A 43,563-nucleotide genomic window follows, 5' to 3' on the forward strand; every position below is an offset into this window, starting at 1 on the left:
ACCCCCAGCCCCTCCCTTGTCAGGGAGGGGAGCCGCCAAGCGCCATCGTCTGGCTGAATGTCGATCGGCCCCAGGGCGGATCGACATTCGGTCGATGCCACCCCTTTTCGTCGTTCCCGCGCAGGCGGGAGTCCATGGACGCAGCGGATTTGGTTCGATCACCGGCGTCAGCGTGTATGAATCCCCGCCTGCGCTGGGATGACGCTTGTATCAAGGCGGCGGGATCATGCGCCAGACCGGTTCCCCCCGGCGGCCTTATCGGGTAACGGCTGTCCGATCATGGGCAATTTATTTTTCGTCATGGCCGGCGGTGCTGTCGGCTCGGGGCTGCGTTACCTGTTCGGTCGCGTCATGCTGTCGCTGTCGGGGCCGGGCTATCCGTGGGGGACGCTGGGGGTGAACCTGATCGGCGGCCTCGCCATGGGGCTGTTGATGGGCACGCTCGCGCGGACCGGCGGGAGCGAGCCGGTGCGGCTGCTGCTCGGCGTCGGCGTGCTGGGCGGGTTCACGACCTTTTCGGCGTTCTCGCTCGACATGGTGACGATGATCGAGCGGGGGCAGCCGGCGCTGGCGCTGGGCTATGTATTGCTATCGGTCGTGGGTGCGGCGGTGGCGCTGTTCGCGGGCCTTACGATCACGCGGGGAGTGGCGGCATGAGCGGCAACGATGTGCGCCAGTTCACCGTCGGGGCGGACGACGACGGCATCCGGCTCGACCGCTGGTTCAAGCGGCATCTGCCCGACACGACCTTCAACGTCGTGTCGCGCTGGGCGCGCACCGGGCAGTTGCGCGTCGATGGCGCACGGGTGCAGCCGGGCGGCCGGCTGAGCGCCGGGCAGGTGCTGCGCGTGCCGCCGCCTGAGTCGGCGGTGGTGGCGCAACCGCGTGCCAAGGCCGAACGCCCGCCGCTGACCGCCGAGCAGACCGAGTTGGCGCAGTCGATGGTGATCCACCGCGATGCGCAGGCGATCGTGCTGAACAAGCCGCCGGGTCTGGCGACGCAGGGCGGGACCAAGACCCACGACCATGTCGACGGGCTGCTCGACGCGCTGCAATTCGATGGCGAGGGGCGGCCCAAGCTGGTCCACCGGCTCGACAAGGATACGTCGGGCGCGCTGCTGATCGCGCGGACGTCGCGCGCCGCCGCGTTCTTCGCCAAGTCGTTTTCGGGGCGGACCGCCAAGAAGGTCTATTGGGCGCTGGTGGTCGGCGTGCCCGACATCGCCGACGGGATCGTCGACCTGCCGATCGCCAAGCAGCCGGGCACCGGCGGCGAGAAGATGCACGTCGACGAGGACGAGGGCCAGCCAGCCCGGTCGCGCTACCGCGTGATCGAACGGGTCGGCAACCGCGCCGCATGGGTCGAGTTGCAGCCGTTCACCGGGCGGACGCATCAATTGCGCGTCCATATGGCGGCGATCGGCCATCCGATCGTCGGCGACGGCAAATACGGCGGCCAGGCCGCGTTCCTGACCGGCGGGGTCAGCCGCAAGATGCACCTGCACGCACGGCGTATCCGCATCGACCATCCCGATGGCGGGCAGTTGGACATCACCGCCGAGCTGCCGCCGCATATCGCCGAGAGTATCGACCTGCTGGGCTTCGACCTGTCGCTGGGGCAGGCGATGATCGACGACGGTCCGCCGCCCGTCACCCGCGCCGACCTGAAGGCCAAGGCCAAGGCGCATGCCAAAACGTATCGCAAGGAACGGCGCGGCGAGCGGCGGTCGCGGGGCAGCCGCGACTGATGCACCCCAATGCCGCGTTCCACATGGACGAGGCCGCCGCGCGGGACTTCGTCGCCGGGGAAGGCTTCGGGGCGTTGTTCGCGGTAACGCCCGACGGGCCGCGCGTGGCGCAGGTGCCGGTGGTGCTGGGCGACGACGGGACGCTGCGCTTTCATCTGGCGCGCACCAATGCGCTGACGCCGCATCTGGCCGGCACCCGCGCGCTGTTCGTGGCGGGCGGGCCGCATGCCTATGTCTCGCCGACATGGTATGCCGCCGGGCCGGACGAGGTGCCGACGTGGAATTACTTGTCGGTCGAGGTTCAGGGGACGATAGCGCCGATCGACCGTGCCGCGCTGATCGGACAGATCGGGGCGATGGCCGCGACCTATGAGGCCGAGCCGCGCTGGCGGCTCGACCAGATGGCGACGCACAAGGCCGAGGCGATGCTGGGCGCGATCGCCGGGTTCGCGCTGGTGCCCGACGCATGGCGCGGCACCGCCAAACTCAGCCAGAACAAGCCGCCGGCGGTGCGCGCGCGGGTGATCGCGGCACTGGGCGATCATCCCCTGGCAAGCCGGATGCGCGCGGCATGACGAAGCTGGCGGTGTTCGATTGTGACGGGACGCTGGCCGACGGGCAGGCGAACATCTGTCAGGCGATGGCGCTGGCGTTCGCCGATGCGGCGCTGCCCGCGCCCGATCCGCGCGCGGTGCGGCGGATCGTGGGGTTGAGCTTGCCGCAGGCGGTGGCGCTGCTGGCCCCGGCGATCGGCGAGGCGGGACATCAAGCGGTGGCCGAGGGGTACAAGCGCCATTTCCGGGCGATGCGGATCGACGGGCGGCTGCTGGAGGAACCGTTGTTTCCGGGGATCGCCGAATTGCTCGACCGGTTGATCGATGCGGGCTGGCGGCTGGGGGTGGCGACGGGCAAGTCCGATCGCGGCCTCGCGCTGCTGCTGGCGCATCATGGCATCGCGCGGCATTTCGTCACGCTCCAGACCGCCGACCGGCATCCATCGAAGCCCGATCCGGCGATGCTGCTGGCGGCGATCGCCGAAGCGCGCGCGACGCGCGAGACGACGGTGATGATCGGCGATACCGGGTTCGACATGGCGATGGCGCGCGCGGGCGGCACCCGCGCGATCGGGGTGGAATGGGGCTATCATCCCCCGGCCGAACTGATCGCGGCGGGAGCAGATGCGCTCGCGCACGATGCGGTGGCGCTTGGACGGTTGCTGGAGGTGGCATGAGTGCGAACGATCCCGCGCGGAACCGCTGGCTGGTGCTGGTCGGTGTCCGCATCGCGACCGCGATCGGCGCGGTGTTCGGCGTGGTGCTGATCGCGCGGGCGGGCGATACGCCGGGCAAGGTGCTGGGCACCGCGATCGTGCTGTCGGCGCTGTACGCGATGGCGGTGGTGCCGCGCGGGCTGGCCGCGAAGTGGCGCAGCAAGTGAGGCGGTTCTGGAAGGACGTGACGGTCACGCCGGAGGGCGGGATCGCGCTCGACGGGAAGCCGGTGCGCACGCCGGGGCGGCTGCCGCTGGTCGTGCCCTTCCCCGCGCTGGCCGAGGCGATCGCGGCGGAATGGCGCGCGGTCGGCGAGACGATCGATCCGCGGGCGATGCCGCTCACCGGCCTCGCCAATGCCGCGATCGAGCGGGTCGCGCCCGATCCGGTCGCGTTCGGTTCGGGCATCGCCGTCTATGGCGCGAGCGACCTCACCTGCTACCGCGCCGGGGACGAGCCGCTCGCCGGACGGCAGGCGGCGGCGTGGGACCCGGTGCTGGATTGGGCAGCGAAGCGGTACGACGTCGCGTTCGTCGTGACCGACGGGGTGATGCCGGTCGAGCAGCCGCCGCGCACGCTTGCCCGGTTGCGCGAGGCGGTGGTCGGACTGTCGCCATGGGTGCTGGCACCGCTGTCGCCGATCGTGAGCCTGACCGGATCGTTGCTGCTCGGGCTGATGCTGGTCGAGCGGGCGATTTCGCCGGAGGCGGCGTGGGATGCGGCGCATGTCGACGAGGACTGGCAGGCCGAGCAATGGGGCGAGGATGAACTGGCGGCCGAGGCTCGGGCGGTGCGGTTGCGGGAGTATGGGGCGGCTGTGGGAGCGCTTGGCGCGCCGGGCGAGGCGTAGCGAAGCTACGTCGAGCCGCACGAGGCGCGCCCGGCCGGCGGCGCGGAAAGCGCCGTCCGACGGCATGGGCTTTGCCCGTGGCGGGTGTCGGGGGCACCCGGAACGGCTTCCGGTCAGGAACCGCATCGTCGGCGTGTATGGATTCCGGCCTTCGCCGGAATGACGAAGGGGGGCGTGGTCGGGCGCGTTGCGGCGGCGGTAATTCCCCCCAAAGTTTACAAAGTTTACACTTGCGGCGCGTTTTGGGGGGCGTGTTGGTGTCTCGATCCGTCACCCCTAACCGTCGCCCCAGCGAAGGCAGGGGCCTCATGCGGCTCCTGCTGCGCGCTATCAACGGGAGATCCCAGCCTGCGCTGGGATGGCGTTGATGGGGTGGGCCAGAGAAGAAGTTTTGGTTCGCGCGGAGGCGCGGAGGGGTTGCGCATGGGGGCACGCCGCGTGTTGCAACATGGTGGAGGGGCTGCTTGCGCAGCCGGGGGCGGGACGGTCCATGCTGTCCACGCTGCATCAACGACCACCCTGTAGGACAGCGCCTATCGCGGCGGCGCGGTCGAGCCGTGGAGGTCGAGGTCGAGCGTGACGCCCGGTTCGGCGTCGGCGGGGCGGCCCTCGATGCGGTCGATCAGGCGGCGGGTGATGGTGGCGGCCATGTCGGCGATCGGGCGGCGGACGGTGGTGAGCGCGGGCGTCAGCATCATTGCCAGGATGCTGCCGTCGAAGCCGACCACCGACAGGTCGCCCGGCACCGACAGGCCGTGGCCGGCGGCGACCTTCAGCACGGCGGCGGCCATCACGTCGTTGCCGGCGAAGATCGCGGTCGGGCGCGGATCGTGGCGCAGCACCGCCTGCGCGCCGGCCACGCCCGAATCGAAGCCGTAATCGCCGATCGCCTCGGTCAGCAGCGCGATGCCCCGCTGCGCCAGCGCGGCGACGAAGCCGGCGCGGCGTTCGAGCGCGCTGTGCGCGTCGGCGGGACCCGAGATCAGCGCGACGCGGGTATGGCCGAGGTCGAGCAGATGCGCGGCGACGGCGGCGGCGGCACCACGCTCGTCAGCCACCAGCATCGCGTCATAGCCCTCCAGCCGGACCGAGGAGAGTGCTACCGCCGGCACGCCGACCTGCGCCAGCCGGTAGGGCAGCGCGGCGATGCCCGACACCGGCGGCACGACGACGACCCCGTCGACGCGCGAGCGCTGGACGAATTCGATCACGTCCTCGGCCGGATCGCCGCCATCGGCGCGGACCGGGTGGACGACCAGTTCATAGCCGCGCACCGACGCTTCGCGCACCATGCCGCGTTGCAGGGGATCGAGCACCAGCGCGTTGCGATCGTTGTGGACGAGGCCCAGCAGGAACGAGCGCCCGGTGGCGAGGCCGCGCGCGCGGGCGCTGGGGCGGAACTGGAGCGCGGCGATGACCGCCTCGACCTTTTCGCGCGTCTCGGCATTCACCAGCGGCGAGCGGTTGAGCACGCGCGAGACGGTGCGGATCGACACCTGCGCGCGCGCCGCGACGTCGGCGATGGTGGTTCCGCTCTGGGGGGTGTCGTGCATCAGACGATGGGTATCGCCCGACGGGGCGGTCGGGCGCAAGGGGCGGCACGCGGACACCCACTTCGTCACCCCCGCGCAGGCGGGGGTCCATAGACGCAACGGCAACGCTTCTATCAGAAGCGTCAGCGTTTATGGATTCCCGCCTGCGCGGGAATGACGGGTTTAGTCGAACACCCCGCCCTTCGCGCGCAGCGCGCGGCTCGCGCGGCTCGCGCGGCTCGCGCGGCGGCCGTAGGCGAGGTAGATCGCGAGGCCGATCGCGTTCCAGATCAGGAAGCGGACCAGCGTCGCGCCGGGCAGGCTGTGGAGCAGATAGAGACAGCCGAGGATCGCCCCCGTCCCCACCACCATCGGCGCGGGGCAGCGGAACAGGCGTTTGGCGGTCGGCGCGGTGCGACGCAGCACCATCAGGCAGGCACCGACCGCGACGAAGGCGACGAGCGTGCCGGCATTGGCCAGCTCGGCGATCTCGTCGAGGCGGAACAGCCCGGCGACGACCGCGATCGACAGGCCGGTCAGCACGGTGATCCGCGTCGGCGCGCCGCTGCGCTTGCTGACCGTCGCCAGCGATGCCGGGAGCAGCCCGTCACGCGCCATGACGAAGAAGATGCGGCTCTGCCCGTACATCATCACGAGGATCACCGAGGGGAGCGCGATGACGGCGGCGAGCGCGATCAGATAGGCGGCGGTCGGTTGATTGAGGGTGCGCAGCACCAGCGCGAGCGGCTCGGACGAATTGGCCAGCGTCTGGAACGGCACCGCGCCGATCGCCGCCACCGCGACGCCCATGTAGATCGCGGTACACAGCAGCATCGACCCGACGATGCCGATCGTCAGGTCGCGCCCCGGATTCTTCGCTTCCTCGGCCGAGGTCGCGACCGCGTCGAAGCCGTAGAATGCGAAGAACACGATCGCCGCCGCTGCCATCACTCCGCGCTTGGTCCCCTCCACCTCGGTACTGCCAAAGCCATAGGGCATGAACGGGTGGAGGTTGTTGGCGTCGAACGCGGGCATGGCGAAGGCGATGAACACGCCCAATGCCACCAGCTTGATGACGACCAGCACGATGTTGAGCGTCGCGCTCTCGCGCGTGCCCGCCACCAGCATCCCCATCACCGCCAGTGCGACCAGCACGGCGGGCAGGTTGACGATGCCGCCGCCATGCGGCCCGGCGAGCAGTTCGGGCGGGAGCGTGACGCCGATCGCCTGAATCCACCCGACCAGATAGCCCGACCAGCCGACCGCGACCGTCGAGCAGGCCAGCGAATATTCGAGGATCAGCGACCAGCCGACGACCCATGCCGCCGTTTCGCCCAGCGCCACATAGCTGAAGGTATAGGCGCTGCCCGCCGCCGGGATCATCGTCGCCAGTTCGGCATAGGCAAGCGCGGCGCAGGCGCACACTGCGCCGGCAATGGCGAAGGCGAGGATGACGGCGGGGCCGGCGCGCTCCGCCCCCACCCCGGTCAGGGTATAGATGCCGGTGCCGACGATCGCGCCGACCCCCAGCGCGATCAGATGCGGCCAACTGAGCGTCTTGGCGAGCGCCTGTCCCGCCGGGGCGTGCTGCCCCAATGGTTTGCGCGGTCCGATGATCGACATGGCCTGTTTCCCCCCTGTGCCGTCGTCCGTCCGCTCAGGTCAGGCGGCGGTGAATTGTCCGTGCAGATCGTGCAGCGTCGCCTCGATATGGCGATGCAGCAAGGCCTCGAGCGCCACCGCGTCGCGCGCCAGCCACGCATCGATCAGGTGGCGATGTTCGAGATGCGCGCGGGCGTCGCGCCCGGCGGGTTCGAGATGGCGGATGACGTAGCGTTCGGCGAGGAACGCCAGCCGTTCGATCAACTGCGTCGTCAGCAGCCCGCCGCCCGGCCGCACCAGCGCGACGTGGAACGCGCGGTTGCACACCGCAACCTCGGCGAGATTGGTGTGCGCCGCCTTGTCGAGCGCATGGAACGCGGCCAGCGCCTCGGCCCGTTCGGCATCGTCGGCGAGCGCGGCGGCGCGCGCGGCGGCGGCGGGTTCGATCGCGAGGCGCAGCGCATAGATCTCGTCGGCCTGATCGGCCGACATCGGGCGGACCGAATAGCCGCGATTGGCCTGGCTGACGAGCAGCCCTTCCTGTTCCAGCCGGCCGAGCGCCTCGCGCAGCGGAATCTTGCTCACCCCCAGTTCGGCGGCCAGCGCGTCCTGCCGGATCGGGGCATCCTCACCCAGACTGCCGGTGACGATGCGGTCGCGGACGATGGTGAACACCTGATCGGACAGGGTGCGGACGACGATTGCGGAACTGTTCACCGGACGACGAACCCCTGCCAGAACGGATCGGCGCGATCGATCCAGATGGTGTTGAAGCCGGTGGCGATCGCCGACCCCTCGATCGAGGGGATGATGGCGGGCACGTCGCCGAGGCTCGTCGCTGCCTCGACCCGGCCGGTGAATCGGCTGCCGATATAGCTTTCGTGGACGAAGCTGTCACCGATCGCCAGCCGCCCGGTGGCGGCGAGGTGCGCGAGCCGCGCCGAGGTGCCGGTACCGCACGGGCTCCGGTCGATCGCGCCGTCGCCGTAGAAGACCGCGTTGCGGCCGTCAGCGCCCGCGCCCTTCGGCACGTCGGCCCATAGCACGTGGCTGACGCCGCGAATCGTCGGGTCGAGCGGATGGACCGGCTCGAACACCGCGCGCACCGCGTCGCGCAACGCCCGGCTGTGGGCGATGATCGCCTCGGCCCCCAGGGCGTCGAGGCCGGTGTAGCCGCCCTGCGGCTCGACGATCGCGTAATAGTTGCCGCCATAGGCGACGTCGACCTTGAGCGGCCCGAGGCCGGGCAGGTCGATGGCGATGCCGGTCGCGGCGAGATAGGCGGGGACGTTGGTGATCTTCACCGACGTCACCCTGTCACCCTCGCTCCGGTAGGCGATGTCGATGATCCCGGCGGGCACCTCGACGCGCAGGCGGCCCGGCGTGGTCGGCTGGATCAGGCCGTGTTCGAGGCCGAAGGTGATGATGCCGATCGTGCCGTGCCCGCACATCGGCAGGCAGCCCGAGGTTTCGATGAACAGGATGCCGATGTCGCAATCGTCGCGCGTCGGCGGATAGAGGAACCCGCCCGACATCATCGCATGGCCGCGCGGCTCGAAGCACAGCCCAGTCCTGATCCAGTCGAAGCGGGACAGGAAATCCTGTCGCCGCTCCGACATGGAGGCCCCTTTCAACAAGGGTGCGCCACCCGCGACCAGCCGCACCGGATTGCCGGCGGTATGTCCGTCGATGCAGAAGAAGCTGTGGCGCATATTGGTCCCGATCAGGCGGCGACGGCGGCAGGCTGGAACGAGGGCAGTTCGGGGCGAGTCGCCGCCGCCTGTTCGACCATCGCGATCACCTGCGCGCGGCGCTCGCCGATCAGCGGCAGGCGCGGCGGGAGCACGCGCTCCGACCCGCGACCCATGACCTGTTCGGCCAGCTTGATCGACTGCACCAGATCGTGATCGGCATCGAGGTGGAGCAGCGGCATGAACCAGCGATAGATTTCCATCGCCTTGGCATGATCGCCACGCTGGAACGCGCGCACCAGCTCGACCGATTCGCGCGGGAAGGCGTTGGTAAGGCCCGACACCCAGCCCTGCGCGCCGAGGTACAGCCCTTCCAAGGCGACGTCGTCGAGGCCGGCGAACAGCACGTAGCGGTCGCCGAACGCGGTCTTCACATCGGTGAAGCGGCGCGTGTCGGGGGCCGATTCCTTGATCGCGACGATGGTCGGCGCATCGGCCACCATCTCCAGCACCGTGTTGTCGATCTGGGTGCGATAGGCCGGGGGGTTGTTGTAGAGCATGATCGGCAGCGCGGTCGCCGCCGCCACGCCCTTGAAATGCGCGGCCAGTTCATGCGCCTTGGGCACATAGACCATCGGCGGGAGCAGCATGAGGCCGTCGGCCCCGGCCTTTTCCGCCGCGATCGCATAGGCGACCGCGCGGCGGGTGTCATATTCCGACACGCCGGTGACGACGGGGACGCGGCCGTCGACCACCTCGACGATCGCCGAGAGGACCGTGATCTTCTCGTCATGGGTCAGCGAGTTGTTCTCGCCCACCGTACCCAGCGCGATGACGCCGGTCACGCCGTCGCGGATCAGATCGTCCACCACGCGCTGGGTATCGGCGAGATCGATCGAGAGATCCTCGCGAAGCTGCGTCGTCACCGCCGGAAACACACCTTGCCAATCAATCGTCATGCTCTGGTCCTGAAGTCTTGTCTGTGAATACCGTATACGATAATAGCGGGTGATGAACAAGGGGGCAAAGCGGACCATGCCGGACGATCGTATCGCCGTGGTCGGGGCCGGGATCGTCGGCCGGTCGATCGCGCTGGCGCTGGCGGCCCGCGGGCAGCGGGTCGTGCTGATCGATGCGGCCGACGACCGCGCCGCACCATCATGGGGGAATGCCGGACATATTGCCACCGAACAAGTCGCGCCGATCGCGTCGTGGGCGACGATCCGGTCGATGCCGAAGCGGCTGTTCTGGCGCGGCGGGCCGGTGGGGCTGCCGATCGCGCAGATCGCGACGTGGCTGCCGTTCGCCGCGCGGCTGGTCGCGGCGTCCGGCCCGAAGCGATTCGCCGCCGGACAGGCCGCGCTGGCGGCGATGCTGGCGCAGGCGATGCCGGCGTGGGAGCGGCTGGCCCATGCGATCGGACGGCGCGACCTGCTGCGCGAGGACGGGCATCTGATCGCATGGGAAAGTGCCGCCAGCGTGGCGGCGGGCCGGGCGCACTGGGGCAAGGCCGATACCGGCACCGCGCGGCTGGGCGAGGCGAGCGCCGACGATCTCGCCCGGCTGCGCGCGCTGTCGCCGGGCGTGGTCGATGCGGTGCGCTTCACCGGCACCGGGCAGATCGCCGACCTGACCGCGCTGGCCGACGCGCTCGACGCCGCGCTGGCGGCGGCCGGGGTCGAGCGGTTGCACCGGCACGCCACGCTCGAACGCCATGGCCGGCGGATCTCGGTGGAGGGAGTCCCCGCGACCCGGGTGGTGATCGCCGCCGGGGTCGGCTCGGCCGCGCTGATGGCGGCGGCGGGGCATGCCGCCGTGCCGCTGATCGCCGAGCGCGGCTATCATCTGCGCGGCGATGCCACCGGCTGGCCCGCCGACCTGCCCCCGGTGGTGTTCGAGGACCGCTCGATCATCGTCACCCGCTATGCCGACCAGGTGCAGGTGGCAGGCTTCGTCGAGTTCGGCCGCGCCGACGCCCCGCCCGACCCGCGCAAGAGCGACCGATTGTGCGCGCATGTCGCCGCCCTGCGCCTGCCGATCGCCGGGCCGTTCCGCCGGTGGATGGGGGCACGGCCGACGCTGCCCGATTATCTGCCGGCGATCGGCCGGTCGACTCGTGCCGACAATCTCTATTATGCCTTCGGGCATCAGCATCTGGGGCTGACGCTGGGGCCGATCACCGGGGAATGGGTCGCGGCGCTGATGCTCGGCGAAGCACCGGTGCCTGCGGCGTTCGACGTCGAGCGGTTTTGATTCGGGTCGACCTTTGGTCGGCACGTGAGCAGAATTGCTCCCCTCCCTGACAAGGGAGGGGAGACGTGGAGCACTTGGTTGAATGTCGATCCACCATGATACGGGACTTTGTAGCATGACCATCGGAACCTCCGACGCCGCGACCGAACTGGCGGCGATCCGCCCGCCCGCGACGCGGGTGCCACCGATCGATGCAGGGGAATATGCTGCCCGCGCCGCGAAGGCGCGCGCGCTGTGCGCGGCGGTGGGGGCAGGCGCGCTGCTGGTTCATGCCGGGGCGTCGCTGCGCTATTTCACCGGCGTGCCTTGGGGTGCGACCGAGCGGATGGTCGCGCTGCTGCTGCCGGTGGCGGGCGAGCCGGTGATGATCTGCCCCCGGTTCGAGCAGGGATCGCTCGAGGCCGACCTTCAAATCTCCGCCGATCTCGCGCTGTGGGACGAGGATGAGGACCCGGTCGCGCTGCTGGCGAAGGCCGCGCAAGGCATGGGCGCAATCGCAGTCGATCCGCAGCTTCCCTACGCATGGGGGGCCAAGCTGGCGCGCAGCGGCGCGACGCTGGTCGACGGATCGGGGGTGATCGATGGGTGCCGGATGGTGAAGTCGGCGGCCGAGCTGGCGTGTCTGGCGCAGGCCAAGGCGATGACGCTGGAGGTACAGGCGCGCGCCGCGCGTATCCTGCGCCCCGGCATCGCCGCGAGCGAGGTGATCGCCTTCATCGACGCCGCGCATCGCGCGATCGGTGGCGGGGGATCGTTCTTCTGCGCGGTGCAGTTCGGCCATGCCACCGCCTTTCCCCACGGCCTGCCCGGCGACCAGCGGCTGGCCGAGAACGAGCTGGTGCTGATCGACACCGGCTGCCGGGTGCAGGGCTATCATTCGGACATCACCCGCAGCTATGCCTTCGGGCAGGTGGCGCAGGACATCCGCGACATCTGGGACATCGAGCATGCGGCGCAGGCAGCGGCGTTCGCGGTCGCCGGACCCGGCGTGCCGTGCGAGGCGGCCGATGCGGCGGCGCGCGCGGTGCTGTCCGCCCATGGGCTGGGGCCGGACTATGCGTTGCCGGGGCTGCCGCATCGCACCGGCCACGGCATCGGCCTGTCGATCCACGAGCCGGCCAACCTGGTGCGCGGCGACGTGACGCCGATGGCGGTGGGCATGTGTTTCTCGAACGAGCCGATGATCGTGGTGCCGGGGCGTTTCGGCGTGCGGCTGGAGGATCATTTCCATGTGACCGATGCCGGCGCGGCATGGTTCACCCAGCCGCAGCCGTCGATCGACCGGCCGTTCGGGTAGGGGGGAACGGATAGGGGTGCTTGGCTGCCGTGGCCCTGCCCCTTTTCAGACGGGCGGGCGTTTACCGCGACGCCACGCCGATGCCCGCCTCAAACAATAATAACATACCACCAGAGGCGACAGTGCAAGCGAGCAGAAGATCGCAAGACTGCCTGGATTTTTGCCGATGCCTCCAGCGCCGAAGAACCCGATCGTAAACACGACGAGGAATACAATCATCAGCGTGTAGACAGACGCGGCGGCTATCAGAATCGCGGAAACAAACTTGTTCACCACATCCTCCACGTAAGCCTTACACGCTGGTCTAGGGCCATGGCCGGTGTTCGCAATCATGCGAATCCGCCAGCGGCAGGGATCGAACCCGCACCCGGTTCCGGGATCGCTGTAGCGATACGTCTACCAATTCCGTCACGCTGACATGGCGGGTGTAGCGTCCGATCGGGTTACCACACAATGTCCGGTTCCGGGCAACGTGTACCGAAGAACCGGCGATTGCCCCCTACCCCAGCGGATACGGCCCCTTGCCGCCCTCGGCGATGAAGCGGTCGACGCGGGCGTCGATCATCGGCAGCGGGACCGATCCCAGCGCCAGCATCGCGTCGTGGAAGGCGCGGATATCGAATTTGGGACCGAGCGCCTTTTCCGCCTTCGCGCGGCCCTGCACGAACGCCATCTCGCCCATGTAATAGCTCAGCGCCTGTCCGGGCCATGCGATGTAGCGGTCGACCTCGGTCGTGATCTCGTGGGTCGACAGCGCGGTATTGTCCTTGAGGAAATTCTGCGCGCGCTCGCGGGTCCAGCCTTGCGAGTGGAGGCCGGTGTCGACCACCAGCCGGGCGGCGCGCCACATCTGGTAGCTGAGCATGCCGAAGATTTCATACGGGGTGGTGTACATCCCCATTTCTTCGCCCAGCGCCTCCGAATAGAGCGCCCAGCCCTCGCCATAGGCCGAGAGATAGGCGTCGCGGCGATAGGCGGGGAGGTCGTCCAGCTCGGCGGCGAACGGCATCTGCCACGCATGGCCCGGCGCGCTTTCGTGGAGCGTCAGCGCGGGCAATGAATAGAGCGGGCGCGCGGGCAAATTGTACGTGTTGACGAGGTAGATGCCCGGCCCGCCGCGCCCGCCGGTGTAGAAGGGGGCGAGGTCGGCCGGCACCGGTTTGATCGCGAAACGCGCGCGCGGCATGCGGTTGAAATATTGCGCCGCCTTGCCGTCGAACGTCTTGGCGATCCATGCCGCGCGGTCGAGCAGCGCCTGCGGCGTGGTGACGTAGAATTGCGGATCGGTGCGCAGGAAGTGCAGGAAACCGGGGAAATCGCCCTGCCATTTCGCGTCGCGCATCACGGTCTGCATCCGTGCTCGGATACGGGCGACTTCGGCGAGGCCGATGGCATGGACCTGATCGGCGGTCAGGTCGCGCGTGACATATTCGCGGACCTTGGAGGCGTAGTAGGCGCGGCCATCGGGCAGGTCGTAAGCGGCGAGGCTGGTGCGCGCGCCCGGGATATAGTCCTGTTGCAGAAACGCGAGGAGCCGCTGGTGCGCGGGGATCACCGCGCTGCCGATCAGGCGCAGCGCTTCGGCGCGTAGGCTTGCCTGGGTTGCGGGTGGGATCGTCGCCGGCATGGCCTTGAACGGGGCGTAGAAGGGCGATGCCTCGCCGGGCGCGGCGACCACCGCCGCCACGCCGGCGTCGCGCCCTTGCAGCGTGATCGCCGGGGGCGTGAAGCCGCGCGCGAGGCCGGCGCGCATGTTGGCGATGTTCTGGTCGAAATAGCGCGGGATTTGCGCCAGCCGGGCGAGATAGCCGCGATAGCCGGCCGCGTCGCGCAGCGGTTCGCCCGCCATGCCGGCGATGTCGATCCAGAAGCTGCTGTCGGCGTTGAGCGGCTTTTCCCAGTCGCGGAAGCGCTGCGCGGCGAGCAGCGCGGCGACCTGCGCACGGTAGACGGTGTAGTCGTCGCGCACCCCGGGCGAGAGTTTGGCCGGGTCGATCGCGTCCAGTGCGCGGGCGGTCGTTTCCCACCGGGCGAGGCGGGCGGCCTGTGCGGCGGGGCCGACGTCGGGCAGGCCAGCATCGGGCGCAACCGACGAATCCTCGCCGGGGCCAGCCTGCGCCTTGCGCCAGTCGTACTCGGACGTGGCGAGCGTGGCGAAGGCGGTGTCGGCGGGGGTCCCCTGCGGTTGCTGCGCCATGACGGGGGTGGCGAGGAGGAGGGCGAAGGCCGACACCAGCATCGTCACCCCGGACTGGTTCCGGGGTCCACTTGTCGGCGAGCGATGCGTGTCGTGGATCGGGCGACGACGTTCGTGGCGAGGTGGACCCCAGAACCAGTCCGGGGTGGGGATAGGGGTGTCGTTCCGCATCACTTCGCCTTTCCTGCCACTGCGTCGATGTCCGTGAGCAGCGCCCGCGACACCCGCACCCCTTCGCGTTCACTGACCGCGCGGGCGGCGTGGCGGCGGCTGCCGGGCAGGCGCGCGCCCTGCCCCTCGATCGCCTCGAACATCGCCTCGGCACGCGCGAGATGGTCGGCCGCCGCGTCGCCGAGGAAGCCGGCGGGATCGATCGCGAGGATCAGTTCGCCGCCGATCGGCGATCCCTTGCGGCCCGCATCGCGCGCGATCGATTCGGCGCTGGTCAGGTCGCCGATCAGCGGCCCGGCGATCAGTTCGACCATCGCCGCCAGCGCCGACCCCTTGTGCCCGCCGAACGTCCGCATCGCGCCGGCCAGTACCGCTTGTGCGTCGGCGCTGGGATTGCCGTCGGCGTCGATGCCCCAGTCGGTCGGGATGGCCTTGCCGGCACGGCGGTGCAGCTCGATCTCGCCGCGTGCGACCATCGAGGTCGCGAAGTCGAACACGAACGGGTTGGGGCCGGGGCGCGGCCAGCCGAACGCGATCGGGTTGGTGCCGAACACCGGCTTCGTGCCGCCCGCCGGCGCGACCCACGCATGGCTGGGGGTGAAGGCGAGTGCGACGAGGCCGTCGGCGACCAGCGCCTCGACCTCGGGCCAGAGTGCGGCGAAATGGACGATGTTGTTGAGCGCCATGGCGGCGATGCCGTTCGCACGGGTCGCCTCGACCAGTGCTTCGCGACCCGTCTCGAACGCCAGTTGCGCAAAGCCGCCCTGCCCGTCGACGCGGACCAGCGCGGGCTTGGGGCGCGACAGCACCGGCACCGCATCAGGCACCACCACCCCGCTGGCGACGCTGTGCGCGGCGACGAGCAGGCGATAGAGGCCGTGGCTCCCGCAACCGTCGCGCTCGCCTGCCACCATCGTCTCGGCAACCGCGACGACGTGCGGTTCGGAGAGACCGACGCGGCGCAGCGTGGCGCGGGCATAGTCGCGGACCTCGTCCAGCGTCATGCGAACGGTATCGCTCATGCGGTCACGCCCGGCCTGGCGGTGAACAGGCGCATGCCGAACACCGGGCCGGCGGTGTTCTTGTCATGCGGCACGACGCGGATGGTGATCTTCGCCTTGCCGCGGGTCAGCGGTTCGGGGACCGGATAGTCGACGTCGAAGAACGTCCCCGGCCGGCTGCGGTCGAGCGACTGGGTGGCGATGCGCTGATTGTCGACGAGGATGTCGAACGATCGTTTGCCCTCGTCGCCCCAATAGGTCGCCTGCAGCACCAATGGGCCGGGCTTTACCGCCATGGTGAACTGGAAGAAGCCGCCGGTGCGGGCATCGCGCCCGGCGCGGCCGCGATAGCTGAGCGGGTAGGAAATGTCCGAGGTGAGATTATGGTCGCGCTCGGGCTGCATTTCGCCCAGATGCATCACGTCGACCGAGCGGGCGGCGAGTTCACGCTCGTCGGCCTGCCGCTTGCGGAAGGCGGCTTCCTCGACTGCCCATTCGCTATCGGTGAAGCGGCGGAAATAGACCGCGCTGCGCCGGTCATATTGGCGATAGAAGGGGACGAAGGTGAGGTCACCGGGGCGGATGAGACTGGCGGTGCGATATTGCGCTTCCTCAAGGGCAACGGGCTGGAACTGGGCGAGCAGGTCGTCGCCGACCATTGCCGGATCGGGCTGGTCCCATGTCCCGTCGGCACGGCCGAGATCGCCGGCCAGCACCAATGGCCCGCGCAACACCGCGACGGTCTGCGCATCGCCGGGCGTCGCCTCCAGCCGCAGGTCGAGCGGCAGGCGGATGGTGACGCGGTCGCCCGCCTTCCAGCGGCGGTCGATCACCGCATAGCCGCTTGCGCGGGCGGCATCGTGCGGGCGGTCGTTGACCAATATCTCGGCCGACTTGGCCCAGCCGGGGATACGCAGCGCGACCGGGAAGCGGCCGGCTTTGCCAAGCGTGGTGAAGGTCAGCGTCGCCTGGCCGTCGAACGGATAGTCGGTGGCGAGACCGACCCGCGCGCCGCGTGCCGCCCACTCGGCGTCGGCGGGGATATAGAGGTTCACGATCAGCGTATCGTCGCCCGACCAGAAGATGCTCTCGCCGTGCTTGGCATGGCTTTCCATGCCGGTGCCGACGCAGCACCAGAATTCCTCGCCATCGGGGGCCGAATATTCGCGCTTCGTACCAGTCATCAGCGGGGTCATGTAGGTGAAGCCGCCGTTCACCGGCTCCTGCTGCGCCATGACGTGGTTCAGGTGGGCGCGTTCGTAATAGTCGAACAGCGCGCCGTCGGGCGCCCAGCCATAGAGGTGGCGGGTGAGTTTGAGCATGTTGTAGGTGTTGCAATGCTCGCACGTCTGTTCGGTGACGTGCTGCGCGATGCTGTCGGGCGTGCTGAAATATTCGCGGTCGGCATTGCCGCCGATGACATAGCTGTGGTGGCGCGTGACGCGCTCCCAGAAGAAGCGCGCGGCGGTGGCGTGGCCCGGATTGCCGGTGATCTCGTACAGCCGGGCGAGGCCGATGAGTTTGGGCACTTGGGTATTGGCGTGGATATTGGCCAGTTCGTCGCGCTTCTCGGTCAGCGGGACCAGCACTTTTTTATGGTAGATGCGCTCGGCGAGTTTGAGCCAGCGCGGGTCGTTGGTGCGCGCATGGAGTTCGGCGAAACTCTCGTTCAGCCCGCCGTGTTCGCAGGCGAGGACCTGCTGCACCTGATCGTCGGTGAGCGCGGCGAATACCCGGTCGATATAGCCGCCCAAGGCCACCATGATCGCCGTTGCCTTGGGCGAAGGGCCGATATGGTCGAGGACGTCGAACAGCCCGGTATAGAGCTTGTGCCAGTTGTAGAACGGCACCCAGCAGCCGTTGAGATCGAACCCGGCCGAGCGGATGTCGCCGCCCATGATCTCGGGGAAGATTTCCTTCCCGTTGACGATCGTGCCGTCGCGGCGCTTGCGGCTGAACCCGGCGACATAGCCGTCGGCGGCCTGACACGCGACCAACTCGTCGATGATGTACGCGGCGCGCGCCGCGCAATCGGGGCAGCCGGTCTGGGCATGGGTCAGCGCGAGGCCGGAGAGATAATGGCCGAGCGTGTGGCCGGCGATGGTGTCGCTTTCCCAGCCGCCATAGACTTTGCCCTTGGGGGCGAGGCCGGCGAAGCTGCGATAATTGTGCAGCAGCCGGTCGGCATCGAGCCGCAGCAGATAGGCACGATTGACCTCGACCGCGCGGGCATAATCCGACGGGCGCAGCCGCACCGCCGACAGGGGCAGCGGTTTGGGATGCGCGGGCAGCGCGGCGGTCATGCTCCGCGCGGCGGCGGGCAGCGTGGCCAGCGGCAGCGCGGCACCGCTGGCGAGGAAGCGGCGGCGGTCGATCGGCATATCCATCCCCTATGAATACCATATACGATAGGGCCGGGGGTGGGTTTGTCAATCTGGGACGGATCGACATTCCGCGAAAGGTTCGGCTTCTCCCCTCCCTGACAAGGGAGGGGGCGGGGGTGGGTTGGTCGATTGTGGAACGCTCGTCTTTCCTCGCAGGCCTACCCACCCCCAGCCCCTCCCTTGTCAGGGAGGGGAGCAATGTTGCGGGACGACGCGGCTGAAGGTCGATCGACCCTATCGCGTGTTCCAGTCGCCCACCCCCTCCCCGCGCAGCGTGCGCAGGAAGAAGTCGTACTGGCGGCGCATCGCATAGGGCACCGGGCCGGTCGAGCGGCCCGCGCCATGTTCGCCGTTGGGCACGACCAGCAGGTCGAAGCGTTTGCCTGCGCGGACCAGCGCGTCGACGACCTGCGTCGTCGAGGCGGGGTCGACGTTCGAATCCTGTTCGCCGACGACCAGCAGCAGATCGCCTTTCAGCCTGGCGGCATGGACCACGCCCGATCCGGCGAGATAGCTGGCATCGACCGGCCAGCCGAGCCATTGTTCGTTCCAGTCGATCTTGTCCATGCGGTTGTCGAAACACCCGGCATAGGCGACCCCGGCCTTGTAGACATCGCCGTGGAACAGCAGCGCGTTCAGCGTGCTCTGCCCGCCCGCCGACCCGCCATAGATGCCGACGCGGGTGAGATCGACGCCTGCATCCTTGGCCGCCAGCGCGCGCAGCCATGCGATGCGATCGGGGAAGCCCGAGTCGGCGAGGTTCTTCCACGCGACGTCGTGAAACGCCTTCGAGCGGTTGGCGGTGCCCATGCCGTCGATCATCACCACGATGAAGCCCAGATCGGCCTGCGCCTGCATGCCGATCACCTTGTCACCGCCCGAATAGGGGCCGAACGGCCAGAAGCCTTTCGGCACGAAGCTGTCGTGCGGGCCGGCGTAGATGTTTTCGATCACCGGATAGCGCCTGGCGGGGTCGTAATCCTGCGGGCGGACGACCAGCCCATGAATATCGGTGACGCCGTCGCGGCCCTTCGCCACGAAGCGTTCGGGCGGACGATAGCCCGCCGCCGTCAGCCGGGCGACGTCGCCACGCTCCAGCACCGCGACCAGCCGCCCGTCGGGGCCGTGCAGCTCGCTCGTCTCGGGCAGGTCGCTGCGCGAATAGGTGTCGACATAGCGGCCCATGTCGGGGGCGAAGCGGACTTCGTGCGTCGCGTCGGCGGTGGTGAGGCGCGTGAGGTTGCGGCCGTCGAAACCGATGCGGAACCAGTGTTTGTAATAGGGGTCCTCGCCCGGCACATAGCCGCTGGCCGAGAACCAGATCTGCCGCTTGCCCTCGTCCACCTTGGCGATGTCGCGCACCAGCCACTTGCCGCGGGTGATCTGACGCTTCACCCGGCCGGTGCGGCCGTCGACCAGATAGAGGTGCCGCCAGCCGTCGCGCTCGGAGGTCTGGATCAGCTCCGCGCCGTCCCTGCCCAGATCATGGGTGAAGATGCGGTCGCGAAACACGAAGGTCGTCGCCTCGTCGCTCGCCGAGACATGCGCCTGACCGCTCGCGGCATCGACCGCGATCCGCTTTGCCGCGCCGAAGCCGCGCCGGATATAGTCGAACGCCAGCGTCCGCCCATCGGGCCGCCAATAGGGGGCGCTCAGCGTATAGGCGTTGGGGAACAGCGTGTCGGCGATGTCGGTGTGCCTGCCCGTAGCGACATCGAACAGCACCGGCTGTTCGCGATCGACGGTGTCGCCGGGCTTGGGATAGAGTTGCTGGACCACCTCGGGCTGGACCCGGCCGGGTGGCGCGGCGACGATGCGCGTCACCATCCGGGAATAGCCGGGGCGGACGCGATAGACCGCGACATGGCGGCTGTCGGGCGACCAGGCGATCGTTTCGGGATCGTGGAAGTCGCCGGGCGATCCGTCCTGCGCGCGCCACTTCTCCGCGCCGCCGCCAGCGGCGCGCACCACCAGATTATTGTCGACCACCAGTGCTTCGAGACTGCCGTCGGGCGAGCGGCGGGGCGTGTTGTCTGCAGGCTGGCGCAGGTCACGCACCACGCCGAAACCGCGGTCGCGCTGCGGCACCGGTTCGGGGAGGCGCGCACAGACCGGCTGGATCAGCGTGCAGCGAATACGGACCTCGCCGACCGGCAGCTCGATCGCCTTGCGCCCGTCGACATAGGCGAAGCGATCGAACGGCAGGCGCAGCGGATCTACGGGCACGCCGCCCGCCTTGGTCAGCGCGGCGGCGATGGCAGCGGCGTCGAACGCGGGCGTTTTGGCGAGGGTGGCCGCATCGACGTCGACGAAGGCGAAGCCGCCCTCGACGGTCTTGCGATAATGGAAATGGCGGCCGTCCGCGTCCCACTGCGCCGGTTCGGCGATGTCGCGGGTCAGCCATTGCCAGCGGTCGCGCAAGGCGATCGAAGCGTCGATCCGCGCCGGCACGTCCTGCGCCGCCACCGGCGCGGCGAGCAGCGCGAGCGCGAGGAGCGCCCTCATTTGGTGGTGCCGATCGTGAAGGCGAAGGTCGTGGGCCTGAGCGCGATGCGATAGGCCATGTGCGGTCGTCCATCGAGGTTCCAGCCGGTATCGCCGCCGACCCCGGCCTGCGCCGCGTCGATCGACAGGCTGGGCAGCCCGTGGGCCGTGATCTCGCTGCTGTGTTTCTTCGTTTCGAGGTCGGCATAGGGAAAGGCGAGCGCGTTGACCGACAGCGGCTGGACCCCGGTGACGCGCAGGCTCGGCAGGCCGGTTCCGCTCAGCGTCACCCGGCGCACGTCCTGTTTCGCGCCGGTTTCCTGCGGGCGGGCATAGCCGTGCGCCTGTTCCGCGAGCGTGCCGTGCCACTCGGCAATCAGCCCCGACACCTTGCGATCGGCATAGGTTTCGTGGGGGCCGCGCCCGTACCAGCCGATCCGGTCGAAACCCTGCGCACCGCTGAACGCGAGGCCCATGCGCAGCGGATCGGGCAGCGTGTCGCGGTGCGGGGTGAAGGTCATCGTCACGCCGACGCTGCCGTCACGGCCCATGGTCCAGCGGGTGACGGTGTCGACCGATCCCACCCCCATGTCGTGGCGCACGACGATCGCGTCGCCCTCCACGCCCACGCCATCGACGCGGCGGTTGTTCGAGAACTGCTTCCACATCGCATGGCTCTTCAGCACGCCGGTGCCGATGTCGTTGTCGGTCGGCGCGCGCCAGAAATTGGGCGCGCCGCCGGTCAGCAGAGTCGTGCCGCCGCGCGCGTAGCGGCGGACGAGGCCGCTCGCCCGCTCGATCTCCAGCACCGCATCACCGCTGGCGAGGCGCAGCACGTCGGCATCGGCGACCGGCGCGACCCCGCCAGGCAGCGGCACCGCGCGTGGTGGCGACAGCGCGAACTGGTCCCAGCCGACGACATGGCCCGCCGGCACCAGCGGGATCGCCCCTGCCTTCGCGCGGGCGCGCAGCACCAGCCGCCGTTCGGTCTGGCGGTCGCGCAAGGCGGGCAGCGTCAGGGCGAGCGGCGCGGTCTGCCCCGGCGCGACGATCGGCGTCGGCACCGCCCCGCTGGCGACCGGGCGGCCGTCCTCCAGCACTTCCCAGTCGAGCGTGAAGCGCGACAGGTTGATATGGTCGTGGCGGTTGACGACGGCGTAGCGTCCGGCGGCCTCGGTAAAGGCGATCGGCGACTGGACCTTGGCCAGTTCGTGATATTCGGGGTCGGGCGTCCGGTCGGAGCGGATCACGCCGTCGCCGACCGGGCTGTCGTCGCCGCCCTTGTTGGCGAAGTCCGGCCCCTGCGCGAAATAGTCGCGGCCCTGCGCATCCTTGGCGATCACCGTCTGGTCGACCCAGTCCCACACGAACCCGCCCTGTAGCTTCGGGTAGGCGCGGATCACGTCCCAATAGTCGGCGAAGTTGCCGAGGCTGTTGCCCATCGCATGGGCATATTCGCACAGGATCAGCGGCTGTTTCAGCTCCCCCTGCCGCGCATAGTCGGCGAGTTTCAGCGTGTCGTCGTACATCGGCGCGAAGATGTCGACATAGCGGTTCACCGGATGGCGCCAGCCGCTCATGCTCCAGCCGAGGAAGCTGATGAGCCGCGTCGGGTCGTTCGCGCGGACCCATGCGGCGGCATCCTCGAAGCTTTGCCCCACGCCGGTTTCGTTGCCGAGCGACCAGAAGAGGATCGAGGGGTGGTTGCGGTCGCGCTCGACCATGCGCTGCACCCGGTCGAGATGCGCCGCGCGCCATTTGGGGTCGTTGCCGAGCAGGACCGAGGGGTCGTTGTCGCGCTCCTGCGAGAGACTGAGATAGCCGTGGCTCTCGATATTGGCCTCGTCCATCACGTACAGGCCGACCTCGTCGGCAAGGTCGTACCAGCGCGGATCATTGGGATAGTGCGAGGTGCGCACCGCGTTGATATTGGCGCGCTTCATCAGTTCGAGGTCGCGGCGCATCGTCGCTTCGGAGACGATACGGAAGGTGTGCGGGTCGTGTTCGTGGCGGTTGACGCCACGGATCATGATGCGGCGGCCGTTCACCCGCACCTCGCCGCCGGCCACCTCGACGGTGCGGAAACCGATGCGGCGGCTGGTCGCCTCGACCACCCGGCCGCGAGCGTCGAGCAGTTCGACCAGCAGCGTGTAGAGGTCGGGCGTCTCCGCGCTCCAGCGGCGCACGGCGGGGATGGTGGCGGTCAGCGTCGCGTGGTCGGCCACGACCGGGGCGGTCTGCGTCCATGCGTCGCGCTTGCCGTCGAGCAGGGTCGCGCGGACCTGCGTTCCCGCCCCTGCCCCGGCCGTATTGATGCCGAGGCTCAGCCGCCCGTCGCGATAGGCGGCGTCGAGCCCCGCCTCGACCGACAGGTCGCGCAACCGCGTCTGTGGCGCGGCGTACAGCGTCACGCCGCGCTCGATGCCGTTGACGCGCCAGAAGTCCTGATCCTCCAGATAGCTGCCATCGGCGTAGCGATAGAGTTCGATCGCGATCGTGTTGCGGCCGGGTCTGGCGGCGGCGGTGATGTCGAACTCGGCGGGAAGCTTGCTGTCCTCGGAATAGCCGATGCGCATGCCGTTGACCCAGAGATAATAGGCCGCGCCCGCAGCACCGATCGTCAGGAACAGGCGGCGGCCGGCGAAGTGCGGCGGCACGGTGACATCGCGGCGATAGGAGGCGACCTCGTTGAGCTTGTGGTCGATGAACGGCTGGTTGCGTGGGAACGGATAGCCGCTGCCGACGAACACCGGCCCGCCATGCCCCGCCGCTTGGAGGATGCCGGGCACCGCCATCTTTCCCCAGCGCGATACGTCGTAGGACGGGGCCTCGAACCCGACCGGACGCGCTTCTGGCGTGGGCGAGAGCTGCATCGCCCAGTCGCCGTTCAGCGACAGATGATAGCGCGAGGCGGCGGGGTCGCCCGCCAGCGCCTTGGCCCGGCTTTCATAGCCATCGAAGGTCGCGTGCATCGGTTCGGCGCCGATGCGGATCACCTCGGGCCGTTCCCATTCGGCAGGTGGCGGGGGCGTGGTCTGGGCGTTGGCCGGGGTGGCGAGCAGCGCCGCCAGCAGCAGCGGAAAACGGCGTCGCGCGCGAAGGGTCATGCGGCCTCGAACAAAAAGGACCGGCGGGATCGCTCCCGCCGGTCGTACCGGTATCAGAGCCTGTCTGGAAATTCGCGGGAAAGCGAATTTCAGGGCGGTGCCGGCCCGCTCCCCCTCCCGACCACCCATCAGGATACTTGCGTGGGTGGACGGGAGGGGGAGCGGGCCGGCACCGCAAAATGCGGGCTCACGCATTTTCAGACATCCGATCAGAACTCGGCGGTCAGACCGACGAAGAACGAGCGGCCGGCGACGTCGTAGAAGCCGGGATAGGTGTTGCCGTTGCCGAAGCTGGCGAGCAGCCCCTGCGCGATCGCCGGCGGGTCCTTGTCGAGCAGGTTGTTCACGCCCATGCGCAGCGAAATATCCTGCTTCACCCGGAACGACGCCGCCAGATCGAAGTAATTATAGGCGGGCAGTTCGGCGTTCAGCTTGTAGGTCGATCCGGTCAGGAACGGGTCCTTGGTGTTGAGCGACAGGCTGGTGCCGCCGATGTAGCGCCAGTTGAACGACAAGGTGGTGATGTCGTCCGGCGTGGTCCAGCTAAAGCGCGCCTGATGCCGCCATTCGGGCGTCGGCTGGCCGCAGGTCGCACCGAACAGCCCGACGCAGTCATATTCGCCCAGACCCGGCAGCGGCTGAGTGATGAGCTGGTCGAGCCAGGTGCCGACCGCCTGCACAGCGAACCGCCCGATGCCGGTGCGCACGCTATAGTCGGCGGTGACGTCGATGCCGGCGGTCTTGAGCGATCCGGTGTTCTGCGACGTCGAGACGATATAGCCGTTGTCGCCGAAGATCACGCCGGTCGCCGGATCGCGGCGGAACAGCCCGCAGAAATACGGATCGCCGCTCGACACGCACTGGCTGATCGCCAGCGTCGCGGGGATGCCAGCGATATAGTCCTTCACCTTGATGTTGAAATAGTCGACCGACAGCGACAGGCCCTTCAGGAAGGTCGGGCTGAACACGAAGCCGGCGGTATAGGTGTCGGCTTCCTCGGGCTTCAGCATCGGATTGCCGCCCTGCTGGATGCCGCACTGTTCGCTGGGGCATTCGCTGATCCGGCCGTATTGCGCCGCCGTCACGCCGGTACGCGCGCACACCGTGGCGCTGGCGGCGGGCGATGCGCCGGCGCACGGGTCCTGCGTCGTCGCGAGGTTCAGGAACTGCGGGCCGAACAGTTCGGAGACGTTGGGCGCGCGGATCGCGCGGTTGTAGCTGCCCCGGAAGCGCAGCGACGCGACCGGCGCCCACGACAGCTCGCCCTTGTAGGTCGAGATGCCCTTGTCCATCGCGCTGTACTTGGAATAGCGATAGCCGCCGGTCAGCAGCAGTTCCTTGAAGAACGGACGATCCTCGATCAGCGGCAGGCCGATTTCGGTGAACGCCTCGGTCACGTCGAACCGGCCCTCGCTCTCGCGCGTGCCCTTTTGCCGTGCGAGCGCGTCGGCGCGGAATTCGAGCGATTCGCGACGATGCTCGACACCGAACACCAGCCCGATTCCCCGCTCGGCGAACGGCGACTTCACGCCGTAGCTGGTCAGGTCGCCGGTCAGCGTGCCGGTCAGCACCGATTCCTTGTCGAGCCCGCGGGTCGAGGTGGGAGCATAGATATAGTTGAAGCCCGCCGCGCTGATCCCCTGATAGCGGAACACGTCGATCGGCACGCAGGCGGGATCGCTGCCGTCGATCACCGATTTGCAGGTCAGCGTGCCGTTGACGTTCACCGCCTGCAACGCGCGGTTGGCGCGGCCGGGATCGATGTCGTTGCTGTAGGTTTCGTTGTAGATGACCGTCGAGAACAGCGCGTTGGCGTCATAGCGGATGCCCTCGGCGATCTCGCCGCGCACCCCGCCGGTGAAGCGATAGTCGGTGTGGCGCAGATCGTCGCGGCGCGGGGCGGCGTTGCCGCCGACCGGACGATAGCCGATGAACGCCTGCGCCGTGGTGTCGGTGCCGTACGCGCCGCCGCACAGCAACTGGGCCTGCTGCGCGCTGAGCAGCGGGTTGTTGCAGTTGACGTTGTAGGTCCGGCCCTGGAACAGCGCCGACGGGGCGATCTGCGAATTGGTGCGATCGTCCATGAACATCGCGCTGCCGTACAGTTCGGCCGCGTCGGTCACTTCGTACCGCGCGAAGGCACCGGCGGTGTAGCGGGTGTCGTTGCGCTGGAAATAGTTGAGCGGCGCGTAATTGTACCGGAAGGTCGAAGTATACGGCACCCACGTCTTGTTGCCGTCGCGGGTGTTGTTGAACCGGGTGCCGGCATTGGGGCCGGTCAGCGGCTGGAACAGGCCATACTGGTTGTTGCTCGATCCGCCGCAGACGAATCCATCGAGCGCGCCGTTGGGATCGAGCGCGCAGGCCGACACGTCGCGGTCGGCCTGAAGGATCGGCCGCACGTCGCGATAGCCGAAATAGGCGGTGACGTTGCCGCGCCCGTCGGCGAGGTTCGCGCCGAACGCGATGTTGGCATCGAACCGCTGCCCGTCGACCGGCGAGCGGGTGGCGCGTTCGTAGCTGTTCGCTGCGACCAGCGCGCGACGATCGGCATTGTCGTTCCGGTGCGCCGAAAAGCCGTATTGCACGTCGGTCTTCACGCCGTTCAGATCGTCGCGCAGGATGAAGTTGATGACGCCCGACACCGCGTCCGACCCATAGACCGCCGAGGCGCCGCCGGTGACGACGTCGATCCGCTTGATCAGCGTCGAGGGCACGAAATTGAGGTCGATCGCCTGCACCGGCAACAGCCGCTGGCCGTTGATGAGGACGAGGTTGCGGTTGCTGCCGAGGTTGCGCAGGTTGACGCGCGCGGTGCCGTCCGCCCCGTTCGAGACGTTCTCGTTCGCATCGGGGGTGATCTGCGGCAGGCGGTTCAGCACGTTTTCGACGTTGATCGCGCCCTGCAACCGGATCTCGGCGGCATCGACCGCGGTCAGCGGGCTGTTGCTGACCAGACCCGGATTGGGCAGCCGCGAACCGGTCACGATGATCGCTTCGTCCTCGGCCGGATCGGCGGATGGCGTCGTCTGGGCAAAGGCCGGCATCGCAAGGCCGATCGCCAGTGTCGCCATGCTGGAACCACGCAACAATCGCATGAAATCGGTCATTTTATTTCCCCCGTTTTCTACTCGGGCAAAGTATATGTCCATAAACTGATATACATCAAATATATTATACGATTGTATCCGAAGGGTTTAGGACGCATAGGCCCTTTCGCCCACCGCCGCTTTGCTGGCATGATCCGCCGCGACCGGCCCGACGGCCATGGCCGGCGTGACAGGGGAAGCGAGCGCGATGGCGGCAGCGGGATTAGCGGACGAGCCGGCACCGATCCTGCCGGCGACGATGGCGGCGCGCGCGGGCTGGGCGGTGCTGGCGCTGGTCGGCGCGGGGGCGCTGGGCGTGGTCGCGCTGACGCGCGGCGAGAGCGTGAACGCGCTGTGGATCGTGGTCGCGGCGCTCAGCGTCTATCTGATCGCCTATCGCTTCTATGGCCTGTTCATCGCGCGGCGCGTGCTGGCGGTCGATCCCGATCGCCCCACCCCGGCGGTGCGCCGCGCCGACGGGCTCGATTTCGTCGCGACCGACCGCCATGTCCTGTTCGGCCATCATTTCGCGGCGATCGCCGGCGCGGGGCCGCTGGTGGGGCCGGTGCTGGCGGCGCAGATGGGCTATCTGCCCGGCACGCTCTGGTTGTTGGTGGGCGTGGTGTTCGCCGGCGCGGTGCAGGATTTCCTGATCCTGTTCTTTTCCACCCGGCGCGACGCGCGGTCGCTCGGCGACATGATCCGCTCGGAAATGGGGGTGGTGCCCGGCACCATCGCGCTGGTCGGCGTGCTGATGATCATGGTCATCCTGCTCGCGGTGCTGGCGCTGGTGGTGGTCAAGGCGCTGACCGGGAGTCCGTGGGGCACCTTCACCGTGTTCGCGACAATCCCGATCGCGCTGCTGATGGGCATCTACGGCCGCTTTATCCGTCCGGGGCGCATCGCCGAGATGTCGGCGATCGGCTTCGTGCTGCTGATGGCGGCGATCGTCGGCGGCGAGCCGGTGGCAAGGTCGACGACGCTGGCGCCGTGGTTCACCTATAGCGGGCCGGCGCTGGCGCTGATCCTGATGGGGTACGGCTTCGTCGCCTCGGTCGTGCCGGTGTGGCTGTTGCTGGCGCCGCGCGATTATCTGTCGACCTTCCTCAAGATCGGGGTGATCGCGGGACTCGCGCTCGGCATCCTGATCGTGCGGCCGCAACTGGCGATGCCGGCCGTCACCAAGTTCATCGACGGGACCGGGCCGGCGTTTTCGGGCACATTGTTCCCGTTCCTGTTCATCACCATCGCGTGCGGCGCGGTGTCGGGGTTCCATGCGCTGATCGCCAGCGGCACCACGCCCAAGATGATCGCGAGCGAGGGGCATTTGCGCTACATCGGCTATGGCGCGATGCTGACCGAAAGCTTCGTCGCGGTGATGGCGCTGATCGCCGCGTGCGTGCTCGACCCCGCCGTCTATTTTGCGATGAACGCGCCGCCCGCGCTCATCGGCACCACGGCGGTCGAGGCGGCGCGGGCGATCGGCGAATGGGGCTTCACCGTCACGCCGCAGATGCTCGACCAACTGGCGCGCGACGTGGGCGAGACGACGATCCTGAGCCGCGCGGGCGGCGCGCCGACGCTGGCGGTGGGCATGGCGCATATCCTCAGCCAGGTGATCGGCGGGCCGGGGATGATGGCGTTCTGGTATCATTTCGCGATCCTGTTCGAAGCGCTGTTCATCCTGACCACGGTCGATGCCGGCACCCGCGTCGCGCGGTTCATGATCCAGGACCTGATCGGCAGCGTGGTGCCGGTGATGAAGGACACCAGCCGCACCGCGCCCAACCTGATCGCGACCGCGCTGGCCGTGGCTGCATGGGGCTATTTCCTCTATAGCGGCGTCACCGATCCGCTGGGCGGGATCAACACGCTGTGGCCGTTGTTCGGCATCTCCAACCAGATGCTGGCGGCGATCGCGCTTACCTTGTCGACCGTGCTGCTCTTCAAGATGAAGCGGCAGCGCTATGCATGGGTGACGATCGTGCCGACCGTGTGGCTGTTGATCTGTACGCTGACCGCCGGGTGGCAGAAGCTGTTCCACCCCAATCCGCGCATCGGCTTTCTGGCGCATGCCGAGCAATTCTCCACCGCGCTCGCCGAAGGGCGGTTGCTGGCCCCGGCCAAAAGCGTCGCCGAGATGCAGCGGATCATCCTCAACGACCGGATCGACGCGATCCTGTGCGCCTTCTTCATCGCGGTGGTGCTGGCGATCGTGTTCTACGGCATCGCCGGGGCGCGCCGCGCGCTGGCAAGCGACACCCCCACCACGCGCGAGGTCGGCGATGCGCTTCCTGCATAGGGCGGCGCAGACTGCGCGGCTGATGGTCGGCGTGCCCGATTACGACGCCTATGTCGCGCATCGGAACGCCGCGCATCCGGGCGAGCCGGTGATGACGCTGGCCGAGTTCCATCGCGACCGGGTGGAACGGCGCTACGGCGGCGGCAAGGACCGGGTGATGCGGTGTTGTTGAGGGGATACCGGCCTGATCGTCATCCCCGCGCAGGCGGGGATCCATAGACGCTGGCGTCGCGGATCGAGCCGAACCGGTTGCGTGTATGGATTCCCGCCTTCGCGGGAATGACGGAGGGAGCCGGGACCTCCCCTACCCCTCGTACTTCGGCAGCTTGTCGAGCTTCTTCAGAAACCCTTTCGCCTGTTGCAGCACGTCGGCGCGCGTGTCCCCAGCCATCTTGTCCCAAGTCCGATACGGCATCCCCATGCGCGGATTGCGGCCGAGCTTCTCGCGATTACGGTCGAGGAAATCCCAGTAGAGCGCGTTGAACGGGCAGGCGTCCTCGCCGGTCCGCTGCTTCACGTCGTAGCGGCACGCCCCGCAATAGTCCGACATCCGGTCGATATACGCCCCCGACGACGCATAGGGTTTCGAGCCGAACAGGCCGCCGTCGCCGAACTGGCTCATGCCCAGCACATTGGGCTGTTCGACCCATTCATAGGCATCGGCATAGACTTCGAGATACCAGCGCTGGACCTGCACCGGATCGGCGCCGATCAGCAGCGCGAAATTGCCCGTCACCATCAACCGCTGGATATGATGGGCATAGGCGTTCCGGAGCGTCTGCCCGATCGCCTGGGCCAGACAGTGCATGTCGGTATCGCCGGTCCAGTAGAAGCCGGGCAGGTCGCGCGTCGCGTTCAGGAAGTTGCGGCTGCCATAGTCCGGCCCCTCGCGCCAATAGACGCCGCGGATGAACTCGCGCCAGCCGATGATCTGGCGGATGAACCCCTCCGCCGCGTTGATCGGCACCTTGCCGTCGTCATACTGTTTGGCAACCGCGCGGCACAGGTCGAGCGGATCGAGCAGCCCGGCGTTGATGTAGGGCGAGAGGACCGCGTGCCACAGATACGGCTCGTCGGTCAGCATCGCGTCCTGATTGTCGCCGAAGCGCGGCAGGGCATGGGTCAGGAACGCGCGTTGTTGGCGCAAGGCATCCTTGCGCGTCACCGCGAAGTCGAACCCGTCGAGCGTTCCCGCATGATCGCCGAAGCGGTCGGCGACCAGCGCCAGCACGTCCTGCGTCACTATATCGGGCGCGAACGACAGCGGGCGCGGCATCATCAGGTCGCGGCTCGGCGGCTTGCGATTGTCCTTGTCGAAATTCCACTTGCCGCCGACCGGCTTGTCGCCGTCCATCAACAGCCCGGTTTCGCGGCGCATCTCGCGATAGAAATATTCCATGCGCAGTTCGCGCCGCCCCTCGGCCCATGTGTTGAACCGGTCGTGGCTGCACAGGAAGCGGGTGTCGGCGCGGATGTCGACGGGGATGCCGAACATCGTCTCCCACGCCTCCAGCATCGCCTGTACGCGCCACTCGCCCGGTTCGGTGACGACGATCCGGGCGGGGTCGTGCCGGCCGATCGCGCGCGCGACCTCACCGGTGAAGCTGCCGGCGTTGTCGGGATCGTCGAGCGTCACATAGTCGACGTCCCAGCCCGCGTCGCGCAGCGCGGCGGCGTGATGCCGCATCGCGGCGAACAGGAACGCGATCTTTTTGGGGTGATGGCGGACATAGGTCGCTTCCTCGACCACCTCCATCATCAGAATCGTCGTGACTGTCGGATCGGCGCGGTGCAGCGACGACAGCGTGGCCGTGAGCTGGTCGCCCAGCACCGGGATCAACACCCGTTCCATTCGTGCCCCGCCTTTCCTATGTGGGCGGGCATGGACCCGAAATTCCTTGGCCAGACCAGCCCGCTTCCCGCCACACCGGAAGCCGCCGAGCTCGATTATGTTCCCAACCCGCGGGCGACGCCGTATCTGGTGCGCTTCACCGCGCCCGAATTCACGTCGCTGTGCCCGGTGACGGGACAGCCCGATTTCGCGCATCTGGTGATCGATTACGTACCCGGCGACACGATCGTCGAATCCAAGTCGCTCAAACTGTTCCTCGGCGCCTTCCGTAACCATGCCGCGTTCCACGAGGATTGCACCGTCGGCATCGCGCAGCGGCTGGTCGCGGAGATGCAGCCGGTCTGGCTGCGCATCGGCGGCTATTGGTATCCGCGCGGCGGCATCCCGATCGACGTGTTCTGGCAGTCGGGCGAGCCGCCCAAAGGGGTGTGGGTGCCCGATCAGGACGTGCCGGGGTATCGCGGGCGGGGATAAGCGTCCGTTTTCGTGGTGCGGAACCGCTCGCCGGGCAGATCCCCTCCCTGACAAGGGAGGGGCTAGGGGTGGGTCGGCCCGCGAGGGAGGACAGGCGTTCCATAACCGGCCGACCCACCCCCGCCCTTGTCAGGGAAGGGAGAAGTCGAGCGCCGTATTGAATTGCAATCCGTCCCAACGCCCTGTCGAACAAATGTGACGGTCTGACGAAAATGCTGCGTCGCAATACGCGCCGCATGCAACTATCTGCGTATCAAAATGTTTCCTCGATGCATACCGCCGCAATGCCGCGGATTCTGCAGCATCAAAAGGAAGCCGGATGGACCGCACCGTCGCCCCCGAATCGCTCGACCGTATCGCGCTGATCGGAAATTTCCTGCCGCGCAAATGCGGCCTGGCGACGTTCACCACCGACACCTACAACGCGCTGCGCGATCGCTATCCCGACCTTCAGGTCGACGTCTATGCGATGGACGACCGGCCGGGTGCCTATGCCTATCCGCCCGCCGTCACCCATGCGATCCCGCAGGACGACCGCATCGCCTATCTCGACGCCGCGCGCCGGATCGAGGCGAGCGGTGCGCAGGCGGTCTGGGTCCAGCATGAATATGGCATCTATGGCGGGTCGGCGGGCGAGCATCTGCTGGCGCTGCTCGACCGGGTCAACGTGCCGGTGCTGGTCACGCTGCACACCATCCTCGAACATCCCAATGCCGAGGAGCGCCGCGTCCTCGAGGCGCTGCTGCGCCGCGCCGCCAAGGTGATCGTGATGGCCGAGAAGGGCCGCGAGATTCTGATGCGCGTCCATGGCACCAACAGCCGCCAGATCGCGATGATTCCGCATGGCGTACCCGATCGCCCGTTCGCCGCCCCCGCAGCGATGAAGCCGGCGTTCGGCTGGGCCGAGCGCGACGTGATCCTGACCTTCGGCCTGCTCGCGCCGAACAAGGGGATCGAGACGATGATCGAGGCGATGCCCGCCGTCGTCGCGCGCCATCCCAATGCGCTGTACGTCGTGCTGGGCGCGACTCACCCGCATCTGGTGGCGCATGAGGGCGAGGCGTATCGCGACCGGTTGAAGGCGCAGGCGGCCGACCTTGGCGTCGCCGACAACGTCGCCTTCGTCGACGCCTTCGTCGAACAGCATGAACTGCTCGACTATCTCCAGGCGGCCGACCTCTACGTCACGCCCTATTCCAATCCGGCGCAGATCACCTCGGGCACGCTGTCCTATGCGGTGGCGATGGGCAAGGTCGTCGTGTCGACCCCCTATGTCCATGCGACCGAGATTCTCGCCGACGATCACGGCATCCTTGTCGATTTCGGCGATGCGGCAGCGTTCGCGCGCGAGATCGACGACCTGCTGTCGAACGATGCCCGCCGCATCGATCTGGCCGCCCGCGCCTATGCGCGGGGCCGCACCATGCTCTGGCCGTGCCTCGTCGAATCGGCGCTGAAGGAGGTGACGGCGGCCTTTGCCGCGCGACCGCGCCGGATGAAGATCGACATGGACCTGACCGCGCTGACCCCCGATTTCGCGGCGGTCGAGCGGATGAGCGACGCCACCGGCATGCTCCAGCATTCGATCTATTCGGTGCCCGATCGCCGTCACGGCTATTGCATCGACGACAATGCCCGCGCGCTGATCCTGATGTCGCAGATCGACGAGATCGACGAGATCGCGCGCGACAAATGGATGACGATCTATGCCGCGTTCGTCCAATATGCGTGGAACCCCGATCGGCGGCGCTTCCGCAACTTCATGAATTTCGACCGGACGTGGTGCGAGGACGAAGGGTCGGAGGATTCGAACGGCCGCACGCTGTGGGCGCTCGCCATCACCGCACGCGACGCACGCTCGCGCAAGCACCGCGACTGGGCGCTGTCGCTCTACGAACAGACCGCGTCGATCGCGCTCGACCTCGGCAGCCCGCGCGCCCGCGCCTTCGCCATGCTGGCGGCGGTGGCGATGCTGGAGGTCGTCCCCGGCCACGCGCTGTCGACCGAAATCGCGACGCGGTTTGGCGACGAACTGGTGACGTTGCTCGACACCGCGCGCCGCCCCGAATGGCGCTGGTTCGAAATCGTGCTGGCCTATGACAATGCCCGCCTGCCCGAAGCGATGATCCGCGCCGGCGCGGCACTGGGCCGTGAGGATTTCCTCGACGTCGGCCTCGACACGCTCGACTGGATCGTCGGGCGGCAGACCTCGCCCGAGGGCCGGTTCCGCGCGGTCGGCACCGAAAGCTTCGGGCGCCCCTATGCCGAGCCGCTGCCGTTCGACCAGCAGCCACTGGAAGCACAGGCCACGGTCGAGGCATGCGTCGCCGCGTTCCACGCAACCGGCGACCGGCGCTGGCGGGACGAGGCGCTCAAAGCCTATCACTGGTATCTGGGGGCCAACGACCTCGACTTGCCGCTGGCGACCGTCGCCGATGGCGGTTGCTTCGACGGGTTGATGCCGACCGGATTGAACCGCAACCAGGGCGCGGAGTCGATTCTCGCGCTGCAACTCGCCTCCTGCGCCATTTCGGCTCTTTCAAAGCGCGGCGCATCCGTGGCAGACCCGCGCCGCGCCGTCGCCTGAACAGGCACGGTGCGGCACCCGACGGTCGGGCCGGATTGAGTGGACGCGCGAATGCTGGATATTTTCAACCACCCCTTGCGGCTGTACGCCGATCCCTCGCGCGTGGTGGTGCGCCCGTTTCATATCGCGTGGCAGCGCAACGGCTCCGCGCCCAGCCGCACCGAACGGCTGGTGGGCGAAGTGCTGGCGATGTCGGCGGCCGAGACGCGCGCGCAGCTCGAAACCGTCCTCAAGGATTTCGAGGCGCGCCACTGGCAGACGCGCCGCGTGTTCATGACCCGCTATGACGAGATCGAGACGGTACTGAACCTCGACGGTACCGAGATCGGCGACGAGAAGCGCCAGTTGATCGGTGCCTATTTCTGCCACGAATACAGCTATGCCGCAGCGGCATTGATGAACCCCAGCGCGGTGGCGCATTTCGACCAGTCGGGCATGCCCGAGGGGTCGCTTCGCATCCTCATGTCCCTGCGCGCGGTCGGCGAGGGGCATATCTCGTCGGTGGCGTTCCGCGAAGGCATCATCACCGACGAGAACGAGCTGGTCCTTGCCCCCGAACCGCCGTTCGCGACGGCGGCGGACGCGATCGGCGAGGAGGACGAGGCCCCCGAGGGCGAAGTGACGGTGTTCCGCCACCGCGATTCGACGCTGTCGGGCACCGTCATCTTCCCGATCACCCAGGCGCAGTCGAAGGGGCTGGAGGACATGCGCCTCGTCCAGTTCCGGCACGACGACGGCAGCTTCGAATGGCTCGGCACCTATACCGCCTATAACGGATCAATGATCCAGTCCGAGCTGCTGCGCACCCGCGACTTCCGCGCGTTCGACCTCGTGCCGATGACCGGCAGCGCCGCGCGCAACAAGGGCATGGGCCTGTTCCCGCGCAAGGTGAACGGCCAGTATATGATGATCGGCCGGCAGGACGGCGAAAACCTGTTCCTCATCAAATCCGACACGCTGACCCATTGGGACGAGGGCGAGCTGCTGCTCAAGCCCCAGTATCCGTGGGAGCTGGTGCAGATCGGCAATTGCGGCCCGCCGATCGAGATCAACGAGGGCTGGCTGCTGCTGACCCACGGTGTTGGCGCGATGCGCAAATATGCGATCGGCGCGGTGCTGCTCGACAAGGATGATCCTTCCAAGGTGATCGGCCGCACCCGCGACCCGATCCTCGCCGCGGCGAACGAGGACCGCGAGGGCTATGTCCCCAACGTCGTCTATTCGTGCGGCGCGATCCGTCACGGCGACCGGATTTTCATCCCGTATGGCGTGGCGGACAGTTCGGTCGCCTTCGCCTTCGTGACGATCGAGTCGCTCCTCTCGACGATGTGAGGGGGACCTGGGTAGCGGCGTACCTGCCCTACCCACCATCGTCACCCCGGACCTGTTCCGGGGTCCACCGTGCCGCTGACGCACCGGACGTCGCGTTCGCGGTGCCGTGGACCCCGGAACAAGTCCGGGGTGACGATGCCCTTGGAGGCTGATCCGTTCACCTCAAAACGAACGTCATCCCAGCGAAGGCTGGGATCTCCCGGGGCTGATGCGCGACAGGAGCCGCGAGAGGCCCCAGCCTTCGCTGGGGCGACGTCCCTGTCTGGATGGATCAGGCGACCTAAATCCGGTGCAACGCCTGCGTCGGGTACCCCAGCACCGCCGCCCGTGCCCGCAGGCTGGCGGTCAGGAACAGCAGATCCTCCTGCACGAAGCGGCGCGGCGTCGTGCCCAGCACCGCCTGCGCATCGCGCAGGAAATGCGACGCGCTGACATAGGCGGCGTCGATCCGCGAATAATCCTGCTCGCCCTCGGCCTCGATCAGCGGGATCAGCGAGCGCAGGAAGCGCGAGCGGATCAGCAGCGTCTTGGGACCAAAGCCGAAGTAGCGTTTGCAGGTGCGCCGCACGACATCCTGCGACACGCCCCAGCTTCGCGCCGCCTCCGCCACGCCGCCGGGCGTATCGTCGGTGATGAGGTGGGCGATGCGCCGGATCAGTTCCTCGTCGGGCGACTTCGGTCCCATCTCGGCGATCAGGAACGCATCGAGCGCGGGCTTCATCGCATGTTCGTCGGGGATCGCCGAGAGCACCGCCAGCAACCGCCGGTCGAACCCCGGCGCGGCGGCATCGGCCAGCGGCACCGCCTGTTCGCGGGTACGCTCGGCCGATCCGGCGAAGAACCGTGCCCAGCCCAGCGCGCTGACGCCGAAGCCGATCGCGATGCCGCCGTTCGACCGGGTGTGGATCGCATGGCTGGTCGGCCCGAACAGGCTGGTCTGCGGCAAGGGATCGTACCGCCGCCGCCCGATCGTCACCGCGACCGGCCCGGCGTTAAGCAGCACCCGCACGGTGGCGGTGCCGGGCAGGAACCAGTTTTCCAGCCCCATCGCCTGCGGCCCGTCCGCCGCATAGAGGTGATAGCCGGTGACGTAATCGGTCAGCGCGTCCGCCGGCTGGTCGTAGCGGATCGCCATGCCGTGCGGCATCACGAACAGCGAATGGGGAATGTCGGGCGTCTCGGTCCCGCCGGTCACGGCCTGCAATGTCGCCATGTCAGCCCCGGAACAGCCCGCCGAGCACGCCGCGCAGCAATCCGCCGAGCGCACCGCCGGCTTTCACGCGGCCGCCGCGCGTGGTGCCGAACACCTGCTTGCCGATTTCGTTGACGACGATCCGCCCGACCGCCGACCCGGCCGATCGCGTCGCCGACTGGGTCGCACGGGTCCACGGGCTGTTCGCCGCCTCGCGCGCCGCCGCGCGATCAGCCTCCTTGGCGGCGCGTTCCGCCTCGCGCGCCGCCGCGATGCGCTGACGCTCGGCCTCCTTGGCGGCGCGGGCGTCCTCCTTCGCCTGGAGCGCTGCCGCCTTGTCAGCGGCGACCTGCGCCTTGGCGGCGGTGGCGGCGGCCTGCGCTTCCTGTACCTTGGCACCCAGCAGTTCGGCGGCGGATTCGCGGTCGATCGCGGTGTCGTAGCGGTCGCCGATCACGTCGGTGTCGATCAGCACCCGGCGTTCGTCCGGCGTGACCGGGCCGACGCGCGAGGCGGGCGGGCGGATCAGCACCCGCTCGACCGGGCTCGGCGTGCCATCGGCCTGCAAGACCGACACCAGCGCCTCGCCGATCGCCAGTTCGGTGATCGCCGCGCCGACGTCGATCGTCGGGTTCGGGCGGAACGTCTCCGCCGCCGCGCGGATCGCACGGGCTTCCTTGGGCGTGAACGCGCGCAGCGCATGCTGCACCCGGTTGCCGAGCTGGGCGGCGATCTTGTCGGGGATGTCGACCGGGTTCTGCGTGACGAAATAGATGCCGACCCCCTTCGACCGGATCAGCCGCACGACCTGTTCGACTTTGTTGACCAGCGCGTCGGACGCATCGTCGAACAGCAGATGCGCCTCGTCGAAGAAGAACACCAGCACCGGCTTGTCGGGGTCGCCCACCTCGGGCAGCGTCTCGAACAGTTCGGAGAGCAACCACAGCAGGAACGTCGCGTAGAGCCGGGGCGAGGCCATCAATTTGTCGGCCGCCAGCACCGACACGATGCCGCGCCCGTCGTCGCCAACCCGGCGAAAATCGGCAAGGTCGAGCGCGGGTTCGCCGAAGAAGCGGTCGCCGCCCTGGCTACGCAGTTGCAGCAACGCGCGCTGGATCGCGCCGACCGATTGCTTGCTGACATTGCCATAGCGGGTGGTGAGCTCGTCGGCGCGCTCGGCGCAATGCACCAGCATCGCCTGCAAATCGTCGAGATCGAGCAGCAGCAACCCTTCCTCGTCGGCGACGTGGAACGCGATGGTCAGCACCCCGTCCTGCACGTCGTTGAGGTTCAGCATCCGGCTGAGCAGCAGCGGCCCCATTTCCGACACGGTCGCCCGCACCGGATGGCCGCTCTCGCCGAACAGGTCCCAGAACACGGTCGGCGTGTCGCGGTAGCGCCAGTCGCTGTCGCCGATCTGCGCGGCGCGCGCGGCGAAGGCGGCATGGCCCTTGGCGGTGGCGCTGCCCGCTATGGCGATGCCCGACAGGTCGCGCTTCACATCGGCCACGAACACCGGCACGCCGGCGGCGGCGAAATTCTCGGCCAGCCCCTGCAACGTCACCGTCTTGCCGGTGCCGGTCGCCCCGGCGATCAACCCGTGGCGGTTGGCGCGCTTGAGGACCAGCGACTGGCGCATGCCATCGGCGGTGCTGCCAAGGAACAGTTCGGTGGTGTCGGTCATGCCCTGCCCGTCGATCGTTGCAGGGGTTTGCTACCCTGTTTCACGGCGGCTTGCATCGTTCAAAACGAAAGGGGGGCGGCAATCGCCATGATCGCCACCCCCCCGATGCGGAACCGATCGTCGATCAGTTGCCGGTTTCGATACCCACCGGCACGAACACCGCCGCCCCCGCGCCGGGAGCCTGGGCGTACAACAGGATATTCTTGCGGCCCGCCGACCGGGCGGCCTGCACCAATCGCGCCAGATCGGCGCTGGACGTCACCGGCTGACGATCGACGGTGAGGATCACGACGCCGCGCTTCAGCCCCTTGGTCGCCGCATCGCTGTCGGGATCGATCCCGGCGACCACTACGCCGCGCGTCGCGGTGTCGAAACCCAGTTGCCGTGCAATTGCCGGCGTGAGCGGCTGCACCGCGATGCCCGCCGTCGCGGTCAGCGCGTTGCCCGACGGCGGCGTATCCGGCTGTCCGTTCGGGTCGAACCGCTCATTCTGCGCCAGCAACTGCTGTTCAGGCGGACGGGTGCCGAGCGTGACCGGAAGCTGCTGACGACGACCGTCGCGCAGGATGTCGAGCGTCACGCGGCTGCCGGGTGCCTCCAGCCCGACCAGATAGGTCAGCGACTGCTGCGGGTTGATCTCCTTGCCGTTGACCGAGAGGATGACGTCGCCTGGACGAATCCCCGCCTTGGCCGCCGGCTGGTTCGGCGTGACGCCGTTGACCAGCGCGCCGCGCTCCTTGGCGATGCCCAGCGCGCTCGCAATATCCTCGCTCACCTCCTGCTGCGTCAGGCCGAGATAGCCGCGCGTGACCGACTGGCCCTGCATCAGCTTGTCGACGATCGGCTTGGCCTGTTCGGCGGGAATCGCGAAGCCGATGCCGATGCTGCCGCCGGTCGGCGACAGGATCTGCGAGTTGATGCCGATGACATTGCCCTGCATGTCGAACATCGGGCCGCCCGAGTTGCCCCGGTTGATCGCGGCATCGGTCTGGATGAAGCGGTCGTACGGCCCCTGGCCGACGCGGTTGAGCGCCGAGACGATGCCCGCCGTCACCGTGCCCGACTGTCCGAGCGGGTTGCCGATCGTCACCACCCAGTCGCCGACCCGTGCCTGGCGCGAATCGCCGAAGCGGACGAACGGGAAATTCGCCCCCTCGATCTTGAGCACCGCGAGGTCGGACAGTTCGTCACGCCCGATCAGCTTGGCGGTATATTCCTTCTGGTCGGCCAGCGTCACCTTGATCGATTCGACCGTGGCACCCTGCGCCCCGGCCGACACGACATGGTTGTTGGTGACGATATAACCGGTGTTCGAGATCAGGAACCCCGACCCCAGCGACTGCGCCTCCTGCGTCCGGCCACCGCCGCCGCCACCGCCGCGCTGCCCGAAGAATTGTTCGAGCGGCGTGCCCGAGAACGGGTTCGCCTGCTGCTGCACGGTGATGCGCTGCGTGGTGGAGATGTTGACGACGGCGGGCGACAGCCGCGCGACCATGTCGGCGAAACTCATCGGCGCGCCGGCGCGCGGTGCTGCGGCCGCGTTGATCGCGCCCGGTTCGTTCTGCGCGGTCTGCGCGTCCGACGGGTTGAGCGTCAGCGTCGCTGCAGCGCCGCCCAGCAGCAGTGCGGAAGTAATGGCGTAGGCGTAACGCACGATAGGATAGTCCTCTCAAATTGGCTCGCGACCCCTTTGGGAGCCAAGCGTGCCCGTCACTTGCTGAACGCGGATTGAATGTGCGGGAACGCTTACCGTTCCCGCCCGCCGAATTCGCGCAGATACCCGTCCTGCGGCGACAGGATGATCGACGTGCTGCCACTCTGCCCGCGCTGCGGGACCAACGTGGTGCGATACGACTGCATCGCGCGCCAGAAGGCATAGAATTCGGCGTCCTTGCCGAAGCTCTGCGCATAGATCTGCGCCGCGCGCGCCTCGGCATCGGCGCGCACCACCTGCGCGTCGCGGTCGCCCTGCGCGCGGATCGTCACCGCTTCCTGCTCGCGTGCCGACCGCATCCGTGCCAGCGCCGATTCAAGCGGGCTGCCGTCGGGCAGGTCGGCGTGCTTGATCCGCACGTCGACGATCTCGGCGCCATATTGCCGCGCGGTGCGCTGAAGCGCGTTCTGGATATTGTCCATCACCGCGCCGCGTTCGGGGCTGAGCAGCGCGGCGAACGGCCGCCGGCCCAGTTCCGCGCGCAATGCCGACGACAGCAGCGGTTCGAGCTGTGCCGCGACCCGCTCCTCGGTATTGCTCGCCGACCCGGTCGAGATCACCGCCTGGAGCGGATTGACGATGCGGAAGCGCGCGAAGGCGTCGACCTCCAGCCGCAACTGGTCGGTCGACAGGACCGGCTGGTTGTTCAGCTCGATGTCGAGCACGCGCTTGTCGATCCACACGATGCGGTCGATGAACGGCACCTTGGCGATCAGCCCCGCGCCGGTCTGCCCGAACGGCTGGTCAGCGCGGTACGGGTTCACCGTGTCCACCGGCTGCTGGAAGCGCAGGATCACGCCCTGCCGCGTCTCGGGGACGATCACCAGCGTGCTGAACAGCACGATGGCGAACACCAGCAGCGCGATCGCCGCGACGATCGGGTTGCGCAGCACGCGGTTCATCGTGCCGCTCCCGTCGGCTGGGCGGTCGGGGCAGTCGGCGTGGCGGCGGCCGGAGCCTCCGCCTCGGGCGTCGCCTGCTGGCGGCGCACCTCGGGCAGCGGCAGATAGGTTTGCGTGCCCGGCTGGACGATCGTCTTGTCGGCGCGCGTCAACACCTGCTCCATGGTTTCGTAGTACAGCCGGCGACGGGTCACGTCGGGCGCCATGCGATATTGTTCGTAGATCTTGTCGAATTCGGTCGCGTCACCCTGCGCGCGGGCAATCACCTGCTGCGCATAGGCGCGTGAGCGGTTGAGGTTCGACTGCGCTTCCTGCTGCGCCGCCGTCACCGCCTTGAACGCATCGTCGACCTCGGCCGGGGCCGCCGCCTTCTGAATGCTGACGCCCAGCACGCGCACGCCCGACTGATATTCGTCGAGCAGCCCCTGCATCCGCGTCTGCACCTCCGCCTCGATCTCGCCGCGCCCCGATCCGATCGCGGTGGTCAGGTTCACGCCCGCCACCGCCGCGCGCATCGCGCTTTCGGCGACCGCACGGACGGTTTCCTGCGGGTTCTTGATCTCGAAGACATAATCCTCGGGGCTCTTGATGTTCCAGCGCACCGAATAGGCGAGGTCGGCGATATTCTGGTCGCCGGTCAGCATCAGGTTGGGCTGGCTGCCGCCCGCCGGGAACACCTCGGTGCGGGTGTTCTGCACATCCTCCACCTGCACCCGCGCGATCGGCGCCGGCAGCGTCAACTGGATACCAGGGTTGAGCGTGCGGCTGTAGCTGCCGAACATCGTCACGACGCCGCGTTCCTGCGGCTCGATCGAATGGATGCTGGTGAACGCGATCCAGATGACCACGAGCACGGCGACCGCCGCGCCCCACAGCCGGCCGACATTGGCGGGCAGTTGCGGCCCGCCGCCGCCCGGTCCGCCGCTGCGCGCGCGTTTCAGGAAATCCTCGAGCGAGGTCGACCCCCCGCCCGGCTTGCCGCGCCGGCCGCCCGGGGGCATCGACCACGGGTTGCGCGGGCCGTCGTCACCCCCGCCAGCGCCGCCGCCCGAGCTACCCTCCGAACCGCCGCCGCCCCATGGGCCCTTGTCGCTCATCCCCAGCACTTGCGCGCGTGCGCGCCGCCCCATGATCCATCGCATCTATCCTTTATAGGGGGCGTGCCGGCCTTTTACAGTGGTAACGAGGGCATGCCGCGCTACATCGCGCTCCATGAGCCGTTCCGAACCCGCCCAGGCGCTCTCCGCGCTGCTCGCCCCGGTCGCCGCCGGCCGCGCCACCATCCGCGTTCAGGAGGGCCGCGCGAACATCATCCTCGACGTGACCGGCCTGCCGCCGGCGGCGCGCGACGCGCTGGAGGCCGATGTCCGCGCGGTGGCCGGCGGCGTGCCCGGCATCACCGAGGTCCGCGTCGCCCAGACCAGCGAGCGCACCCAGCAGCGCATCATCGCCATCGCCAGCGGCAAGGGCGGGGTCGGCAAGTCGACACTCGCCGCCAACCTCGCCATCGCCCTCGCGGCGCAAGGCCGGCGCGTCGGCATGATCGACGCCGACATCTATGGCCCGTCGCAGCCGCGCCTGCTGGGCAGCGAGGGGAAGCGTGCCGAGGCGCACGACAAGAAGCTGGTGCCGGTCATGACGCCATCCGGCATCCCGCTGCTGTCGATGGGGCAACTGGTGCCCGAGGGGCAGGCGATCGCATGGCGCGGGCCGATGGCGGCGGGCGCACTCACCCAGTTGGTCGACGCGCATTGGGACATGGTCGACACGCTGGTCATGGACCTGCCGCCCGGCACCGGCGACGTGCAGTTGACCATGATCCAGAAGCACCGCCCGGCCGGCGCGGTGATCGTGTCGACGCCGCAGGACCTGGCGCTGATCGACGCGGCGCGCGCGATCGACCTGTTCCAGAAGGCGAACGTGCCGATCATCGGTCTGGTCGAGAATATGGCGGGCTATGCCTGTCCGCATTGCGGCGAGATGTCCGACCCGTTCGGCCATGGCGGCGCGGAGGCGCGCGCGGCGGCGCTGGGCATCCCGTTCCTCGGCCGGGTGCCGCTCGCCATCGCGATCCGTACCGCATCCGACGCGGGCACGCCCCCGGCGGCCGGGAACGGCGCGGAGGCGCAGCCGTTCCAGACCATCGCCGGACTCGTCGGCGACTGGCTGCAAGGACCATGACATGCTCGACGACGACGGCATCCGCACCCTGCTGAGCGATGCGCGGACGATCGCGCTGGTCGGCGCGTCGGACCGGCCCGACCGCGCCTCGTGGGGTGTGATGGCCTATCTCCAGCGGCAAGGCTACCGCGTGATCCCGGTAAACCCGCAGATCACCGGCGAGCATCTCCACGGCGAATTCGTGTTCCGCGACCTGTCGCAGATCGGGGAGCCGATCGACATCGTCGACATCTTCCGCAATTCCGCCGCTGCCGGCGACGCGGTGGATCAGGCGATCGCGGCGGGCGCGAAGGCGGTGTGGCTGCAACTGGGCGTCGTCAACGCGGACGCCGCTGCCCGCGCCGAAGCCGCCGGGCTGAAGGTGGTGATGGACCGCTGCCCGAAGATCGAGATTCCGCGACTGGGGGTAGCGGCGGTCGGGTAGGGCTAACTCAACCGGATGGAGCCGAGAACGTCGCCCCAGCGAAGGCTGGGACCTCCACCGGCTCCTGCTGTACGCTACCACCGGAAGATTCCCAGCCTTCGCTGGGATGACGGCTAGGGCCGATCGACATTCAACGAAATGGCTTCCCAATCTGCTCCCCTCCCTGACAAGGGAGGGGCTGGGGTGGGTCGGCCCGAGAGGAAACGGTAGCGCTCCACAACCGGCCCACCCACCCCCAAACCC

General features: G+C 68.4%; 33 protein-coding genes and 1 pseudogene. 15 read left to right on the forward strand and 19 right to left on the reverse strand.

Annotated features, from left to right (window positions below; genetic code table 11):
- Positions 1-279 precede the first annotated feature (279 nt).
- The 6 genes from ASE78_RS00285 to ASE78_RS00310 are packed head-to-tail and all read left to right on the forward strand — an operon-like array spanning position 280 to position 3,868.
- Entirely contained in the window at positions 280-657 is a 378-nt protein-coding gene (locus tag ASE78_RS00285) for a fluoride efflux transporter FluC (protein WP_057687654.1), read from the forward strand.
- A complete protein-coding gene (locus ASE78_RS00290) occupies positions 654-1,748 on the forward strand; it encodes an RluA family pseudouridine synthase (RefSeq protein ID WP_056491778.1) in 1,095 nt (364 codons plus the stop codon). The genes ASE78_RS00285 and ASE78_RS00290 overlap by 4 nt, the downstream gene beginning before the upstream one ends.
- Entirely contained in the window at positions 1,748-2,323 is a 576-nt protein-coding gene (locus ASE78_RS00295) for an FMN-binding negative transcriptional regulator (protein WP_056491781.1), read from the forward strand. Before ASE78_RS00290 ends, ASE78_RS00295 begins: the two co-directional genes overlap by 1 nt.
- Entirely contained in the window at positions 2,320-2,979 is a 660-nt protein-coding gene (locus ASE78_RS00300; protein WP_056491784.1) for an HAD-IA family hydrolase, read from the forward strand. Before ASE78_RS00295 ends, ASE78_RS00300 begins: the two co-directional genes overlap by 4 nt.
- A complete protein-coding gene (locus ASE78_RS00305; RefSeq protein ID WP_056491787.1) occupies positions 2,976-3,185 on the forward strand; it encodes a hypothetical protein in 210 nt (69 codons plus the stop codon). The genes ASE78_RS00300 and ASE78_RS00305 overlap by 4 nt, the downstream gene beginning before the upstream one ends.
- Positions 3,182-3,868: an ATP12 family chaperone protein gene (locus ASE78_RS00310; RefSeq protein ID WP_056491895.1), complete on the forward strand. Its 687-nt coding sequence runs from the start codon at positions 3,182-3,184 to the stop codon at positions 3,866-3,868. Before ASE78_RS00305 ends, ASE78_RS00310 begins: the two co-directional genes overlap by 4 nt.
- Positions 3,869-4,401: 533 nt before the next feature.
- On the opposite strand, the gene ASE78_RS00315 is transcribed toward ASE78_RS00310, so the two are convergent.
- The 5 genes from ASE78_RS00315 to ASE78_RS00335 form a co-directional block, all read right to left on the reverse strand.
- Entirely contained in the window at positions 4,402-5,421 is a 1,020-nt protein-coding gene (locus ASE78_RS00315; protein ID WP_056491790.1) for a LacI family DNA-binding transcriptional regulator, read from the reverse strand.
- Between the two features lie 162 nt (positions 5,422-5,583).
- Positions 5,584-7,023 carry an amino acid permease gene (locus ASE78_RS00320; protein WP_056491793.1) on the reverse strand — a complete coding sequence of 480 codons (1,440 nt, stop codon included), beginning with the start codon at positions 7,021-7,023 and terminating at the stop codon, positions 5,584-5,586.
- A gap of 39 nt (positions 7,024-7,062) precedes the next feature.
- Positions 7,063-7,719 (reverse strand): GntR family transcriptional regulator, encoded by a 657-nt coding sequence (locus ASE78_RS00325; protein WP_056491796.1) that lies wholly within the window; start codon positions 7,717-7,719, stop codon positions 7,063-7,065.
- Entirely contained in the window at positions 7,716-8,714 is a 999-nt protein-coding gene (locus ASE78_RS00330; protein WP_056491799.1) for a 4-hydroxyproline epimerase, read from the reverse strand. Before ASE78_RS00330 ends, ASE78_RS00325 begins: the two co-directional genes overlap by 4 nt.
- An 11-nt stretch (positions 8,715-8,725) precedes the next feature.
- The gene (locus tag ASE78_RS00335; RefSeq protein ID WP_056491802.1) at positions 8,726-9,652 is read right to left on the reverse strand and encodes a dihydrodipicolinate synthase family protein; all 927 of its coding nucleotides are present in this window, start codon (positions 9,650-9,652) and stop codon (positions 8,726-8,728) included.
- Between the two features lie 52 nt (positions 9,653-9,704).
- Here ASE78_RS00335 and ASE78_RS00340 point away from each other — a divergent pair, with 52 nt between their 5' ends.
- Positions 9,705-10,946 carry an NAD(P)/FAD-dependent oxidoreductase gene (locus tag ASE78_RS00340; protein ID WP_235514822.1) on the forward strand — a complete coding sequence of 414 codons (1,242 nt, stop codon included), beginning with the start codon at positions 9,705-9,707 and terminating at the stop codon, positions 10,944-10,946.
- Positions 10,947-11,061: 115 nt separating this feature from the next.
- Positions 11,062-12,243, forward strand: coding sequence for a M24 family metallopeptidase (locus ASE78_RS00345; RefSeq protein ID WP_056491805.1), 1,182 nt, complete (start codon positions 11,062-11,064; stop codon positions 12,241-12,243).
- Between the two features lie 45 nt (positions 12,244-12,288).
- Here ASE78_RS00345 and ASE78_RS18470 read toward each other — a convergent pair whose 3' ends face one another.
- The 8 genes and pseudogenes from ASE78_RS18470 to ASE78_RS00380 form a co-directional block, all read right to left on the reverse strand.
- On the reverse strand, positions 12,289-12,516 hold the full coding sequence (locus ASE78_RS18470; RefSeq protein WP_156349222.1) for a hypothetical protein: 228 nt from the start codon (positions 12,514-12,516) through the stop codon (positions 12,289-12,291).
- Between the two features lie 67 nt (positions 12,517-12,583).
- A pseudogene (locus ASE78_RS00350) lies at positions 12,584-12,661 on the reverse strand.
- An 81-nt stretch (positions 12,662-12,742) separates the two neighbouring features.
- Positions 12,743-14,482, reverse strand: a complete 1,740-nt coding sequence (locus ASE78_RS00355) for a DUF885 domain-containing protein (RefSeq protein ID WP_056491808.1) — start codon at positions 14,480-14,482, stop codon at positions 12,743-12,745.
- 128 nt (positions 14,483-14,610) lie between these two features.
- Complete coding sequence (locus ASE78_RS00360) at positions 14,611-15,633, reverse strand: Ldh family oxidoreductase (RefSeq protein ID WP_056491810.1); 1,023 nt, start codon at positions 15,631-15,633, stop codon at positions 14,611-14,613.
- The gene (locus tag ASE78_RS00365; protein ID WP_056491901.1) at positions 15,630-17,993 is read right to left on the reverse strand and encodes a glycoside hydrolase family 127 protein; all 2,364 of its coding nucleotides are present in this window, start codon (positions 17,991-17,993) and stop codon (positions 15,630-15,632) included. Before ASE78_RS00365 ends, ASE78_RS00360 begins: the two co-directional genes overlap by 4 nt.
- Before the next feature lie 237 nt (positions 17,994-18,230).
- Complete coding sequence (locus ASE78_RS00370; protein ID WP_056491813.1) at positions 18,231-20,501, reverse strand: S9 family peptidase; 2,271 nt, start codon at positions 20,499-20,501, stop codon at positions 18,231-18,233.
- Positions 20,498-23,587 (reverse strand): glycoside hydrolase family 2 TIM barrel-domain containing protein, encoded by a 3,090-nt coding sequence (locus ASE78_RS00375; protein ID WP_056491816.1) that lies wholly within the window; start codon positions 23,585-23,587, stop codon positions 20,498-20,500. Before ASE78_RS00375 ends, ASE78_RS00370 begins: the two co-directional genes overlap by 4 nt.
- 209 nt (positions 23,588-23,796) lie before the next feature.
- A complete protein-coding gene (locus ASE78_RS00380; protein ID WP_156351227.1) occupies positions 23,797-26,697 on the reverse strand; it encodes a TonB-dependent receptor domain-containing protein in 2,901 nt (966 codons plus the stop codon).
- Between the two features lie 238 nt (positions 26,698-26,935).
- On the opposite strand from ASE78_RS00380, the gene ASE78_RS00385 reads away from it, so the two are divergent.
- On the forward strand, positions 26,936-28,978 hold the full coding sequence (locus ASE78_RS00385) for a carbon starvation CstA family protein (protein ID WP_056491907.1): 2,043 nt from the start codon (positions 26,936-26,938) through the stop codon (positions 28,976-28,978).
- Positions 28,962-29,150, forward strand: a complete 189-nt coding sequence (locus ASE78_RS00390; RefSeq protein ID WP_056491819.1) for a YbdD/YjiX family protein — start codon at positions 28,962-28,964, stop codon at positions 29,148-29,150. Before ASE78_RS00385 ends, ASE78_RS00390 begins: the two co-directional genes overlap by 17 nt.
- Positions 29,151-29,282: 132 nt before the next feature.
- Here the strand turns inward: ASE78_RS00390 and ASE78_RS00395 are convergent, their stop codons facing one another.
- The gene (locus ASE78_RS00395) at positions 29,283-30,830 is read right to left on the reverse strand and encodes a cryptochrome/photolyase family protein (protein WP_056491822.1); all 1,548 of its coding nucleotides are present in this window, start codon (positions 30,828-30,830) and stop codon (positions 29,283-29,285) included.
- 30 nt (positions 30,831-30,860) lie between these two features.
- Between ASE78_RS00395 and queF the strand changes: the two genes are divergently transcribed.
- The 3 genes from queF (at position 30,861) to ASE78_RS00410 (ending at position 35,223) form a co-directional block, all read left to right on the forward strand.
- A complete protein-coding gene (gene queF / locus ASE78_RS00400; RefSeq protein ID WP_056491910.1) occupies positions 30,861-31,304 on the forward strand; it encodes a preQ(1) synthase in 444 nt (147 codons plus the stop codon).
- Positions 31,305-31,623: 319 nt separating this feature from the next.
- Positions 31,624-33,891: a glycosyltransferase family 4 protein gene (locus tag ASE78_RS00405; RefSeq protein ID WP_056491825.1), complete on the forward strand. Its 2,268-nt coding sequence runs from the start codon at positions 31,624-31,626 to the stop codon at positions 33,889-33,891.
- A gap of 51 nt (positions 33,892-33,942) precedes the next feature.
- Positions 33,943-35,223, forward strand: coding sequence for a glycoside hydrolase family 130 protein (locus ASE78_RS00410; RefSeq protein WP_056491827.1), 1,281 nt, complete (start codon positions 33,943-33,945; stop codon positions 35,221-35,223).
- A 280-nt stretch (positions 35,224-35,503) separates the two neighbouring features.
- Here the strand turns inward: ASE78_RS00410 and ASE78_RS00415 are convergent, their stop codons facing one another.
- The 5 genes from ASE78_RS00415 to hflK all read right to left on the reverse strand — a co-directional run bounded on the left by ASE78_RS00415 (position 35,504) and on the right by hflK (position 41,857).
- Entirely contained in the window at positions 35,504-36,436 is a 933-nt protein-coding gene (locus tag ASE78_RS00415; RefSeq protein ID WP_056491830.1) for a hypothetical protein, read from the reverse strand.
- A 1-nt stretch (position 36,437) separates the two neighbouring features.
- A complete protein-coding gene (locus ASE78_RS00420; protein WP_056491833.1) occupies positions 36,438-38,099 on the reverse strand; it encodes a helicase HerA-like domain-containing protein in 1,662 nt (553 codons plus the stop codon).
- A 124-nt stretch (positions 38,100-38,223) separates the two neighbouring features.
- Positions 38,224-39,753 carry a Do family serine endopeptidase gene (locus tag ASE78_RS00425; RefSeq protein WP_056491836.1) on the reverse strand — a complete coding sequence of 510 codons (1,530 nt, stop codon included), beginning with the start codon at positions 39,751-39,753 and terminating at the stop codon, positions 38,224-38,226.
- A gap of 92 nt (positions 39,754-39,845) precedes the next feature.
- Positions 39,846-40,715: a protease modulator HflC gene (gene hflC, locus ASE78_RS00430; protein WP_056491840.1), complete on the reverse strand. Its 870-nt coding sequence runs from the start codon at positions 40,713-40,715 to the stop codon at positions 39,846-39,848.
- Entirely contained in the window at positions 40,712-41,857 is a 1,146-nt protein-coding gene (gene hflK / locus ASE78_RS00435) for a protease modulator HflK (RefSeq protein WP_056491842.1), read from the reverse strand. The genes hflC and hflK overlap by 4 nt, the downstream gene beginning before the upstream one ends.
- Positions 41,858-41,927: 70 nt before the next feature.
- Between hflK and ASE78_RS00440 the strand changes: the two genes are divergently transcribed.
- Positions 41,928-42,896, forward strand: coding sequence for an Mrp/NBP35 family ATP-binding protein (locus ASE78_RS00440; RefSeq protein ID WP_056491845.1), 969 nt, complete (start codon positions 41,928-41,930; stop codon positions 42,894-42,896).
- Between the two features lies 1 nt (position 42,897).
- Positions 42,898-43,320, forward strand: a complete 423-nt coding sequence (locus ASE78_RS00445) for a CoA-binding protein (protein WP_056491848.1) — start codon at positions 42,898-42,900, stop codon at positions 43,318-43,320.
- Positions 43,321-43,563 lie beyond the last annotated feature (243 nt).

Origin of the sequence: Sphingomonas sp. Leaf25 (assembly GCF_001421635.1) — a bacterium.
In the GTDB taxonomy this organism is placed as follows: domain Bacteria; phylum Pseudomonadota; class Alphaproteobacteria; order Sphingomonadales; family Sphingomonadaceae; genus Sphingomonas.

Excerpts from the sequence above, each read along its gene's own strand:
- ASE78_RS00290 (WP_056491778.1), top strand. The coding sequence starts at position 654 with ATGAGCGGCAACGATGTGCGCCAGTTCACCGTCGGGGCGGACGACGAC.
- ASE78_RS00370 (WP_056491813.1), bottom strand. The coding sequence starts at position 20,501 with ATGAGGGCGCTCCTCGCGCTCGCGCTGCTCGCCGCGCCGGTGGCGGCG.
- ASE78_RS00360 (WP_056491810.1), bottom strand. The coding sequence starts at position 15,633 with ATGAGCGATACCGTTCGCATGACGCTGGACGAGGTCCGCGACTATGCC.
- hflC (WP_056491840.1), bottom strand. The coding sequence starts at position 40,715 with ATGAACCGCGTGCTGCGCAACCCGATCGTCGCGGCGATCGCGCTGCTG.
- ASE78_RS00300 (WP_056491784.1), top strand. The coding sequence starts at position 2,320 with ATGACGAAGCTGGCGGTGTTCGATTGTGACGGGACGCTGGCCGACGGG.
- ASE78_RS00315 (WP_056491790.1), bottom strand. The coding sequence starts at position 5,421 with ATGCACGACACCCCCCAGAGCGGAACCACCATCGCCGACGTCGCGGCG.
- ASE78_RS00420 (WP_056491833.1), bottom strand. The coding sequence starts at position 38,099 with ATGACCGACACCACCGAACTGTTCCTTGGCAGCACCGCCGATGGCATG.
- ASE78_RS00395 (WP_056491822.1), bottom strand. The coding sequence starts at position 30,830 with ATGGAACGGGTGTTGATCCCGGTGCTGGGCGACCAGCTCACGGCCACG.
- ASE78_RS00295 (WP_056491781.1), top strand. The coding sequence starts at position 1,748 with ATGCACCCCAATGCCGCGTTCCACATGGACGAGGCCGCCGCGCGGGAC.
- queF (WP_056491910.1), top strand. The coding sequence starts at position 30,861 with ATGGACCCGAAATTCCTTGGCCAGACCAGCCCGCTTCCCGCCACACCG.
- ASE78_RS00415 (WP_056491830.1), bottom strand. The coding sequence starts at position 36,436 with ATGGCGACATTGCAGGCCGTGACCGGCGGGACCGAGACGCCCGACATT.
- ASE78_RS00340 (WP_235514822.1), top strand. The coding sequence starts at position 9,705 with ATGAACAAGGGGGCAAAGCGGACCATGCCGGACGATCGTATCGCCGTG.
- ASE78_RS00390 (WP_056491819.1), top strand. The coding sequence starts at position 28,962 with ATGCGCTTCCTGCATAGGGCGGCGCAGACTGCGCGGCTGATGGTCGGC.
- ASE78_RS00365 (WP_056491901.1), bottom strand. The coding sequence starts at position 17,993 with ATGCCGATCGACCGCCGCCGCTTCCTCGCCAGCGGTGCCGCGCTGCCG.
- ASE78_RS00440 (WP_056491845.1), top strand. The coding sequence starts at position 41,928 with ATGAGCCGTTCCGAACCCGCCCAGGCGCTCTCCGCGCTGCTCGCCCCG.
- ASE78_RS00345 (WP_056491805.1), top strand. The coding sequence starts at position 11,062 with ATGACCATCGGAACCTCCGACGCCGCGACCGAACTGGCGGCGATCCGC.
- ASE78_RS00405 (WP_056491825.1), top strand. The coding sequence starts at position 31,624 with ATGGACCGCACCGTCGCCCCCGAATCGCTCGACCGTATCGCGCTGATC.
- ASE78_RS00380 (WP_156351227.1), bottom strand. The coding sequence starts at position 26,697 with ATGACCGATTTCATGCGATTGTTGCGTGGTTCCAGCATGGCGACACTG.
- ASE78_RS00375 (WP_056491816.1), bottom strand. The coding sequence starts at position 23,587 with ATGACCCTTCGCGCGCGACGCCGTTTTCCGCTGCTGCTGGCGGCGCTG.
- hflK (WP_056491842.1), bottom strand. The coding sequence starts at position 41,857 with ATGCGATGGATCATGGGGCGGCGCGCACGCGCGCAAGTGCTGGGGATG.
- ASE78_RS00285 (WP_057687654.1), top strand. The coding sequence starts at position 280 with ATGGGCAATTTATTTTTCGTCATGGCCGGCGGTGCTGTCGGCTCGGGG.
- ASE78_RS00355 (WP_056491808.1), bottom strand. The coding sequence starts at position 14,482 with ATGCTGGTGTCGGCCTTCGCCCTCCTCCTCGCCACCCCCGTCATGGCG.
- ASE78_RS00410 (WP_056491827.1), top strand. The coding sequence starts at position 33,943 with ATGCTGGATATTTTCAACCACCCCTTGCGGCTGTACGCCGATCCCTCG.
- ASE78_RS00385 (WP_056491907.1), top strand. The coding sequence starts at position 26,936 with ATGGCGGCGCGCGCGGGCTGGGCGGTGCTGGCGCTGGTCGGCGCGGGG.
- ASE78_RS00445 (WP_056491848.1), top strand. The coding sequence starts at position 42,898 with ATGCTCGACGACGACGGCATCCGCACCCTGCTGAGCGATGCGCGGACG.
- ASE78_RS00320 (WP_056491793.1), bottom strand. The coding sequence starts at position 7,023 with ATGTCGATCATCGGACCGCGCAAACCATTGGGGCAGCACGCCCCGGCG.
- ASE78_RS00335 (WP_056491802.1), bottom strand. The coding sequence starts at position 9,652 with ATGACGATTGATTGGCAAGGTGTGTTTCCGGCGGTGACGACGCAGCTT.
- ASE78_RS00330 (WP_056491799.1), bottom strand. The coding sequence starts at position 8,714 with ATGCGCCACAGCTTCTTCTGCATCGACGGACATACCGCCGGCAATCCG.
- ASE78_RS00305 (WP_056491787.1), top strand. The coding sequence starts at position 2,976 with ATGAGTGCGAACGATCCCGCGCGGAACCGCTGGCTGGTGCTGGTCGGT.